This window comes from Marinobacter sp. MMG032, from assembly GCF_040112695.1.
GTDB lineage: Bacteria > Pseudomonadota > Gammaproteobacteria > Pseudomonadales > Oleiphilaceae > Marinobacter > Marinobacter salsuginis.
This window is the reverse complement of sequence record NZ_CP157802.1, coordinates 2403996-2461666: the sequence shown is the minus strand read 5'-3', so window position 1 is coordinate 2461666 and position 57671 is coordinate 2403996. Positions and strand designations below refer to the sequence as shown.

General features: G+C 58.5%; 50 protein-coding genes and 1 pseudogene (2 of these 51 cut by a window edge). 20 read left to right on the top strand and 31 right to left on the bottom strand.

Features of this window, described 5'->3' with window-relative positions; genetic code table 11:
- Positions 1-182 carry the 5' portion of a MarC family protein gene (locus ABNF92_RS11300; RefSeq protein WP_349342180.1) on the bottom strand. It extends 442 nt beyond the left edge of the window, so 182 of the gene's 624 nt are visible here — the first part of the coding sequence; it begins with the start codon at positions 180-182; the stop codon falls past the left edge of the window.
- Between the two features lie 93 nt (positions 183-275).
- Positions 276-1280 (bottom strand): helix-turn-helix domain-containing protein, encoded by a 1005-nt coding sequence (locus ABNF92_RS11295; RefSeq protein ID WP_349342179.1) that lies wholly within the window; start codon positions 1278-1280, stop codon positions 276-278.
- Positions 1281-1391: 111 nt separating this feature from the next.
- Here ABNF92_RS11295 and ABNF92_RS11290 point away from each other — a divergent pair, with 111 nt between their 5' ends.
- On the top strand, positions 1392-2288 hold the full coding sequence (locus ABNF92_RS11290; protein WP_349342178.1) for an alpha/beta hydrolase: 897 nt from the start codon (positions 1392-1394) through the stop codon (positions 2286-2288).
- Positions 2289-2309: 21 nt separating this feature from the next.
- Here the strand turns inward: ABNF92_RS11290 and ABNF92_RS11285 are convergent, their stop codons facing one another.
- The 7 genes from ABNF92_RS11285 to ABNF92_RS11255 form a co-directional block, all read right to left on the bottom strand.
- Positions 2310-3266, bottom strand: a complete 957-nt coding sequence (locus tag ABNF92_RS11285; RefSeq protein WP_349342177.1) for a transglutaminase family protein — start codon at positions 3264-3266, stop codon at positions 2310-2312.
- A gap of 10 nt (positions 3267-3276) precedes the next feature.
- The gene (locus tag ABNF92_RS11280) at positions 3277-5781 is read right to left on the bottom strand and encodes a circularly permuted type 2 ATP-grasp protein (protein ID WP_069182330.1); all 2505 of its coding nucleotides are present in this window, start codon (positions 5779-5781) and stop codon (positions 3277-3279) included.
- 89 nt (positions 5782-5870) lie between these two features.
- Positions 5871-9173 (bottom strand): transglutaminase family protein, encoded by a 3303-nt coding sequence (locus ABNF92_RS11275; RefSeq protein WP_349342176.1) that lies wholly within the window; start codon positions 9171-9173, stop codon positions 5871-5873.
- Between the two features lie 35 nt (positions 9174-9208).
- On the bottom strand, positions 9209-10147 hold the full coding sequence (locus ABNF92_RS11270; protein ID WP_209399446.1) for an alpha-E domain-containing protein: 939 nt from the start codon (positions 10145-10147) through the stop codon (positions 9209-9211).
- 1 nt (position 10148) lies between these two features.
- The gene (locus ABNF92_RS11265; RefSeq protein WP_349342175.1) at positions 10149-11609 is read right to left on the bottom strand and encodes a circularly permuted type 2 ATP-grasp protein; all 1461 of its coding nucleotides are present in this window, start codon (positions 11607-11609) and stop codon (positions 10149-10151) included.
- 14 nt (positions 11610-11623) lie between these two features.
- Positions 11624-12682: a putative zinc-binding peptidase gene (locus ABNF92_RS11260; RefSeq protein ID WP_349342174.1), complete on the bottom strand. Its 1059-nt coding sequence runs from the start codon at positions 12680-12682 to the stop codon at positions 11624-11626.
- A 115-nt stretch (positions 12683-12797) separates the two neighbouring features.
- Positions 12798-14381 (bottom strand): NAD(P)/FAD-dependent oxidoreductase, encoded by a 1584-nt coding sequence (locus tag ABNF92_RS11255; protein WP_349342173.1) that lies wholly within the window; start codon positions 14379-14381, stop codon positions 12798-12800.
- A gap of 489 nt (positions 14382-14870) precedes the next feature.
- Here ABNF92_RS11255 and ABNF92_RS11250 point away from each other — a divergent pair, with 489 nt between their 5' ends.
- The 3 genes from ABNF92_RS11250 to pntB all read left to right on the top strand — a co-directional run bounded on the left by ABNF92_RS11250 (position 14871) and on the right by pntB (position 18589).
- Positions 14871-15503, top strand: coding sequence for a TetR family transcriptional regulator (locus tag ABNF92_RS11250; protein ID WP_349342172.1), 633 nt, complete (start codon positions 14871-14873; stop codon positions 15501-15503).
- A gap of 104 nt (positions 15504-15607) precedes the next feature.
- The gene (locus ABNF92_RS11245; RefSeq protein WP_349342171.1) at positions 15608-17185 is read left to right on the top strand and encodes a Re/Si-specific NAD(P)(+) transhydrogenase subunit alpha; all 1578 of its coding nucleotides are present in this window, start codon (positions 15608-15610) and stop codon (positions 17183-17185) included.
- A gap of 12 nt (positions 17186-17197) precedes the next feature.
- Complete coding sequence (pntB, locus tag ABNF92_RS11240; RefSeq protein ID WP_153634122.1) at positions 17198-18589, top strand: Re/Si-specific NAD(P)(+) transhydrogenase subunit beta; 1392 nt, start codon at positions 17198-17200, stop codon at positions 18587-18589.
- 29 nt (positions 18590-18618) lie between these two features.
- Here pntB and bamE read toward each other — a convergent pair whose 3' ends face one another.
- Both bamE and ABNF92_RS11230 read right to left on the bottom strand, forming a co-directional pair.
- Positions 18619-18924 carry an outer membrane protein assembly factor BamE gene (gene bamE / locus ABNF92_RS11235; protein ID WP_349342170.1) on the bottom strand — a complete coding sequence of 102 codons (306 nt, stop codon included), beginning with the start codon at positions 18922-18924 and terminating at the stop codon, positions 18619-18621.
- 154 nt (positions 18925-19078) lie between these two features.
- A complete protein-coding gene (locus tag ABNF92_RS11230; protein ID WP_136629928.1) occupies positions 19079-20191 on the bottom strand; it encodes an NADH:flavin oxidoreductase in 1113 nt (370 codons plus the stop codon).
- Positions 20192-20280: 89 nt separating this feature from the next.
- Between ABNF92_RS11230 and ABNF92_RS11225 the strand changes: the two genes are divergently transcribed.
- A complete protein-coding gene (locus ABNF92_RS11225) occupies positions 20281-20751 on the top strand; it encodes a helix-turn-helix domain-containing protein (RefSeq protein ID WP_153634124.1) in 471 nt (156 codons plus the stop codon).
- A 167-nt stretch (positions 20752-20918) separates the two neighbouring features.
- Positions 20919-21641: an OmpW family outer membrane protein gene (locus ABNF92_RS11220; RefSeq protein WP_209399439.1), complete on the top strand. Its 723-nt coding sequence runs from the start codon at positions 20919-20921 to the stop codon at positions 21639-21641.
- Between the two features lie 149 nt (positions 21642-21790).
- Here ABNF92_RS11220 and ABNF92_RS11215 read toward each other — a convergent pair whose 3' ends face one another.
- On the bottom strand, positions 21791-23113 hold the full coding sequence (locus ABNF92_RS11215; RefSeq protein WP_291904771.1) for a DEAD/DEAH box helicase: 1323 nt from the start codon (positions 23111-23113) through the stop codon (positions 21791-21793).
- A gap of 332 nt (positions 23114-23445) precedes the next feature.
- Between ABNF92_RS11215 and ABNF92_RS11210 the strand changes: the two genes are divergently transcribed.
- Positions 23446-24261 carry a TlpA disulfide reductase family protein gene (locus tag ABNF92_RS11210; protein WP_291904772.1) on the top strand — a complete coding sequence of 272 codons (816 nt, stop codon included), beginning with the start codon at positions 23446-23448 and terminating at the stop codon, positions 24259-24261.
- 37 nt (positions 24262-24298) lie between these two features.
- Here ABNF92_RS11210 and ABNF92_RS11205 read toward each other — a convergent pair whose 3' ends face one another.
- A complete protein-coding gene (locus ABNF92_RS11205) occupies positions 24299-24754 on the bottom strand; it encodes a DUF302 domain-containing protein (protein ID WP_291904773.1) in 456 nt (151 codons plus the stop codon).
- A 185-nt stretch (positions 24755-24939) separates the two neighbouring features.
- Between ABNF92_RS11205 and mltF the strand changes: the two genes are divergently transcribed.
- Together mltF and ABNF92_RS11195 are read left to right on the top strand one after the other, a co-directional pair.
- Positions 24940-26316, top strand: a complete 1377-nt coding sequence (gene mltF, locus ABNF92_RS11200) for a membrane-bound lytic murein transglycosylase MltF (protein ID WP_349342169.1) — start codon at positions 24940-24942, stop codon at positions 26314-26316.
- A gap of 51 nt (positions 26317-26367) precedes the next feature.
- The gene (locus tag ABNF92_RS11195; RefSeq protein WP_291904776.1) at positions 26368-27435 is read left to right on the top strand and encodes a transporter substrate-binding domain-containing protein; all 1068 of its coding nucleotides are present in this window, start codon (positions 26368-26370) and stop codon (positions 27433-27435) included.
- Between the two features lie 26 nt (positions 27436-27461).
- On the opposite strand, the gene ABNF92_RS11190 is transcribed toward ABNF92_RS11195, so the two are convergent.
- Positions 27462-28988, bottom strand: coding sequence for an NAD(P)/FAD-dependent oxidoreductase (locus tag ABNF92_RS11190; RefSeq protein WP_349342168.1), 1527 nt, complete (start codon positions 28986-28988; stop codon positions 27462-27464).
- Positions 28989-29200: 212 nt separating this feature from the next.
- On the opposite strand from ABNF92_RS11190, the gene ABNF92_RS11185 reads away from it, so the two are divergent.
- A complete protein-coding gene (locus ABNF92_RS11185; protein ID WP_349342167.1) occupies positions 29201-30070 on the top strand; it encodes a PfkB family carbohydrate kinase in 870 nt (289 codons plus the stop codon).
- 9 nt (positions 30071-30079) lie between these two features.
- Here ABNF92_RS11185 and ABNF92_RS11180 read toward each other — a convergent pair whose 3' ends face one another.
- Positions 30080-30628, bottom strand: coding sequence for a YgjV family protein (locus tag ABNF92_RS11180; protein WP_349342166.1), 549 nt, complete (start codon positions 30626-30628; stop codon positions 30080-30082).
- A gap of 144 nt (positions 30629-30772) precedes the next feature.
- Here ABNF92_RS11180 and ABNF92_RS11175 point away from each other — a divergent pair, with 144 nt between their 5' ends.
- Positions 30773-31807 carry a histone deacetylase family protein gene (locus ABNF92_RS11175; protein WP_349342165.1) on the top strand — a complete coding sequence of 345 codons (1035 nt, stop codon included), beginning with the start codon at positions 30773-30775 and terminating at the stop codon, positions 31805-31807.
- 1 nt (position 31808) lies between these two features.
- Here the strand turns inward: ABNF92_RS11175 and rlmE are convergent, their stop codons facing one another.
- Positions 31809-32429 (bottom strand): 23S rRNA (uridine(2552)-2'-O)-methyltransferase RlmE, encoded by a 621-nt coding sequence (gene rlmE / locus ABNF92_RS11170; protein ID WP_069182353.1) that lies wholly within the window; start codon positions 32427-32429, stop codon positions 31809-31811.
- Between the two features lie 156 nt (positions 32430-32585).
- Here rlmE and ABNF92_RS11165 point away from each other — a divergent pair.
- Together ABNF92_RS11165 and ABNF92_RS11160 are read left to right on the top strand one after the other, a co-directional pair.
- Positions 32586-33313, top strand: a pseudogene (locus ABNF92_RS11165) (RNA methyltransferase).
- Between the two features lie 116 nt (positions 33314-33429).
- Positions 33430-34098, top strand: a complete 669-nt coding sequence (locus tag ABNF92_RS11160) for a transglutaminase-like domain-containing protein (protein WP_349342164.1) — start codon at positions 33430-33432, stop codon at positions 34096-34098.
- Between the two features lie 24 nt (positions 34099-34122).
- Here ABNF92_RS11160 and ABNF92_RS11155 read toward each other — a convergent pair whose 3' ends face one another.
- The 3 genes from ABNF92_RS11155 to ahpF all read right to left on the bottom strand — a co-directional run bounded on the left by ABNF92_RS11155 (position 34123) and on the right by ahpF (position 37911).
- Positions 34123-35277 carry an ABC transporter substrate-binding protein gene (locus tag ABNF92_RS11155; RefSeq protein WP_349342163.1) on the bottom strand — a complete coding sequence of 385 codons (1155 nt, stop codon included), beginning with the start codon at positions 35275-35277 and terminating at the stop codon, positions 34123-34125.
- A gap of 102 nt (positions 35278-35379) precedes the next feature.
- Positions 35380-36150, bottom strand: coding sequence for a hypothetical protein (locus ABNF92_RS11150; protein ID WP_291904789.1), 771 nt, complete (start codon positions 36148-36150; stop codon positions 35380-35382).
- Between the two features lie 174 nt (positions 36151-36324).
- Entirely contained in the window at positions 36325-37911 is a 1587-nt protein-coding gene (ahpF, locus tag ABNF92_RS11145; RefSeq protein ID WP_069182358.1) for an alkyl hydroperoxide reductase subunit F, read from the bottom strand.
- Between the two features lie 258 nt (positions 37912-38169).
- Between ahpF and ABNF92_RS11140 the strand changes: the two genes are divergently transcribed.
- Positions 38170-38925: a DUF3581 domain-containing protein gene (locus ABNF92_RS11140; RefSeq protein ID WP_136630132.1), complete on the top strand. Its 756-nt coding sequence runs from the start codon at positions 38170-38172 to the stop codon at positions 38923-38925.
- Positions 38906-39382, top strand: a complete 477-nt coding sequence (locus tag ABNF92_RS11135) for a peroxiredoxin (protein ID WP_222465692.1) — start codon at positions 38906-38908, stop codon at positions 39380-39382. Before ABNF92_RS11140 ends, ABNF92_RS11135 begins: the two co-directional genes overlap by 20 nt.
- 77 nt (positions 39383-39459) lie before the next feature.
- Here ABNF92_RS11135 and ahpC read toward each other — a convergent pair whose 3' ends face one another.
- The 6 genes from ahpC to ABNF92_RS11105 form a co-directional block, all read right to left on the bottom strand.
- On the bottom strand, positions 39460-40023 hold the full coding sequence (gene ahpC / locus ABNF92_RS11130; RefSeq protein WP_069182361.1) for an alkyl hydroperoxide reductase subunit C: 564 nt from the start codon (positions 40021-40023) through the stop codon (positions 39460-39462).
- A 129-nt stretch (positions 40024-40152) separates the two neighbouring features.
- Positions 40153-41370, bottom strand: a complete 1218-nt coding sequence (locus tag ABNF92_RS11125) for a choline transporter (RefSeq protein ID WP_069182362.1) — start codon at positions 41368-41370, stop codon at positions 40153-40155.
- A gap of 196 nt (positions 41371-41566) precedes the next feature.
- Positions 41567-43261: a choline dehydrogenase gene (gene betA, locus ABNF92_RS11120; protein WP_349342162.1), complete on the bottom strand. Its 1695-nt coding sequence runs from the start codon at positions 43259-43261 to the stop codon at positions 41567-41569.
- Positions 43262-43288: 27 nt separating this feature from the next.
- The gene (betB, locus tag ABNF92_RS11115; protein WP_291904798.1) at positions 43289-44758 is read right to left on the bottom strand and encodes a betaine-aldehyde dehydrogenase; all 1470 of its coding nucleotides are present in this window, start codon (positions 44756-44758) and stop codon (positions 43289-43291) included.
- Positions 44759-44820: 62 nt separating this feature from the next.
- Entirely contained in the window at positions 44821-45414 is a 594-nt protein-coding gene (gene betI / locus ABNF92_RS11110; RefSeq protein WP_069182365.1) for a transcriptional regulator BetI, read from the bottom strand.
- A 195-nt stretch (positions 45415-45609) separates the two neighbouring features.
- The gene (locus tag ABNF92_RS11105; RefSeq protein WP_153634140.1) at positions 45610-45822 is read right to left on the bottom strand and encodes an acetyltransferase; all 213 of its coding nucleotides are present in this window, start codon (positions 45820-45822) and stop codon (positions 45610-45612) included.
- Positions 45823-46061: 239 nt separating this feature from the next.
- Between ABNF92_RS11105 and ABNF92_RS11100 the strand changes: the two genes are divergently transcribed.
- Complete coding sequence (locus tag ABNF92_RS11100) at positions 46062-48656, top strand: EAL domain-containing protein (protein WP_349342161.1); 2595 nt, start codon at positions 46062-46064, stop codon at positions 48654-48656.
- A 33-nt stretch (positions 48657-48689) separates the two neighbouring features.
- Entirely contained in the window at positions 48690-49373 is a 684-nt protein-coding gene (locus tag ABNF92_RS11095) for a DUF4396 domain-containing protein (protein WP_305965333.1), read from the top strand.
- 43 nt (positions 49374-49416) lie between these two features.
- Here ABNF92_RS11095 and ABNF92_RS11090 read toward each other — a convergent pair whose 3' ends face one another.
- Entirely contained in the window at positions 49417-50190 is a 774-nt protein-coding gene (locus ABNF92_RS11090; protein ID WP_349342160.1) for a CLCA_X family protein, read from the bottom strand.
- A gap of 164 nt (positions 50191-50354) precedes the next feature.
- On the opposite strand from ABNF92_RS11090, the gene ABNF92_RS11085 reads away from it, so the two are divergent.
- Entirely contained in the window at positions 50355-52457 is a 2103-nt protein-coding gene (locus tag ABNF92_RS11085) for a molybdopterin-dependent oxidoreductase (RefSeq protein WP_349342159.1), read from the top strand.
- 57 nt (positions 52458-52514) lie between these two features.
- Here ABNF92_RS11085 and ABNF92_RS11080 read toward each other — a convergent pair whose 3' ends face one another.
- The 3 genes from ABNF92_RS11080 to ABNF92_RS11070 form a co-directional block, all read right to left on the bottom strand.
- On the bottom strand, positions 52515-52847 hold the full coding sequence (locus ABNF92_RS11080; RefSeq protein ID WP_349342158.1) for an antibiotic biosynthesis monooxygenase: 333 nt from the start codon (positions 52845-52847) through the stop codon (positions 52515-52517).
- Between the two features lie 88 nt (positions 52848-52935).
- Positions 52936-53250: a HigA family addiction module antitoxin gene (locus ABNF92_RS11075; RefSeq protein WP_136630123.1), complete on the bottom strand. Its 315-nt coding sequence runs from the start codon at positions 53248-53250 to the stop codon at positions 52936-52938.
- A 10-nt stretch (positions 53251-53260) separates the two neighbouring features.
- Positions 53261-53539, bottom strand: coding sequence for a type II toxin-antitoxin system RelE/ParE family toxin (locus tag ABNF92_RS11070; protein ID WP_136630122.1), 279 nt, complete (start codon positions 53537-53539; stop codon positions 53261-53263).
- Positions 53540-53702: 163 nt separating this feature from the next.
- Between ABNF92_RS11070 and ABNF92_RS11065 the strand changes: the two genes are divergently transcribed.
- A complete protein-coding gene (locus ABNF92_RS11065; RefSeq protein WP_136630121.1) occupies positions 53703-53942 on the top strand; it encodes a type II toxin-antitoxin system ParD family antitoxin in 240 nt (79 codons plus the stop codon).
- Entirely contained in the window at positions 53942-54238 is a 297-nt protein-coding gene (locus ABNF92_RS11060; RefSeq protein ID WP_349342157.1) for a type II toxin-antitoxin system RelE/ParE family toxin, read from the top strand. Before ABNF92_RS11065 ends, ABNF92_RS11060 begins: the two co-directional genes overlap by 1 nt.
- Before the next feature lie 177 nt (positions 54239-54415).
- Here the strand turns inward: ABNF92_RS11060 and ABNF92_RS11055 are convergent, their stop codons facing one another.
- Together ABNF92_RS11055 and ABNF92_RS11050 are read right to left on the bottom strand one after the other, a co-directional pair.
- A complete protein-coding gene (locus ABNF92_RS11055) occupies positions 54416-55474 on the bottom strand; it encodes a ribonucleotide-diphosphate reductase subunit beta (protein WP_349342156.1) in 1059 nt (352 codons plus the stop codon).
- Between the two features lie 30 nt (positions 55475-55504).
- A protein-coding gene (locus ABNF92_RS11050) for a ribonucleoside-diphosphate reductase subunit alpha (RefSeq protein ID WP_349342155.1) crosses the window boundary here: on the bottom strand, positions 55505-57671 show its 3' portion. 599 nt of this gene lie beyond the right edge of the window; the window shows 2167 of its 2766 coding nt (coding positions 600-2766); its start codon lies off the right edge, out of view — the gene reads right to left on this strand; the stop codon is at positions 55505-55507.

Sequence of the window (57671 nt, the reverse complement as noted above, 5' to 3'; positions counted from 1 at the left end):
AAGAACAAAATCACGCCCATCATAAAGGCCGAAACACAGGCACGACGGATGATCGATGTCTTCTCGGTTGCCGGCAGGCCCCTGGTCAGCGCCAGGAACATGGTCACCACGAAAAAAGGCGCCAGCAGGAACAGAAAGCGAATGGTGCTGCTGATGTAGGTGGAGAAAAAGGTTTCAAGCATTCCGGGTATTCCAGCGGTCAATGAAAGCCGGTAAGCATAGCTTGCTACCACCTTTCCTGCCGTAAGGAAGTGGACGTATGACGCCCCTTCAAATCACACGGCCAACGGTGTCACATAACTGAAGCGCTTACGATACTGTTCCATTGTGCAGCCCACCGTGCGCTTGAATAAACGCCTGAAAGAGCTGGCATCCTCGTAGCCCACGCTCCAGATAATGCGGGCCGTTTGCTCACGGCTGGATTCCAGTTTGTGTTTGGCGGCTTCAATGCGAAGGTGCTGGAGATAGCCAATGGGTGTTTCCCCGGTAGCCTCCTTGAACCGGCGCTTGAAGGTGCGAGTACCCAGTCCGGCAACATCAGCCACATCATCAATGCTGATCGGGTCTGAGTAATGATGTTCCAGCCAGGTTTGAGCCTTGCGGATGGGATCATCCTGGTGAGCTTTCCGGCTGTAGAAGGCCATGTAGGGTGTCTGTTCCACTCGGCGCCCGTCCAGAACCAGCATCTTGCTGCAAGCCAGGGCGACCGAGGGAGAGGCAAAACGTTCCACCAGGTAAAGGCACAAATCCACAAACGCCGTCGCACCACCGGCACAGATAATCTGGCCGTTATCCACCAGCAGTTGATCTTCATCCAGTCGAATGTCCGGGTATCGGTCCCGAAACAATGATGCTGCCCGCCAGTGTGTTGTGGCCACCTGATCGCAGAGCAAACCAGCCTCGGCAAGCACAAAACTGCCAGTGCACACACTCGCCACGACAACACCCTGCTCAAAGGCTTCCCTCAGCCAACCAAAAAGTGGGGTGGCGGGTGCCAGGGTTCGTTCCAGAAGCTCTGCATTGACCGCTGCTTCAACGGAGGAGCCAACCACAATCAAATCTGGCCGGAAACTTTCACGACACACCGTTGGTGTTACCAGAGCACCGCTGTAACCACGTACCGGCTGATTATCCACGGTCACCACCTGGCAGTTAAACAGGGGATCACTGTGAACGCCTGGCACGCGGGCGCAATAGTTCGCCACAGTGAAGAAATCCATCACACCGTGTACGCCCGAAGCATGGCAGTTAGGCAAGGCAACGATTGCAACATTCATCATGGGGAATGGCTCTTTCCGCACTTTATATGTCAAATATGACACTCCTGCTGACAGCCGGCAAGCCCTAACCTGAAACTGTCATCCACCAGAGCACGAAGAAGGACTTTCTCCATGACCTCACAACTGAATACACAGACAGCGATCTCACGCCAATCAAGCCAACTCAGGAAACCCGGCAATCCGGGGCTTTCCGCGACCCGCCTGGCACTGCAACTCTATGCACGGGTATCGCCGCAAAAAGCCGGAAAATTGGTAAACCGTATGGCCTTCAGGCCCTCCCGTCTGTCTCTGCCAGTTCGCTACGAGCATTGGCTGGACAACACAGACAGCTATACCCAGCTTCAACACGGCGCGCGAACCATTCCGGTTTATTCCTGGGGTGAAGGCCCGGTGATTCTCGGAGTCCATGGCTGGGGAGGCGCGGGCGTTCAGTTCGGCGCCTGGATTGAACCGCTGGTTGAAGCCGGCTACAGGGTGGTTGTCTTCGATGCCCCGGCCCATGGCCGCGCGCAGGGGGAGAGCACAGATCTGCTTGAGATGGCCGACGTGGCTGCTCATGTGGCTGCCAGCGTAGGCGGTGTTAGAGGTGTGCTGGCGCATTCCCTCGGATGTATCGCAGTAGCGCGAGCCATCACCAACGGGCTTGATACCGACTACGTGGCAATGCTGGCACCGCCGGTCAGCCTGAAAGCCGTTATGGTGAACCTTGGCAGACAGTTGGCACTCAGTCCCGAAGTACTGACCGTTCACCTCGAACTCATGGAAGACCGGTTCGGCCCATCCATTTGGGAGAAGCTGAATCTTGAGACGCTTTGCCGCCGGCTGAACCAGCGTGGTCTGATTGTCATTGATGACGCCGACACGTCCATTTCACCGGAAGAGAGCCAACGCGTGGCCGAAACCTGGGATAAGGCAGATCTTCTGCGCACCAGTGGCCTTGGCCATCATCGGATTCTTTCAAGTCCCATGGTCATGGAAACGGTGTTGAAAAGTCTGGGCCGGGAGTGAAGCCGTGTCAGAAAGCCGCGGTTATCCCGAGGACAGTTCTTCGAGGTAGGTTTCGCCGTCGCCATACAGCGAGGCGAATTCCTCCTCGGGAACCACGGTCACGGCAATCTCCGGTTCATGTTCACCGCCGCCCAGCAGCACGCCCCGCATCGGTGTGATATCGGAAAAGTCACGGCCCCAGCCGAGGGTGATGTGTTCCAGATCCGGCCTCAGGGCATTGGTGGGATCCAGCTCCAGCCAGCCAAAATCCGGTACGAACACAGCCACCCAGGCATGGGTGGCATCGGCGCCAACCAATCGCTCCTTGCCCTCGGGCGGATGGGTGAGGATATAACCACTCATGTAGCGGGCAGCCAGGCCTACCGATCGCAGGCAGGCAATCATGATGTGGGAGAAATCCTGGCAAACGCCTCGACGGGCCTTGAAGGCCTGTTCCATCGGGGTAAAGGTTTCCGTTGCCGAGGCATCGAACTTGAAGTCCCGATGGATCATCCGCATCAGGGCATCTGCCGCCTCCACCAGGGGCCGGCCCGGAAGAAAGGCCTCTCGTGCGTAGGCGGCATACTGGGAATCAATGGGCACGTTGGTGGAGACAAATCGGAACGCCGTGGCCTGAAGATGGTCCGGCGGGAACTTCCTGTCTGCACGGTACCGCAGGCTATCGCGCACGGCCTCCCAGGGCACCTTGGCAGCCGCAGCCGAGGGCTTCGGCCGGTCGCGCAATTCCACCCAGAACTCGCTGACGATCTCCAGGTACTCGTGGTCACCGGTGAAATGAATCTTGGTGATCCGGTTGCCGAAGCAGTCGAGAAACGAGCGCCGTGCCGACGGCTCCGGCGAGATCGCCAAGTGGTGCTCAAGGTTTCTCTGCCACGGAAGCGCCCGTGGCGTCAGCCTCAGCAAATGATGGGACTCCCCCACCACCTGGTCGTACTGGTACAGGGTCTCATGACGCACATGGTAACGGACAAATGTCATGACAGCCCCCTCAATCCGGTTTCACAGGCCGGTCCGAATACCGGGTGTGAATGAAACACTGCCGCTGGATTTCATCCGATACACGATAGGCCTCCGACCGGATGTCGTACAACAACTCCGCCAGAACCTCGCAGGCTTTGTCCGGTCGTTTGCGCTCAAATGGGTGCAGATCAAGTGCCTGGAGACGCTGAAGTGATTCGTTCAGGTCCGGGGGGAAGAGTTGGCCGGTTTTCCGGCTCATCTCCGGCAGATCCTTCTGTAGCTGCCGCAGCTGGAACATCACCGAATGGGGGTTGCTCGCGTCGATCACCAGGGTATGAATGACGCCCAGCAACTCCGGTGTCCTACGGTATCGGGTCCGATAGGTCACTTCCGAGTTGGCCACTTCCAGCAGCCACTCCAGCATCGCCTGACGGCTGAATCTGTCGCTCAACAACGGCACGCAGATCAGGGTACAGAGATTGGCAAGGCGCTCCAGGCGCCGACCGATCACCAGGAAAACCCAGCTGGCATCCCGTGTGATGTCATCCATGGCGAAGCCGGCCAGGGAGATACAGTCCAGCAACACCAGATTCAACGCCCGGATGGACTGGTCCGGGGTGGTTGGCGCCGGTCTCAGGGGCTTACCCACCCGATTAAGCGTGTGCCAGTTGTCGGAGGACAGCCGATCCCGAACCTGGCTAGCATTGAACAGCAGCGCCTGGAGAATGGCCGCGATCGAACCAGGAGATGTCACGTCACTCACCGCCCTGAGCAGTACGTCTGGAAGCGGCTCGGGTACCGCGTCTTCTTCAGGTTCCGGTAGAGTACCGAACTGCTCGGCCGCCTGCTGGAGCCCGAGCAGGGCTTCCTCGCTGGCCTGGTCGTGCCCCGACAGGCGGTTGAAAGCCGCCCGCAACAACCGGGCGGTACCTTCCGCCCGCTCCGAGTGCCGGCCCATCCAGAACAGGTTTTCGCCCACCCGCGAGGGCGTGTCCCGCTCTCCGTCCAGCAGGTCGGAAACCTGCAGACGTTTCTTGATCAGCGATTTGGAGGGTGCCGTATAGCGAGCCTGCACCCAGGTATCCTTTGAAAGTCCACCCCGCTGCATGGAGATGACTTCCACACCCTCATCCATGGCCACCCGGGTCAGCCCACCGGGCATGACCCGCCAGCCCGAAGGCGTGGCTGCCGCGAACAACCGCAAGCCGATAGACCGGGTTTCCAGTGGCTGGTTCGGGTCTCCCTTCCAGACCGGTGCCTGCGACAGGTGCACCAGTTCCTGCCCGACAAACGCATGGGGATGGGCGTGCATCTTCTTGATCAGCGCCTCCCGCTCGGCACCTTTCACCTGATAGCCGAATACCGGTTCCATGCGCATGCTCGCGAACGCTGGCTTGATCACCAGTTCGTCCAGGTGCTCGATCACATAGTCCAGGGCCGGTTTCTCACCACACCACCAGGACGCCACCGATGGCATGACAAGAGACGAGCCCAGCAATTTCTTCGAGATCTCGGGCAGGAAGCCGAACAACGCGGCACTCTCGAGAACGCCTGATCCCAGGGCATTTGCCATCAGCACCTTGCCTGCCCGCACCGCACCCAGCAGCCCGGGAATACCCAGCACCGAATCGGCGCGAAGCTCCAGCGGATCACAGAAACCGTCGTCCAGCCGGCGATAGATGGCATGCACCCGGCGCAGGCCCTGGAGGGTTTTCAGGTAGACGGTGTCATCACGCACGGTCAGATCCTGGCCTTCAACCAGGGGGAACCCCAGATAACGGGCCAGGAACACGTGTTCGAAATAGGTTTCGTTGAACCGCCCGGGGGTCAGAAGCACGCAAAGCGGCGATTCGGTTCCGGCTGGCGACATACCCGCCAGGCTGTTCTGAAAGCCCTGGAAAAACTCAGAAAGGTTGGTCACCGGCAAGTTGTGGAACGGCGCCGGGAACGCCCGGGAAATCACCAGCCGGTTCTGAAGCGCGTAACCAGCCCCGGAAGGCGCCTGGGTTCTGTCCGCCATCACCCACCAGCCGCCGTCCGGCGCGCGCGCCAGATCCACGGCGTACAGGTGCAGGAAACGGCCACCCGCAGGCTGGATGCCCTGGCAAGGCCACTGGAAGCCCGCCTGTCCATAGACCAGGGCCGGTGGCATAAGCCCTTCTTTTAAAAGCGACTGTTCGCCATAAAGATCGGCCAGAACGCTGTCCAGCAGCTCCGCCCGCTGGGCGACGGCTTTCGAAAGCCACTGCCACTCATGAGAACCCAGCACCAGCGGAAGCAGGTCCACTTCCCACGGGCGGGTATCACCACGAGGGTCTTCGTAGACGTTGTAAGTTACGCCGTCCTCGGCGATGGCGTTGGATACCGCCTGGGCCCTGAGGTTGAGACCGGCCACTGACTCCAGGTTCAGCTGCTGCAATAACGGCCGCCAATGGGATGGCGGCACGGAGCCCATGGAGCCAAGCTCATCGAACCGATGCGGCACCGGGTGGTACTGGCGGAGGATGTCAGTTACTGCGCGCTGCTTCGCCACCGTGAATTCGGGCTCCGTTGGTCAGTGAGCTGGAAGCATAGCCGCTTTACAGTCCCCTGAGCCAGTATCAAACGGTAAGTTCCCACATGTTATTTGTGATACCGCAAATCCAGGGTGAACGGGAACTCTCGGTGCTCCGGCACCGGCCGCAGGGGTTGCTGGCCTGAGCTGTGGCCCATCCGGAAGAAACGGGCCATACGGCGGCCTTCAGCTTCGAACGAATTCACCGGCAGCGTCTCGAAATTCCGGCCACCGGGATGGGTCACGTGATACTCACACCCGCCCAGGCTGCGTTCATTCCAGGTATCCACGATATCAAACACCAGCGGCCCATCCACCCCGATGGTAGGGTGCATGCACTGCGACGGCTGCCACGCCCGGTAACGGACACCAGCAACCGATTCACCCACCATGCCAGTAGGCTGAAGTGGCAGCGGCACCTGATTGCAGGTGATCTGGTAGCGATCCGGCGCGGCGCCGCGCACCTTCACCTGCAAACGCTCGAGGGAAGAATCCACGTATCGGGCGGTGCCGCCAATCGCGCCGTGCTCGCCCGTCACGTGCCAGGGCTCCAGGGCCGAGCGCAGCTCAAGGGTGATGCCCTTGACCTTGTAATCGCCGATCCGGGGGAACCGGAACTCGAAATGGGGCGCGAACCACTCGCTCTCGAGCGGGTAACCGCGCGCCTTCATATCGTCGATCACATCTTCGAAGTCCTGCCAGACATAGTGGGGCAGCAGGAAACGGTCGTGCAGTTCCGTACCCCAGCGCACCAGCCCTGGCGGCTTGTAGGGTTGCTCCCAGAAGCGTGCCACCAGCGCGCGCAACAGCAGCTGCTGGGTCAGGCTCATGCGGGCATGGGGCGGCATCTCGAAGGCACGCAGCTCCAGCAAACCGTGACGCCCGCCCGGACCGTCCGGGGAATAGAGCTTGTCGATACAGAACTCGGCTCGATGGGTGTTGCCCGTGACATCCGTGAGCAGATCCCGGAGCAAGCGGTCCACCACCCAGGGCGCGACTTTCTTGCCCACCGGGCAGAGCCGCTCCATCTCCTTGAAGGCCAGCTCCATTTCGAACACATGGTCGTTACGGGCCTCGTCAATCCTGGGGGCCTGGGAGCTGGGGCCGATGAACAGGCCGGAGAACAGGTAGGACAGACTGGGATGGTTATGCCAGTAGCTGATCAGGCTGCGCAACAGATCCGGGCGCCTCAGGAACGGAGAATCCTCGGCCTTTTGCGAGCCCAGCACGAAATGGTTACCGCCACCGGTACCGGTATGACGGCCGTCCATCATGAACTTCTCGGACGTGAGCCGGCATTCGTAGGCGTCTGCATAGAGCGTCTCGGTCTGTTCAACCAGCTCATCCCAGGTCTTGACCGGCTGTACATTCACTTCGATCACCCCCGGGTCCGGCGTAATCCGGAAATGACTCAACCGTGGGTCGGAGGGTGGCTCATAGCCTTCCAGCAAGACCGGTTGCTTGAGCTCTGCGGCGGTTTTCTCGATGGCCGCGACCAGCGCAAGATAGGGTTCCAGCTCCGCCAGCGGCGGCATGAAAACGCGAAGGATGCCATCCCGGGGCTCCACACAAAGGGCCGTTCGGACAATCTCGGGTGCTGACTTGCCTTTGGCAGGTGGCTCCAGCTCCGAAGACGGCTGGCCAGCCTGGCTGTGGCTGTTCCACTGACGGATCTGTTCGCTGACAGGCAAGGGCCCGCGAGGGGCAAACGGGTCCTGTTCGTGGATCCAGGGGTAATCCGCTTCTTCCACCCAGGGCTGACTGTCCAGGGGCAGCCGGTGGCCCATGGGGGAGCCGCCCGGAATCAGGTAGCAACGCTCACTGCGCAGGAACCAGGGTCCGGTCTCCCAGGCCTTCTCCTTTTCGGAAACACGCAGTGGCAGCACGTAGCCGACGGGCTCATCCAGACCCCGGCTGAATATCTGCTGAAGCTGCTTCCGCTCAAGGGCATTCTCAAGCTTGGCATCAAAGGGATCGACGTTGACCGGCAGCCGTCGTTCCCGCCAAAGGTAATAAAAGGCATCCTCGAACCCCGGGAACAGGTGCTTTTCATCGACACCCAGTTCCGTCGCCAGGGCCGACAAAAACCGGTGAGCATCTTCCGGGCCTGCCTTGCCTTCCGTGCGTTCGTCCGCCAGCCAACGCTCGTCATGCCAGATCGTCTCGCCATCCTTGCGCCAGAAACAGTTCAGTGACCACCGGGGCAGCGGCTCTCCCGGGTACCATTTGCCCTGGCCGAAATGCACCAGCCCACCGGCACCATAGCGGTCCCGCATCCGGTGATAGAGCTCAATGGCCTTCTTGCGCTTTGTGGGGCCCATAGCCTCGGTGTTCCACTCGGGCTCATCACGGTCGTGATTGGCCACGAAAGTGGGTTCACCGCCCTGAGTCAGACGCACATCGAGCTCGGTCAGGCGCTGGTCCACCTCATGCCCCAGATCCACGACGCGTTGCCACTGCTCCTCAGTGTAGGGTTTGGTCACCCGCGGCGCTTCCCAGATGCGCTGGACGCCCATCTGATGCTCGAATTCGACCTCGCAGTCTTCCACCATGCCGGATATGGGCGCGGCCGAAGACGGATCCGGGCTGCAGGCCAGCGGAATGTGACCTTCCCCGGCAAACAGGCCAGACGTGGGATCCAGTCCCACCCAACCGGCGCCGGGCAGGAAGACCTCGCACCAGGCGTGCAGGTCAGTGAAGTCCTCCTCCGCGCCCGAGGGGCCGTCCAGTGCTTTCAGGTCCGCCTTGAGCTGAATCAGGTAACCGGAGACGAACCGCGCCGCCAGCCCAAGGTGCCGAAGCGTCTGGACCAGCAGCCAGGTGGAATCCCGACAGGATCCGGAGCCTTTTTTCAGGGTCTCTTCCGGCGTCTGCACGCCCGGTTCCATCCGGATCAGATAATCAATCCGGTTGGCTAGCCGCTGGTTTACGCCCACCAAGAAATCGACGCTGGGCGTTTCCTTGCGGTCTATGGTGGCCATCCATTTCCGGAATTCCGGTGTTTCCGGCAATTTCTGCAAGTAAGGCGCCAGCTCCGCCGTCTGCCATTCCTCATACTCGAAGGGAATGGTCTCCGCCCGGGGTTCCAGGAAGAAATCGAACGGGTTGATCACCGCCATCTCGGCAACCAGGTCCACCGTGATCTTCAGCTCGTCCGTCTTTTCCGGAAATACCAGCCGGGCCAGATAATTGGCCTGCGGATCCTGTTGCCAGTTCAGAAAGTAACCTTCCGGCTCAACCTTCAGTGAGTAACTGAGAATTCGGGTTCGCGCATGTGGACAGGGGCGCAAACGAACGATCTGCGGCCCCAGGGTGATGGGCCGCTCGTAGCGATAGTGAGTGGTGTGGCTCAGGGCAACGTGAATCGACATGGAACCTATCTCGCAGGCGAATAGTGTTGGGAGTTTCAGGCTGTCTCGTAGACAGGAAACCAGGTCTCTGCAATGTCGTCGTGAAGCTCACCGATCTCCAACTGCAGGTTCTCCAGGAACAGGATCACGTCCTCCTTTCGGATCAACGCATCCACGTCGCCTTCACGGGTGTGACGGACCGCCTGCAGCGCCGTGCGCAGCGGAATCTCGTTCCTCGGCAGGCGGTCCAGGGCACCGGCGACCTCACTGAGACTATGCAGCACAGACCTCGGGAACGGTTCATTCTGCAGCAGGAAGCGAATAACCAGGGGCCCGCTGACCTTGCGCCGCACGTTATGGCGGTACATCTGGAAGGCACTCTGGTAGCGCAGAACGCTGGTCCACAGCAGCCCGCCATAGGTTTCCGTGCCGTCCCAGCCATCGAGGAACTGCAGGGCGCCCACTTCAATCTGACGGGTGGCCATGTCTGCCCGCTCAAGGTTGCGACCCACCCGGATGAAGTCGTAGCCCTCGTCATGACTCATACAACCGGCCAGCAAACCGTTGAGCATCTGGCAGCGACCGACGATCTCGTTGAGAAATTCGTACCTCGCCCGTTTCCCCACCCCCTGGTCGATGTGCTCCTGGATGTAACGGTAAAGTTCATTGATGACTTCCCAGGCGTCAGTCGGCACCTGGTCCCGGGTGGTACGCACATTCTCCCGCGCAGCCTTGATGCAGGAGGCGATGGAGCTCGGGTTGTAGCTGTCGGCCATCAAAAACTTCACACAGTTGCGCTCATCGGCCTTCTGGTGGTGCTGGTCAAACAACGCGCCCATGCCCGTCACCGCCACCAGCCCCTTCCAGGACAGCTGGGTCTCCCGGGGCATATCCAGCGCCAGGGAATTGAAAGCCATGATCATCCGGGCGTTGTTCTCAGCCCGTTCAAGGTATCTGGCCATCCAGTACAGTCGTTCCGCTACACGTGACAGCACATCAATTCTCCTCGTCCACGATCCAGGTATCCTTGCTTCCACCGCCCTGCGACGAATTCACCACCAGGGAGCCTTTTCGCATCGCCACCCGCGTGAGCCCGCCAGCCGTAACGTAGGTTCTGACGCCTTGCAGCACGAAGGGCCGAAGATCCAGGTGCCGGGGCGCCAGGCCCTCGTCGCACAAGGTGGGCGCCACCGACAGGTTCAGCGTAGGCTGCGCGATGTAATTGCGCGGGTTCTTCTTGATCAACCGCGCGAACTCGGTGCGCTGCTTCTTGGTGGAATGCGGCCCCACCAGCATGCCATAGCCCCCGGACTCGTTCGCCGGCTTCACCACCAGCTCGTCAAGATGCTCAAGAACATACTCCTGGTCCTGTTTGTTCACACACATATAGGTGGGCACGTTCGGGATGATCGGTTCCTCATCCAGGTAGTAACGGATCATGTCCGGCACGAAGGCATAGATCACCTTGTCGTCGGCCACGCCGGCACCCGGTGCATTGGCGAGGCCAACCTTGCCATTGCGCCAGGCCCGCATAAGCCCAGGTACACCCAGGGTGGAATCGGAACGGAACACCTCGGGGTCGAGGAAGTCGTCATCAATTCGGCGATAGATAACATCGACACGCTCCAGTCCCTCGACCGTGCGCATGTAGACACAATCGTCCTCACCCACCACCAGGTCGGCTCCCTCCACCAGTTCGGCGCCCATACGCTGGGCCAGGAAGGAATGCTCGAAATAGGCGGAGTTGAAAATACCCGGCGTGAGTACCGCAATCTTCGGGTGATCCTGGGGCCGGGGCGAGATTGAGGCCAGCATGTCGAACAGCTGATTGGTGTAGTCATCCACCGGCAGGATGCTGGTGTTGTCGAACAGCTCCGGGAACACCCGCTTGGTGAGCTGACGGTTCTCCAGCATGTAGGACACACCTGAGGGCACCCGCAGGTTGTCCTCCAGAACATACACCTTGCCGTCCTTGTCACGCACCAGATCCGATCCGCAGATGTGCGCCCATACTCCCAGGGGCGGCGTAAACCCGCGACACTGCTCGCGGAAATTCTTGGAGTTGGCGAACACGTACTTGGGGATGACCTTGTCCTTGACGATGTTCTGGTCGTTGTAGATGTCGTTGATGAACATGTTGAGGGCTGTCAGGCGCTGAGCCAGGCCCTGCTCGATGGTTTCCCACTCACGGAGGGAGATTACCCGGGGAATGATGTCGAACGGCCAGGCCCGGTCGATATTCTCGCCCTCACTGTAGATGGTGAAGCTGATGCCCATCTCCAGTATCGCCAGCTCGGCCGCTTGCTGGCGTGCCTGGATTTCCTCTGAACCGAGATTGCCCAGGTAGTCGGTAATCGCCGTGGCCGCCGGCCGTGGCTTGCCCTTGGCGGCAATCAGCTCATCGAAGAAGTCGTTGGGATCGTAGTTTTTCCAGTCTATCGATTTGTTCTTTTTCATTTGGGGTCCTTTCATTAACCACCGTGAGCTATTCCGTGTACCAGACGGAGCTTCTCCACCACCGGAGCCGCAAGCACGAAGGGGTAGGCGTCCTCGTGTCCCATGCTTCGGTTCAGGCTGTTGAGCGCGAGAGTCAGGGGTAACCAGTGTTTGATCAGCGCATCGAAGTCGTCTGCCTGATAAGGATCAAAAGCAGGATCAAGTTCACTGCGCGTCGGGCTCTGTTCGGCATGCAGTCGCAGGCCGAACTGCCAGGCCGTTTCCAATGTGTCCACCATATGCAGGTAGTGTGCCCAGGTCTCGGCCCAGTCTTCCCAGGCATGGCTGCTGGCGTAGGCGCTGATGTACCAGCTCTGCCAGTCACCCGGCGGGCCGTACTGGTAATGCTGGTCCATCGCCTGTTTATAGTCTCTGGTGTCATCGCCAAACATCTCCCGGACCGGTCCGAGCCATGGCCCGGACCGGACCAGAAGATCCCAGTAGTAATGGCCGGATTCGTGGCGGAAATGCCCCAAAACGGTGCGATAGGGTTCAGCCATCTGGCTGCGCATCCGTTCCCGTTCCACCGGGTCCGCCTCGGCAATGTTCACAGTGATCACGCCATTGGCATGGCCGGTTTTTACCTTCGACCGCTCGTCAAACATCGCCGGCTGGTCGGCCAGAAAATCGAATGCCATGCCGTACTGATCTTCGTTCCTGGGTTCGCAGGGCAGCTTGAGACGCAACACGGAATACACCAGGCGCCGTTTTTCCTTCTCAAGACGGCGCCAGAGATCCTGATTTTTGGGGACACTGAGATCGGGAATAGTGCGATTGAGGCGACAGGCAACGCAGAAAGCGTGAGGGTCGGTTTGAGGGATCAGCCAGTTGCAGGTGCCCTGGCTCTGGTAGTTGCCACAGAGCCGGTAAAGATCGCCCCGGGCGACTGCCGCCCAGGTGCCATCATCTTTTGGCTCGATAGCCAGCAAGTCCATGACATCGGGTGCAAAGCCGAGGCCAGACCCGCAACTGGTACAACGACAGTTTTCGAAATACAGCAGGTTGGCGCATCGGCCGCAGTGAAACAGCTTCATCGGGGGACATCCTTGGCCGATACCGGCAAGACCATTGCTTCAAGTATTGGCCATTCGGGCCAAAACGCAACTTAACTACCACGAAACCCGACCGGATGCCCCCGAAAATCCGACGCTAGACAGCCATGGCAGTCTCAGTTCCGGAAACGCTGTCACTCGCGCCTTTACACAGGTATTGCTCTGAGTCGAAGCGCCGCGTCTGGTTCCGGAACTGCCACGTAAAGCCCGGCCACAGTGTGGTGTTCTTACCGTTTTCATTCACGTACCAGCTCTTGCAACCGGTTTGCCACACGGAGTCGCCCAGCCTGGCATGAACAGAGGCGTTGTAACGGCTCTGGGCATCCGGTTTCACGTCGATGCTGGTCCACTGCTGCCGGCGCATCTGTTGGAGGGCATCCAGCACGTACTGGATCTGACTCTCGATCATATACACCATGGAGCTGTGGCCCAGACCGGTGTTCGGTCCCATCAGCATGAAGAAATTCGGGAAGCCACTGACGGTGGTGCCTTTGTAAGCCTCGGCGCCGTCTTTCCAGGCATCCAGCAGGTCCTGGCCATTGCGGCCAAAGATCATGCCCGCAGGGATCGGATCCTGGGCCCGGAAACCGGTTCCGTAGATGATGCAATCCACCTGCCGCTCATTGCCCTGACCGTCGATCACGGTGTTGCCCTGCACCTCACGGATACCCTCGGTCACCACATCCACATGGTCCTGTGCCAGCGCCGGATAGTAGTTGTTGGAAATCAGCACCCGCTTGCAGCCGAAATGGAAATCCGGGGTGACCTTCCTGCGCAGTGCCTTGTCCGGAATCTGGCTACGGATATGCCGGCGGGCCTGCAGCTCACCCAGCTTTAGAATCCGCGGATTGCCCACAAAGCCCAGCACCCGCGCCTCAAGCGACCAGTAGATACTCTGGCGGAAGGCATTGAGTGTTTGCGGGAACGCCCGGAACAGTCGTTTCTCCAGCGGCCGGATGGCCCGATCGGGTTTGGGCATGATCCAGGGCGGCGTGCGCTGGTACAGGTCCACCCGTGCCGCCTGCTTCGCCACTTCCGGCACAAACTGAATGGCAGAAGCCCCGGTGCCGATCACCGCCACCCGCTTGCCGCGCAGATCGTAGTCGTGGTCCCAGTCCTGGGAATGAAAGCGCTTGCCGGTGAAGGACTCGATTCCCTTGATCTCCGGATAAGCTGGTGTACTCAATCCCCCCATCCCGGAAACAAGGATATCCGCCTTCAACGTGCTGAATTCGGGCAGGCTTTTATCGGTGCGATCCAACCGGTCTCCAGGCTTCATACCCTTGTCCTGCATATTCGACCACAGCGCAGGCGCATCACTAGTCTCAAGGGTCCATCGCTGCCGGTTTTCGTCAAATCGCGCCCCGGCCACATGGGTGTTCAGGCGGATGTGCTTCATCAGGCCATATTTTTCGGCACAGTGCTTCAGATAGGCCTTGATCTCGTGCTGCTGGGCATACATCCGGCTCCAGTTGGGGTTCTGTTCGAAGGAAAAGGAGTAGAGTGCAGACTGCACGTCACAGGCACACCCCGGATAGTGGTTCTGGTGCCAGGTGCCGCCAATGTCGTCACTCTGTTCCAGGATCACGAAGTCGTTGTAGCCGGCTTCCTTGAGTTTGATTGCCATGCCCAGGCCGGAGAAGCCGGTGCCGATGATGGCGATCTGTGTGTTCTGTGTCATTGCTGCACTCCTGCGTTGGCCTGCCTGGCCTTGTCTGTTGTTGTCCGGCGGTTCATCATGGCCGGTAGACACATGTATACACAGGTGGGTAGACAGCCGTATACCGGCTAAACAAGGAATGGCCTACGTTGACTGATGCTTGGCCTGTTCGGCGGGCTCTGGTTTTGGGGGCTGGCCGTTTGTGGGAAGGGCTTCCAAAACACGCTCCTGGCGGCACATCCCTGTGACGCTTGGCTCTCGCCATCCTTGGCGAGAGACAGTTTTGGAAGCCCTTCCCACAAACGACCGTCATACTCATGCGAGCCCGCCCTTAGACATTGGTTTGGCATCTGGCAGACCTATTCCAATGTTCGGGAGCGGGTGTCGGGGCCACCTTCACAGACTGTTGGAGGCCATGGATGGCCGGAAACAAGCGTACAGGGACGTACTTGCAGCGTGTCTGTGAAGGTGGCCCCGACAGCCGCTCTTGCACCCCACCAAGAGGGAAAGATGAACGGATTAACCGGCGGAAAACTCAAACTCATTCAGGCTGCACTGAGACTGATTACCGAAACCCGGAGCCTGACGTCGCTGGGACTGCGGGAACTTGCCCGGGAGGCGGGGCTGAATCCGAATACCTTTTACCGGCACTTCAAGAGCCTGGACGAGTTTGGGCTACAGGTGCTTGGGTATATCGCCGAGGAGATGAAAGCCGGGGTCCGGGATTTGCGGCAGATGGCGGATTCTTCCGAACAGGCATCGCGGGATACCGTGGCGTTCGTTTACCACTACTTTCTCGCCAATCCGGCGGCAACTACGGTGGCTGTCCGGGAACTCCACGGCCCTTCCCCGATACTTCGCCGTGCCCTGGAATCACAGCTCGAAGCCAGCGCCCGGGAAATGGCCGAGGATATTATCGAGCGGCAACTGGTGAGCGCCGTGCCACCCGAGACCATTCATGAGATCTCCCGCATGACGATCCGCTACATCCTTTTCCGGGCCATGGATTACATCGAGAAACCCGCCCAGCGGGAAGCCATCCAGACCGAAACCGAGCGCTTCATCAACCGGCAGTTCCGCGGGGCGATGCTTGATCACCTGTCGCAGACAGAAGTCGAAAGCCTCGCCCTGAAACAAAGCTGAAAAACCTCCGATAACTCCGCTTTCCGGGCAGATCTGGCAACCTGCACTAGTATGTAGATAACCAGAACAAGTGATTGATCGGGAAATCCGGAGGCACACCAATAATGAAAATCGGTATCCCCAAGGAAATCTTTGAGGACGAGCGGCGAGTAGCCGCGACGCCACCTTCTGTTCACAAGTTAATCGGGCTCGGCTACGAGGTGATCGTTGAAACCGGCGCCGGCGAAGCCGCGAACTACTCCGATGCTGCCTATGAGAAAGTCGACGCAGCCATCGCAACGGATACCAGCTCTCTCTGGAAAGAGGCAGACTTTATCCTGAAGGTTCGCGCGCCCATGGAGAATCCGGCACTGGGCAAGCACGAAGCGGATCTGATGAAAGAAGGGGCGTTTCTGGTTAGCTACATCTGGCCGGCGCAAAACCCGGAACTGCTGGAACAGCTCGCCGCGAGAAAGATCACTTCTTTCGCCATCGACAGCCTGCCCCGGATCAGCCGCGCCCAGAAAATGGACGCTCTCAGTGCCATGGCCAACATTGCGGGCTATCGGGCGGTGATTGAGGCGGCCAACCACTTCGGGCGATTCTTTACCGGCCAGGTCACCGCCGCAGGAAAAGTACCTCCGGCGAAAATCATGGTGATCGGTGCCGGGGTTGCAGGCCTCGCAGCGATCGGCGCCGCCAACAGCATGGGCGCCATTGTCCGGGCTTTCGACACGCGCCTGGAGGTCAAGGAACAGGTCGAGAGCATGGGGGCGGAATTCCTGGTTCTGGACTTTGAGGACGAGGACGGCAGCGGCAGTGGCGGCTACGCCAAGCAGATGAGCGACGAGTTCATCAAGGCGGAGATGGCGCTGTTCGCCGAGCAGGCGAAAGAAGTGGACATCATCATCACCACCGCCCTGATTCCCGGTAAGCCGGCGCCAAAGCTGATCACCGCCGAGATGGTGAAATCCATGAAGCCTGGCAGTGTCATCGTGGACCTGGCGTCCGAGCGCGGCGGCAACTGCGAGCTCACCGAGCCCGGCAAAGTGGCCCACCACCATGGCGTCACCCTGATCGGTTACACCGACCTGCCCAGCCGCATGGCCAAGGTGGCCAGTGAACTCTACGCCACCAACCTGGTGCACCTGCTTACCGAGCTGACCCCCGAGAAAGACGGCAAACCCGTGGTGAACATGGATGACGAAGTTATCCGCGGCCTGACGGTGGTGCACGAGAAGGACATCACCTGGCCGCCACCAAAACCGGAATCACCGGTCAGCCCCAAGCCCGCACCTGGCACCGAGGAACCCTCGGCCGCTGACAAGGCAGCGGCCAAGAAACACGCCGATCGCAAGAGCCTGATTGGCAAAACCGTTCTTCTGGCTGTAACGGCCCTCGCCCTCTACGGCGTTGGCGCTCACGCACCGGAGAGCTTCCTCCAACACTTTACGGTGTTTGTTCTTTCCTGCTTCATCGGTTGGCAGGTGATCTGGAACGTTACGCCTTCCCTGCATACGCCGCTTATGAGCGTCACCAATGCGATCAGTGGCATCATCGTTATCGGCGCCATTCTGCACCTGGCCCAGGCGGAGAACATTGCCGTCGGCATCATGGCGTTTGTCGCGGTGCTGATCGCCAGCATCAACGTGGGGGGCGGCTTCCGGGTCACCCATCGCATGCTCAAAATGTTCCGCAAGTAGGAGGCGCCCGATATGAGCACAGGACTGGTGAGCGTGGCCTACGTGGTCGCAAGCATTTGTTTCATTCTCAGCCTGGGTGGTCTCAGCCACCAGGAATCCGCGCGGCGCGGCAATCTTTACGGGGTCGCCGGCATTATCATCGCCGTGGGCGCAACCCTGGCCAGTGTTGACGGCGGTATCGTTTCGATCGTGATTGCCGTGTTGCTGGGTGCGGGCATTGGCATTGCCATCGCCAACAAGGTGGAAATGACCCAGATGCCACAACTGGTGGCCCTGCTGCACAGCTTCGTGGGCGCGGCTGCCGTGTTTGTCGGCTTTTCCGGCTACATCGAGCCGTTGATTGCCACCTCCGGTGCCGAGCACACCATCAAACTGGTGGAAGTCTACGTTGGCATCTTCATTGGCGCGGTGACTTTCACCGGCTCCCTGGTTGCCTGTGGCAAGCTCGATGGTCGCATCGACAGCAAGGCCCTGACCCTACCCGGCCGGCATATGATGAACCTGGTGGCCGTTATTGTCTGCGTGTTTCTGGGCGCCTGGTTCCTCGGTACCGACAGCATGGCCCTGGGCATCGTGGCGCTCGTTCTGATGACAGCCATTGCGTCCGTCCTCGGTATTCATCTGATCATGGCGATCGGCGGTGCCGATATGCCGGTAGTGGTCTCCATGCTCAACAGCTATTCCGGTTGGGCCGCGGCCTCCATCGGCTTCATGCTGGGTAATGATCTGCTGATTGTTACCGGCGCCCTGGTGGGCAGCAGTGGTGCCATTCTCAGCTACATCATGTGCAAGGCCATGAACCGCTCGTTCATCAGCGTGATTCTTGGTGGCTTCGGCCAGACCAGCAGCAGTTCGGCGGCCGCCGATGCCGACCAGACGGTGCACGAATCCAGTGTCGACGACGTCTGTGAAGAGCTGCGCAACGCCCAGTCGGTGATCATCGTGCCCGGTTACGGCATGGCGGTGGCCCAGGCCCAAAACGGCGTCAGCGAAATGACCAAGATCCTGCGGGACAAGGGTGTGAACGTGCGTTTCGGCATCCACCCGGTCGCCGGTCGCCTGCCCGGGCACATGAACGTTCTCCTGGCAGAAGCCCATGTGCCCTATGACATCGTGCTGGAGATGGACGAGATCAACGAGGATTTCCCGGATACCGACGTAGTACTGGTGATTGGTGCCAACGACACGGTGAACCCGGCCGCCGCCGAGGATCCGGGCAGCCCGATTGCCGGCATGCCGGTGCTGGAGGTCTGGAAGGCTCATCAGGTGGTTATTCTCAAGCGAGGCATGGCCACCGGTTATTCCGGGGTGGAGAACCCGCTCTTCTTCAAGGATAACGCCCGCATGCTCTTCGGCGATGCCAAGGAAAGTATCGACAAGCTGGTGTCAGGTCTGCGGGGCTGAACCAGCCCCGCGCCTGTTTACCTCGGTGATTACTCAGTCGTGTTGTAAACGTAAGACGAGACAGTGCCGTCCTGGTTGAACCGAACGACCAGGTCGGTGGTTTCGGCATCACCGAAGGCAGACCACTTGTACTTGCCATAGGTCCAGGTGCGTTTGCCATCTTCGATACCGGTACGCCACGGCTCGCCAAACATCTCCTGGATATCGGATCGCGTGGTTTCACCAATCTGGATCTGGTCGACATTGTGGGTGGCAAAGTCTTTGCCAACGGTCGCACAGCCCACCATGGCAGCCATCACAAGTGCCACAGACAGCGCTCTAATCGAACTAATCATCGACATACTGATCCCTCATATTCGGGTGAATTTCATCCATCATAACGTGTCTCTGAGCAGACGCGATTACGAAGACGACAGGTTCATCGGATAAAAAAAGCCGCAGCCCCGAAGGCACTGCGGCAAGTGTCGATCGTCCGATCGAAGGGGATAATCAATACAGCTTGGCGAGAGACTTCTTGGCGAAGGATTCCACTTCGTTCAGGCGGCCTTCTTTAACCTTGATCAACCATTCAGGGTCTTGCAGAAGTGCCCGACCAACGGCGATCAGCTCAAACTCGTGGTTGTTCATCCGCTCCACCAGTTCATCGATACCGGCCTTCTCAACCGCTTCCTGCTTGCTGGCAAAAGTGCCGCTGATGAAATCCTCAGTCAGCCCGACACTGCCTACCGACATGGTGGGCTTGCCCGAAAGCTTCTGGGTCCAACCAGCGAGGTTCAGATCCGAGCCCTCGAATTCCGGCTCCCAGAAACGGCGGGTGGATGCGTGGAAAATGTCCACACCGGCTTCCACCAGAGGCTTCAGGAACCGCTCGAGTTCCTCGGGGCTATGAACCAGTTTGGCTTCGTAATCTTGCTGCTTCCACTGGGAGAAGCGCAGCATGATCGGGAAGTCGGGGCCTACCCGGTGACGCACTGCTTCCACAATCTCGACCACAAAGCGCAGGCGATTTTCCAGGCTGCCGCCGTACTCGTCATCGCGCTGGTTGGTGCCCTCCCACAGGAACTGGTCCAGCAGGTAACCATGGGCGCCATGTATCTCCACGCCGTCAAAACCGAGGGCTTTGGCATCCTGGGCTGCGTCGGCAAACGCGGTGATCACGTCTTCAATGTCTTCTTTGGTCATGGCCTTGCCGTTGGGCTTGCCCGGGGCAAACAGACCGGAGGGGCTGTAGCCCGGAACCGACGGATCCGGTGGTGTTCCTTCCTTTCTGACCGCGCCCACGTGCCACAGCTGCGGGAAAATCGCACCACCCGCCTCGTGTACCGCGTCTACCACGTTCTTCCAGCCTTCGAGGGCCTCAGATCCATGGAACGCCGGTACGTTCGGATAGCCATTGGCAGCCGGGTGATTCACGGTTGTGCCTTCTGTGATGATCAGGCCAACACCCGCCTCGGCCCGACGACGGTAATAGGCCACCACGTTTTCCCCCGGAACACCATCCGGCGAGAAGTTGCGGGTCATGGGCGCCATGGCCACACGATTGCGCAGTTTGAGGTTGTGGAGTTCAAACGGTTCGAATAGCGGTCCAAGATTCATGCTCATGGTAATGTGCAACCTCACTAATTTGGTTTCGTAAAGCAACCCTATTGAATCTGGTTTTAAAATGCAACCCTATTCGGTACACTCCGGACATGGCCAGAAAACGTTTTGATGATTCCAGCTGTTCCGTCGCCCGCGCCCTCAATGAAGTGGGTGACTGGTGGTCCCTCCTCATTGTGCTGCACGCGATGTATGGCACCCGGCGCTTCGTCGATTTTCAGCAGGAGCTGGGCATTGCCAAGAATATCCTGTGCGATCGTCTGGCACGGCTGGTGGACAATGACGTGTTGCGCAAAGTTGACGTGGGCGAGCATGGATCACGTTTCGAATACCGCCTGACCGAAAAGGGCCGGGACCTCTTTCCGGTGGTTATTGCCCTTCGTCAGTGGGGGGATAAATGGAATCCGGCTCCAGACGAGCCCCCCCTCGACCTGCGCGACCGCGCCACCGGTCGACCGATTCACACAGTGGAAGTTCAGGACGCCGACGGCCAGGCCCTTTCCATTCGGGATGTGTTTGTCCCGGAAGAGAGCTTGCCAGCAGGGAAAAAGCACTCGGCCTGACCATCCGCAATATCCGCAGTCAAAGCACCACCGTCTGTTTTTTTGAGTTGAATCAATCCGCCGATCAACCCCGTGCAACTGCCCGGGCATTCTTGCGCTAAATCAAGTTTCCATTTCCCGATGTCATTAATCTGCAGTCATCAACGATTCAGGTTAAGGAGATGGATATGTCCCGTACATTCAAACTTGGTGTTCTGGCTGCAGCAGTGATGGCGGCAGCTCCGGCTGTTCAGGCGTACGAAGCCGGTGATTTTATTGGTCGCGTTGGTGTGGCAACGGTTGATCCGGATTCCTCCAGCAGCAACTTGAACTCCAACGCTCTCGGCGAAATTGATGGCGCCAAAGTGAGCGTCGATTCCAACAGCCAGTTGGGCCTGACTGCAACCTACATGCTGACTGACCAGATCGGTGTTGGCGTGCTGGCGGCGACTCCGTTCAAGCACGACATCAAGGGTGACGGCGCAGCTCTGGGTGGCACTGGCAAGCTGGCAGAAACCAAGCACCTGCCGCCCACCATCACGCTGCAGTACTTCCCGATGCCCAGTGGTAGCAAATTCCAGCCCTACGTTGGTGCCGGCGTAAACTACACCAACTTCTTTGAAGAGAAGACCACCCAGACGCTGACCACCACCTATGATGCGGTGGCAGGAAACCCGGGTATCAATGGCACCGACATCGAACTGGATGACAGCTTTGGTCTGGCCGCCGAGATTGGTCTTGATTACATGATCACCGAAAACGTGGGTATCAACGCAGCGGTCTGGTGGATCGACATCGACACCGAAGCCACCATCAACGCTTATGCAGGCAATGCCGTTGCTGATACCAGCACCATTGATGTGGATATCGACCCCTGGGTTTACATGGTAGGCGTTTCCTACAAGTTCTGATCCCCGTGCCTCCGCCAGTCGCCACGGTCTGTTGGCTGGCGGAGGTGCGTTTTCCTATGCGGGGCTTCTCCGGCCCCGCCTTTTTTTGCCCGTCTGAAAACAGAAAAACGGAGCCGAAGCTCCGTCTTTAGTCACTGCTTATCAGCCCGTCAGGCACTCTGGCGCTGGGCAGGACGACTTCGCTGACCACCGCCATTCTGGCTACGGCCACCGCTACGACCACCTGGTTTGGCGCCGAAGCTCTTCGGCTTTCCGCCGGGCCGAGCATTGCCACCGCCGTTACCATTCCGGTTACGGGCGCGGCTGGGATCGGCCTTTGCCTTGGGCTTGAGCGGCAGGTTGTTTTTCGGCTCAAAGCCTTCGACTTCCTTACGCGGCAGTTGCTTCTTGATCAGCTTCTCGATACCCGCCAACAATTTGCCTTCGTCGGCGCTGACCAGGGACAGGGCGTGACCGCTCTCGCCGGCACGACCGGTTCGGCCGATACGGTGCACATAGTCTTCCGGCACGTTCGGCAGCTCAAAGTTCACCACCTGGGGCAGCTGTTTAATGTCCAGGCCGCGGGCGGCGATGTCCGTGGCCACCAGCACACGCACTTCACCGGCCTTGAAGTCCGCCAGCGCGCGAGTACGGGCACCCTGTGACTTGTTGCCGTGAATGGCGGCAGCGGTGATGCCGTCCTTTTCCAGTTTCTGGGTCAGGCGGTTGGCGCCATGCTTGGTGCGGGTAAACACCAGCACCTGATCCCAGCTGTTGTCCCGCACCAGTTTGCTCAGCAGCGCGGTTTTCTGGCTCTGGTCTACCGGGTAGACAGACTGCTTCACTTTTTCGGCCGTGGTATTGCGAGCGGCAACCTCTACCTGCACCGGGTTATCCAGCAAGCCTTCGGCAAGCTTGCGAATGTCGTTGGAGAAGGTGGCAGAGAACAACAGGTTCTGGCGCTTGGCCGGCAGCAGCGCAAGAATTTTGCGAATGTCGCGGATAAAGCCCATGTCCAGCATGCGGTCGGCTTCGTCCAGCACCAGGATTTCCACTTCGTTGAAGCGCACCGCGTTCTGCTGATACAGGTCCATCAGACGGCCAGGTGTTGCCACCAGCACGTCCAGGCCCTTGCGCAGCTTCATCATCTGCGGATTAATTTTCACACCCCCGAAGACCACGGCAGCCTTGGTGGGAATGTATTTGCTGTAAAGATTCACGCTGTCATGAACCTGCGCCGCCAGTTCACGGGTGGGCGTCAGGATCAGGGCGCGGGGACCTTTGCCGGTGCGCGGATTTTCACCCAGACGCTGCAGCAGGGGCAAGGTAAAGCCGGCGGTTTTGCCGGTGCCGGTCTGGGCAGCAGCCATCACGTCCCGGCCAGAAAGTACGGCGGGAATGGCCTGGGCCTGGATAGGAGACGGGGTGTCATAACCCTGGTCAGACGTGGCACGAACCAGCTGCTCGGACAAACCGAGTGAAGAAAAACTCATATAAGATCAACTCTTGATTATTCTGCCTCCACGACCACCGTTCTCGGCGAATGCGGGCAGATGCCATGAATATTCATGGAATGAAAGACGACTACGGTCACGCGCCGTTATCGGGGTGACGTCCTCTGACAGGTCGTATGGAAAGGTCGCACGGGCTTAAAGCCTTAAACTGCGGAATCCCTAGAGGCAGGACGCAGGCACAGTAACAGAGGCCCGGCCAATTAGCCATAGGTGATTATAATAAGCATCCGAAGGAACCTGGCGCACTTCCCAAAGTCAGAGTGTTCTGATCACCATAACCCGATACGAATCTCTATAAGGTAGTAACAGGAATGAGCGTCAGCATCGGTCCCTTGAGCCTGTCCATCGGCCACCTGCTCCTGGTTATCGCCTTCGGCCTGGCTCTGCTGGTTGGAGGGGTACTCGGCCGCAAGTACCGGGTACCGGTGGCCGGATCGGTGGCCGATATCTTTGTGGTAGCGATGCTCAGCGCCCGGATCGGTTTCGTGATCAGCTACTTCGAGCATTACCAGAACGACCTGCTGGGCATCATTGATATCCGGGACGGCGGTTTTGATGTGCTCTGGGGTGTCATCGGCGCCCTCGTCTTCACCGGTTTTTTGATGTGGCGCAGGAAAGAACAACGCAGGCCACTGGCCACGGCTGCATTAACTGGCTTCCTGTTCTGGGCCGGCACAGCAGGAACGATCACGCTGATCGAACAACAGGCCCGAGGCATGCCGGACGTTACCCTACGATCGCTCAATGGCGAAGCGATCAACATGTCCCAGTTGGCTCCGGGCCAACCCCTGGTAGTGAACCTCTGGGCCACCTGGTGCCCACCCTGCATCCGGGAAATGCCGGTGCTGGAGGAGGCCCAGCAGATCTATCCGGATATCGCATTTGTGTTTGCCAACCAGCGGGAACAGCCGGAAACCATCCGTTCGTTTCTGGAAGAAAACCGCCTGAACCTGAACAACCTCTATCGGGACGACCAGGCCCAACTGGCCCGGGCCGTGGGGAGCAGTGGCTTACCAACCACGCTTTTCTACAATGCCGAGGGCCAATTAATCGATTCCCACATGGGCGAACTGTCACGGGCGACTCTGGCCCGGGGCCTGGAGAAGATCCGCAAACCGGAAGAATGATCCTGACTCGATTTCCCGATGGCAGCCTGAGGTTTATCTACTGGGTGGCCGCTTTGGCAAAATTCCCCAGTGCAACGCTCACTTTGTCGAGCACCTCATCGCACCCTTCAATGCTATGACGGTTTTTCAAGTACTCGGGATTGTTGTACCCCAGCCAAACCTCGCCATTGGCATCCGCCCAGATCAGCGCTTTCTGGGGCAGGTCAATGGCGACACTCTGGGCGCACTGCATCAGCGGAGTGCCGACTTTGGGGTTGCCGAAAATAACCACTTCGGTCGGACGAAGTTCCAACCCGGCTTTTTCAGCGCCCTGCTGATGGTTAACCCGGGCCATGACCGTCATGCCTTTTTCCTTCAGCACCGACTCGAGCTTGTCCGCCGTGGCTTTGACGTCGTGGCTGCTTTTGACCGCGACTAACCCGTCTGCCGCCTGTGCGTGCATTGCGAACAGCAGAGTTGAAGTCATCAGGGCAAGTCTGAACATACAGCGCATGGTGTCCTCCGGAGATTTTGCAGAGGATTTCAGCATAGAACACAAGTCAGCAATGCGCTTTCAGGAGGGTTAGAAGACGAGCAGATCTGAATTGAGGAATCCGAAAGCGCAGATTGCGAGTACTATGATAGGGAGATACGTGTTGATACGCAGACATTATCCCAAAATACCAAAAAAGGTTTGCTATGTCCCGACGGAAGTTCGCACCCGGTATTCTGATTTTGCCGCTGCTGTTCGCCGGCTGCAGTGAAAACAATAGCCAACAGACGACAACTCAGCCGACAGCAGAGCTCAAACCGCCATCGGAAACCGGCATTCTCAAAGTCGCCACCCGCAACGGCTCCACGACTTATTACCTGGATCGGCATGAAAACCCCGTCGGCCCCGAGCACGCGCTGATCAGCGCCTATGCCGAGCAACGTGGATGGGAGGTGGAATGGACCATGCTGGAGTCCACCAGCCAGGTTCTCGATGCGCTTGAGTCCGGCAGCACCCATCTGGCGGCAGCGGGCCTGACTCACCTGGCCTCACGGGATGAACGCTTTGCCCGTGGACCGGCCCACACCGAGATTACCGAACAACTGGTCTGCCATCGCGATTCGCGACCCATGCCCCGCAAACCCGAGGACATCCCCGGCACCGATATCGTCGTGACTGCCGGTTCCAGCTATGTCGAAACCCTGAACACGCTCAACGAGCAACACCCCGGCATCGAATTCGAAGAGGATGCAGACCGCACCACAGAGGTGATTCTCTCGGACGTTGCCGAGCAGGAGGTGGGCTGCACCGTGGCCGATTCCAACATCGTTCAGGTGATGCGCCGGCATTTCCCGCACCTGGAAGTCGCCATGACGCTGACGGACGGTCGGAACCTGGGCTGGTACCTGCCCAGGAACCAGCAGGCGCTGGGAGACGATGCCCATGAATGGATGAACAGCGTCGATGGCGATGAAGCCATCGGACTGATGGAGAACCGATACTATTCCTACATTGGTGATTTCGATTTTGTCGATCTGCGCGCGCTGAACCGGCGAATTGAGGATCGGCTGCCGGAGTTCATTGATCAATTCCGGGAAGCGGAAGCCAAAACCGGCATGCCAGCCGACCTGCTTGCCGCTTTGGCTTACCAGGAATCTCACTGGGATCCCGCCGCGAAATCGCCTACTGGCGTCCGGGGTATCATGATGCTGACCCAGCGCACTGCCGAATCACTGGGCGTGACCAACCGGCTGGACCCTGAGGCGGCCATTGATGGCGGTGCACGCTATCTGGCTGACAGACACCGCCGCCTGCCGGAAACCATTCCGGAGCCGGACCGCACGTTCCTGGCCCTGGCCAGCTACAATATCGGACGTGGACATCTGCTGGATGCCCGCGCGCTCGCCAGGACCCTGAACAAGAATCCGGACTCCTGGCAGGACATGACCGAGGTGTTACCCCTCAAGGCGGACAAACGATACTACCCAAGCACCCGCTACGGATACGCCCGGGGCTACGAGCCAGTGCATTATGTGCAGCGAATCCGTAACTACCGGGACGTGATTCGTTCCGCCTTCGAATAACCTGTTGATAATTAAAAGGGAGCGCGGCCCCGAAACGGGCCGCAACAAGCTATGGTAAACAGGATTTTCACTTGTTTTTTTTTGCTCACACTGGCGATCTCAGTCCAGGTCCATGCCCAGACCTCCCCTCTGAGGGTCGGAATTACCGAGGTGCCGCCCTTTGCAATGAAGAACGGTGACGGACGCTGGGAAGGCATCAGCGTTGACCTCTGGCAGGAAGTGGCAGCCGGGATTGACCGGGAGTTCAAATGGGTACCGATGAGCTTCAACGAACTGTTGAACGCCACCGAAAACGGCGAGATTGATGTGGCCGTCGGCGCCCTTACCATGACCGCAGACCGCGAAGGCCGGTTTGATTTCAGCCACCCTTTCTATCAGACCGGTCTATCCATAGCAGTTCCGCCGGTGCCGGAGCAGAGCCTCCTCGGTAGCCTGCGAGCCATGGTCAGTTGGCAGTTCGTAAGCGTGGTACTGGCTCTCGGCGCTCTGCTCCTGGCCGTCGGCTTCCTGCTCTGGCTGGTTGAGCGACGTCGAAATCCGGAACAGTTCGGGGGCTCTGCGGCCGAAGGGATCGGTTCAAGCTTCTGGTGGGCGGCTGTCACCATGACCACCGTCGGTTACGGAGACAAGGCTCCAGTTACTTTCCCGGGCCGGTTGATTGCCCTGGTGTGGATGTTTGCCGGTTTGATCATGGTCGCCAGCTTCACGGCGGCCATCACCTCCTCTCTGACCGTCAGCAACCTGCGCACCGGTATCGAGGGCGTTGGGGACCTGCCAGGAAAAATTGTCGCCACCATTGGCCAGACTGCCAGCCAGCGCTATCTGGAAGAAGAGCGCATTCGCTATCAAACCTACCCCAACCTCACTGCTGCCATGACCTCGGTTGCCGACGGCGAGAGCGATGCCATCGTTTACGACCGGCCGCTGATGCAGTACCGCAACCAGCAACTGGGCGAGAAGCGGCTGACTATCCTGCCGGGGGTATTTGCAGAGCAGCTTTATGCATTGGCCTTGCCCGAGGGCAGTCCAATTCGGGCACCGGTTTCCCAGGAGATACTGCGAGTGACCGAATCCGAGGAATGGGTTGCCATTCAAGCCGCGTACCTTGGCAGGGAATGACTTAAGAGCCTGAACGGCTTCCGTGCTCAGGCCCCGAACAGGGCCGAGCGCAGAGGCCGAAGGAAACCACCGGATTCCTTGTGACTCGCATGGGTCCGCTTGCCATCGAATTCCAGATAGCCATCTTCGATCGGCTCGAATCTCAAGATTTTCACATCCTCCAGGTAATTCTGGGACGATTTCCAGGGCCCATGGGTACCCTGTCGGGGCAGGCGATCCGCAGCGCGATGGATGTAGCCGGAATTGAGAGAGCCCAGGACGGTATCCTCGCCCCGGCTGTTCTCGGTATCACGGGCCACCACGGTGCGATACCCTCGCTTGTCCATGAGGTTCATCAACCGGCACAGGTACTCTGCGGCAATATCCACTTTCAGTGTCCAGGAGATGTTGGTATAGCCGAAGATCATGCCGGCATTGGGCACGCCCTCTACCATCACGTTCTTGTAGATGATCTTGTCTTTCATCACCACTTCCCGGCCATCCACGGTCGGTCGGATTCCGCCCAGCATCTGGATATCCAGGCCGGTGGCCGGAATGATGATATCCGCCGCCAGTTCCTCGCCGGACTTCAGGCGTATGCCGGTTTCCGTAAAGCGATCAATATGATCAGTGGCGATGGAGGCCTTGCCGGTTTTCATGGCCTGGAAAAGGTCCCCGTCTTTCACCACACACAGGCGTTGGTCCCAGGGATTGTAATCCGGCGTGAAGTGCCGCATGTCGGCGGTGTCGCCAACCTTGCGTTTGATGATGCCCAGGAACAGCCGTCGCATGAACTGCGGGCTCTTTCTGGAACGCTGGTAGAGAAAACGCGAAATAGAAATATTCCTGGCCCGGGTCAGCCGGTAGGCGGTCTTCTCGGGCAGGACCTTTTGCAAGGCCAGAGTGACCTTGTCGGTCGACGGCAGAGGCATCAGATAAGTGGGTGAACGCTGGAGCATGGTCACGTGGGCGGCCCTCTCCGCCATGGTCGGCACCAGGGTAATCGCGGTTGCGCCGCTGCCGATAACCACCACCTTCTTGCCCGTGTAGTCGAGATCTTCGGGCCAGTGCTGGGGATGCACGATCTGGCCGCGGAAATCACCTTCGCCCGGAAAGTCCGGTTTGTAGCCCTGATCATAATTGTAGTAACCGGTGCACCCGACCATGAAGTTGGCAGTGTAGTGCTCGGTTTCACCGGTTGTTTCGTTCAGGGCCGTGAGCTTCCAGCATTTGTCCACGCCCGACCAGTCTGCCGTCTTGACCGCCAGCCCGAAACGAATGTGGCGCTCCACGTCGTGTTCCCTGGCGGTCTCCGACACATAATTCTTGATCGACGCACCATCCGCCAGCACCTTGCCGCCGGTCCAGGGACGGAAGTTGTAGCCGAAGGTGAACATGTCGGAATCCGACCGGATACCCGGATAGCGGAAAAGGTCCCAGGTGCCCCCCAGGGCTTGCCGGCGCTCGAGGATGGCAAATGATTTCCCTGGGCACTCGCGCTTCAGGTGACACGCCATGCCAATGCCGGAAACACCGGCGCCGATGATCAGTACATCGAAATGCTGGTTGCTCATTGCCTGCCCTCTCGGATTCCAGTCCGCTTTTTATAATCAATGGTCTGTCATCAAGATAGCGCAGGCCTGGCGGCCCGGGAATTGGCCAAAGCGGTCCCCGCCCCTGGTTGTTTCAGCCAGTCGTCCGCCGGGGGCGTAGTCGGAGGGAGGATCTGCAGAATTGAAACCCCGCCTACAATGGCAATTCCTACCGGATTGCGGACAAGACCACCATGACAAAACCGATCCTTATTCTCGGCGGCGCATCGCTGGATACCATCATTCACCTCCCGGCACTGCCAACGCCGGAGCCACAGACCATCTGGCCCAGGGAAAGCTACCGGGCCCTGGGCAGCACCGGTGCCGGCAAAAGCCTGAACCTGGCTGCTCTTGGGCAAACCGTCGTCTTTCATACATTGCTGGGCGGAGATCCGGAAGGCCAGCAGATTCAGGTCGCACTCGGCCACCCCGGGATCCGGCTTCTGACGGAACAGACCGACGCCCCGACCGAACAGCATGTGAACCTGATGTCCGCGGACGGCAAACGTATTTCCCTGTTCATCCAGCCGCCCCCGGAGCCGGAACAGGTGGACTGGAACCAGGCGCAACAGGCACTGGCAGAGTGCGCCGTGGCGGTGGTAAACATCCTCGGTTACACCCGCTCTGCCCTGCCGTGGCTGAAGGCTTCAGGCACGCCCATCTGGACCGACCTGCACGACTACGACGGCCACAATTCCTACCACGAACCCTTTATCGACGCCGCGCGGGCCATCTTCCTGTCCAGCGACAATCTTCAGGACTACCGCACCACCATGGAAGGGTTGATAGCTCGGGGTAAGGAGTTCGTGGTGTGCACCCACGGATCGGAGGGGGCGACGCTGCTGACCGGCGAGGGCCAATGGCTGGAGCAGCCGGTGGTGTCAGTCTCCGGGTTGGTCGATACCAACGGGGCCGGCGATGCCTTTTTCAGCGGCTTCCTCCACCGCTACCTGCAGGGTGCAGACCTGACCGACTGCCTGAGAGCCGGGGCCATTGCCGGGGCGCTGTGTGTCACCTCGCGGGAACTGGCCTCTCCGGACCTGAACCCGCAGCGGCTGGCCTGAAACCCGGGATCAGCTGCCCGGGGTGAAATCGGGGTATTTCTTCTGCAACCGATAGAGGCGAATGATGGTGATGATGTTGGTGACCAGCACCATGCCCTCGGCCAGGGTACCGCCCACCGAGCCGATCACGATGTTGTTGAGCATCCACGCCAGGGCAGCCAGCCCGAGAACGATACGCAAGGGAATACCCCGGAGCATGAACATGCCCACAGTGCCGAAAACCGCGGCGGCCAGGGGGAAAACGTCGGTGATCGATTTCCAGGTCGCCCAGGCGACAAGCAGGTTCACCACCAGCATGCCCAGCATAATGGCCCAGTTGCCTTGGTACCTGCGGGCCAAGGCGATCCTTAAAATCACCAGAACCGTCAGTGCCGACGCTGTCCAGCTCTGGAAAAACGCGAACATCAGGGCAAAGGCCACATTGGCGGAAATCAGCAGCACCATCAGCCGGTCGTCGTTCTTGTTGGCGAAACCGGCTATGCAGAAACCCAAGGCTACCAGACCGCACACCTGGCCCAGCACCTCGGCGAGGGTCATGTCCGCGATCAGCTCAATCATCCTTTACCGGCCTGTCGCTCGTCGCCATATCGGTAATCACCTCTGTCTGCAAAAAGTTTCAGCCTGCCACAATCAGTGCCTTTGAGCCATCAAGCTCCCTGTGCCAAAGTGCACACGTCATTCAGCAAGGACCCACCCAGGACCATGAAAACCGTATTCTCTCCACTGCACAGCCGCCGACACGTCAAAACCGAACTGGACGGTGGGCTGCTGATCGAACCCCACGAGAAGCCTTCCCGTGCCGAAACCATCCTGGCAAGGGTGAAGGATCAGGCGCTGGGGGAGATTCTGGAACCGGAGGAATTTGGCCTGGAGCCCGTGAAACGGGTGCACACGGCCGATTATGTGGCCTTCCTGGAAACCTGCTGGCAGGACTGGCTGGCGGCCGGCAAACCGGGCGAGGCGATTCCGGCGGTCTGGGCCGGGCGCGGCATGCGCCACCGGCTACCGAGAGACATCGACGGCCGGCTAGGATACTACAGCTTTGCGGCGGAGACCTCGATTTCGGACGGCACCTGGGAAGCGGCCCGGGCCTCCGCCAACGTGGCCTTGACCGCCCAGAAACTGGTGGCCGAAGGCGAACGCGCCGCCTTTGCCCTGTGCCGCCCGCCCGGCCACCACGCCCACGCCGACCTTTTTGGTGGCTACTGTTTCTTCAACAATGCCGCCATCGTGGCCCAGGCCTTCCGCGACCAGGGTTATGGCAAGGTCGCGGTCCTGGATGTGGACTTTCACCACGGTAACGGCACCCAGGCGATTTTCTATGATCGCAACGACGTGCTGACCATCAGCCTGCATGGCGATCCAGACCTGGTGTTTCCCCATTTTCTGGGCTTCGAAGACGAGATTGGCGAGGGCTCAGGCGAAGGCTACAACCTGAACATTGTCTACCCGCCCAACACGCCATACAGTGTCTGGAGTCAGGGGCTGGAGAAAGCCTGCGAGCGGATCCAGTCATTCCAGCCAGACGCCCTGGTAGTTGCCCTGGGCGTCGATACCTTCGAAGAAGACCCGATCTCGTTCTTCAAACTGAGCTCCGGCGATTATCTGACCCTGGGCCAGCGCCTCGCACAGCTTGGACTACCAACGGTATTTACCATGGAAGGCGGTTACGACGTCGACGCCATCGGCGTCAATGCGGTGAACGTGATGCAGGGATTCGACCGGGCTGCAGGCTGAATCAGCCCTTGAAGCCCTTGCCGAGGACGTAGACTTCCCGGGAGCGGGAGCGGGAGGAATCCGGCTTTCGCACCACCACCTTGTCGAAGACGGCGCGTACGGATTTCAGGTACTCGTCGTACCCTTCGCCCTGAAACACCTTGGCCAGGAAACTGCCCTTGGGCTTGAGCACCTGACTTGCCATGTCCAGCGCCAGTTCCACCAGGTACATGGACGAGGCCTGGTCGGCAACGGTCACGCCGCTGATGTTCGGCGCCATGTCGGAAATCACCACGTCGACCGGGTCATCGCCCAGGGTGGCCATGATCGATTCAAACACGTCGTTCTCGGTGAAATCACCCTGGATAAAATCGACGCCGGCAATGGCATCCATGGGCAGGATATCGGAGGCGATGACACGGCCCTTGTGGCCCACCAGTTTGGCCGCCACCTGGGACCAGCCACCGGGGGCGGAGCCCAGATCCACAACCACCATGTTGGGGTGGATCAGCCGATCCTTCTTGTTGATCTCAAGTAGCTTGTAACTGGCACGCGAGCGGTAGCCATCCACCTGCGCCTGCTTCACGAAGGGGTCGTTGACGTGCTCTTCGAGCCAGCGGTTACTGCTTTTGGATCGGGCCATGGGGTCTCTTCAGAACGGGAAAGCCAAGCGCTCATTGTACGTGCCGCGCCGGGCCGCGGCAAAACCCTGACAACCGGGCTGGCCACACGTACAATCCGGCCAGCATTCTGTGATTTTTCAGAACCGACCAAGCCCACCTCACCGGAGACTCCCCTCGTGAATCTGGCCGACATCAAAAAGCTGCACCAGAAAAAATACCGGCAGTCGTTTGGCCACTACCTCGTTGAGGGTGAACACCTGATTCTCAGCTGCAGAAAGCCGCTACCCGCCAACCCGCCCTTGAGGCCTCGGAGCTTTACGTCAGCGGATCCTATGAGCACTGGCAGAGCCCGTTCAAAACCCATGTCATTAGCGATCGCCAGATGGCCCAACTTGCCGACACCCGAACACCCCAGGGGATTCTGGCGGTTGTGCCCATCCCGGAGTGCCCAGCGGAACCGGTACCCGGGGAAAAAGCGATTTATCTGCACGAGGTTCAGGACCCCGGCAACCTGGGTACCATACTGCGCACTCTGGCCTGGTTCGGCGGTTTCCGGTGCCTGCTAAGCCCTGGCAGTGTCGACCCCTTCAACCCGAAGGTGGTGCGTGCCAGCATGGGCGCGATCTTTCACGTGCCTCTTGAGACCGACGTTAATCTGGCCAGCCTTGCCGACCGATACCAGAGCCTTGCCTGCCTGGACCTCAATGGCAGTTCGATGACATCGCAGGCTTTCCGCCAGCACGACTGTTATCTGTTTGGTAACGAAGCCCGGGGTGTGCCGCGCGAAGCTCTCGACCATCTGAAGGCGGCGCCCTACAGCATTCAAGGCCAGGGCCAGATCGAATCCCTGAACCTGGCATCGGCGGTCAATATGTGCACCTACGAATTAATGCGAGAGCTTTAGGCTGCAAACCGAATTCTGTGAGCATTTTCGGCAATGGTTCTGGCGGATACCGCCATTGCCTGACGATTGCCAATTGAGCAGGATCAGAAGTTGATCCCGAAACCGGACCGATGACTATGGAACGCTATCTCCAGCCCACCGCCTTTTTCGACTATGACCACCCCCGGCTGGCCGCCTGGATTGAGTCACAGCTGGAGGGTGTTCCTGATGAGCCGGTGGAGCAGATCAAGACGCTCTATCTCGCCGTTCGCGACAGTATTAGCTATAACCCTTACGTGTTCCGGACTGATGCCAACACGTTCAGTGCCAGTTATGCCCTGGAAAGCGGCGAAACCTACTGCATCCCCAAGGCCGTTCTTCTGGGGGCAGCAGCTCGCTCAATTGGCATTCCCAGCCGGCTTGGGCTGGCCGATGTGCGCAATCATCTCTCAAGTCCGAAACTGATCGAATGGCTGCAGTCGGACATCTTCCGAATGCACGGTTACATCGAGCTGTTCCTGAACGGCCAATGGGTCAAGGCGACCCCTGCGTTCAACCGGCAACTGTGCGAGCTGATGAAGGTGGAACCGCTGGAATTCGACGGGGTGCACGATTCCATGTTTCAGGAGTATACCGAGGACGGTCATGCGCACATGGAGTATGTGAACGACCACGGCCTGTTCGACGACGTGCCCCACGATTTCATCGTCTCGGGTGTGCGGGCGGCCTACGGCCATCTCTTTGAGGACGAGGAAGAACCTGATATGCCCAAGGGGAGCCTCGAGCAGGATATATCGAGGCCCTAAAGTCTGCTCGAATCTGCGAAGGCCTTACTCTCTGCTCGCTACCGAGCCCGCTTCCTGCCTTGCCAGCGCTCCAGTGATCGCATCCAGCACGGCATCAGGATCAGGCACGGCCTTCGCAGTCTCAGTCTCGCCAACACGGCTGAACTGTCGGAAATCCACGGTGCTCCAATTCTCCGGATCCGCGATGCGCTGCACCAGATCAATATTGTCACGGGTTGCCGGTTCCAGCTTGTAGCGGAACACATAGTCCGGTGACATATCATCGAAGTCCCGGCCATTGTGGTAGTCATGCAGGAGGAGCAAGGCAAGCCCACCACCCATGAAATGCCGCCCCAGGCTGACCAGTAACTCCCCGGACCGAATTTTATCCAGGGCTTCGGGTTGCCAGTCGACACTGCCCACCAGCAGATCCTGACCCGGGACCCGGCCGGCATTCCGGGCAGCTTCAATGGCCCCCAGTGCCATGCCATCGCTCGCGCTCCAGACAGCGGCAGTGTTCGGATAGCGCTCCAGCAGGACTTCTGTTTTTTCCCTGGCCAGCTCACGACTCCAGTTGGCGTATACCAGCTGCAGGAGCTCACTGCGCTGCTGGACGGCAGCCGCCAGTAACCCCCGATCCCTATCCTTGGCAGCAGAGGAATCCAGCGTTCCCGAGAGGGCCACCATGGGGATGCTGGTTCGGGGGGCGAGCGCCAGTTGTTCGGCCTGTTTGCCCAGCAGCGTTACCAGTGTGCGGCCGGCAGCAATATTGTCCGGAGAGAGATGGCCCAGCCAGCCTGGCAAGACGGTTCGCGGCATAGCGATGCTGGCTCGGGCAGCGTCAGGCACATCGGTATTGAAAGTGAACGCCTTTACCCCCGCCCCATCCGCGAGCCTGAGCATGGGTTCGGTGACATTCTCCTTGCACATGAACAGCAGGTAGTCCGGCTTTTCGTCACGGCCCAGCACGTCCTTCGCCATGCGAAGATAGCTGAATCGATGACTCTCCCGGTCGTACTGAACCTCCAGGTCTACCTCGAGATCCTCCGCCACCGCCTCCATGAAACCGGCCACCAGTTGCCAGAAACGGGAGTCGTCCGGAGACAGAAAAACAACACTGGGTCTGAGACTGGCGTTTGCAAGAGGAGCTGCAAGCAGGAGCAGGAAACTGATCAACAAGCGGGCTGGATAAGACCTCATGAAACAAATCACCCTCTGGAGGATCTGCCTGGGTTGGCTTTCGTGGAGCCTAAGCTACCGACCTGCCGTGTAACAGACAAGCGGAGATGCGTAACCGAAGTCTCAGTTCAGGGAAGAAGGTTCAGCCGCAGCGGCCGGCTCTTCAAATTCGACATAGAGCTTTCCGGCCAGTTGTTCATAGACGCCGGCGTTTTTCAGGCGCTTCATCTCGGCCGACAGGCTTCTGAGGAATTGCCGGTTGGCTTGTGTGTTGTGACAGGTTAGCCGGTCATAACTTTCAAGCAGCGGACTTGCAGGATCGTAGCTGAGCTTGTCCAGGAACGGACGCACATCGGGAACGGCAGCGATCATAGCGCCAAATCGCTGATGCTCAAGCATGGCCAGATTCTGGGCATCACTCTTGGACCAGACCACATCGACATTGTGAGCCTCCAGAACCCCATCCAGATAGGTCTCATGGCCAATGACCGCCCCTACGGTTTTGCCCTCCAGTTTGGACAAAGCACTGACGGGCTCGTCACCCGGCGGGGTAAACAGATAGTAAGTGAACTTGCCGAGGGGAAAACTCGCGACAACGGCGTCTTCCCCCAGCCGCCGCTCGAGAACTTCGGTAAAAGAATAGATGCAGTCGGCGCCCCGCTGCTCGAACACCAGCATCGCCCGTTTGTAGGGATAGAACTCTTCACTCACTGTGACGTCCAGACCATCCAGGGCCCGATAGAGGATTTTCTGGTAAACACCGTCGCCGTTTTCGGTCAGCAGACTGGTGATGTCCGGAACCGCAATCCGAACGGCCGGATCGGCCACTGCAGGGGCGCTCAGGACGCTTGCGTCAAACAGTAACGCAAGGATAGACAGGAGGAAGCGTTTCATACCACGCGCATCGGTCCATGACGGTAAAAGTGACTATTTTTCATACAGGACTGGAAGTATGACAACGACGTTTCACTTGTGCCAGAAAAACCTTGTTAAACCTGTGGGTTTAGCCATAAAAAAAGCACCGGATCGCTCCGGTGCTTCTCTCTCATCAGGCGGCTGTTTTCTGGTTTACGCCGCTTCGCCCTCGCTTTCATCCACGGAGTTGCGGATCAGGAAGTCAAAGGCGCTCAAGGCGGCCTTCGAACCCTCACCCATGGAGATGACGATCTGCTTGTAGGGCACAGTGGTCGCGTCGCCCGCCGCAAAGACACCCGGAATAGAGGTTTCATTGCGATCGTTGACGATGATCTCACCGTGCTGGCTCAGTTCGATGTCACCCTTGAGCCATTCGGTGTTGGGCACCAGGCCAATCTGCACGAACACACCTTCCAGGGAGATGTGGTGCTGCTCACCGGACTTACGGTCGGTATAGTTCAGGCCATTTACCTTGCCGTTTTCACCGGTGATCTCCGTGGTCTGTCCGGAGGTGATGATTTCCACGTTCTTCAGGCTGCGCAGTTTCTTCTGCAGGACCTCATCAGCGCGCATTTCGGCACCGAACTCGATCAGGGTCACGTGGCCCACGATGCCGGCCAGGTCGATGGCGGCTTCCACACCGGAGTTACCACCGCCGATTACGGCAACACGCTTGCCCTTGAACAGGGGACCGTCACAGTGCGGGCAGTAGGCCACGCCCTTGTTGCGGTACTCTTCCTCTCCCGGTACGCCCATCTGGCGCCAGCGAGCACCGGTGGACAGAACCAGACTGCGTGCCTTGAGGGTGGCACCGTTTTCCAGACGCACTTCGTGGGGCATGCCCGGGCGCGAGGCTGGAATCAGCTTCTCGGCGCGCTGCATGTTCATGATATCCACGTCGTACTCTTTGACGTGCTGCTCCATGGCCGAGACCAGTTTCGGGCCTTCGGTATAAGGTACGGAGATCAGGTTTTCGATGCCCATGGTGTCAGCCACCTGGCCACCGAAACGCTCGGCTGCGATGCCGGTAGAGATTCCCTTACGGGCTGCGTAGATGGCGGCAGAGGCGCCGGCCGGCCCGCCACCAATCACCAGAACCTCGAAGGTATCCTTCTGGTTGATCTTCTCGGCGTCTTTCTCGCTGGAGCTGGTGTCCAGTTTGGCGACAATCTCTTCCAGGGTCATACGGCCCTGGCCCCAGGGCTCACCGTTCATGTAAACGCTGGGCACCGCCATGACTTCGCGCTGCTCCACTTCATCCTGGAACAAGGCTCCGTCGATGGAGGTGTTCTTGATGTTCGGGTTCAGCACGCTCATGAGATTCAGTGCCTGAACCACATCCGGGCAGTTCTGGCAGGACAGGGAGAAGTAGGTCTCGAACTCGAACCGACCTTCCAGCGACTGAATCTGCTCAATCACATCCTGGGAAGCCTTGGAGGGGTGGCCGCCCACCTGAAGCAAGGCCAGTACCAGCGAGGTAAATTCGTGGCCCATGGGAATGCCGGCAAAGCGAACGCCAATATCGGTGCCTACACGGTTAATGGCGAAGGAAGGACGACGCACATCATTGGATTCTTCGGTGCGCAGGCTGATCTTGGAAGACATGGGTTCCAGTTCTTCCAGCAGTTCCCGGAGTTCCTGGGACTTCTTGCTGTCGTCATAGGCCGCAACCAGCTCAATCGGCTGCTGCAGCTTGTCCATGTAGGCCTTGAGCTGTTCCTTGATATTGGCATCCAACATATTCCGACTTCTCCTTTAAATTTCGAAACTAAGTATTTGAAAAAATACGGTGGTCAATTGAAGTTGGTGCAAAGATACGGTCCGGCTACCCGATGCTCAAATTAATTGACCCAAACTGTTTGATAGAACTTTGCTATACCTTGAGACTTGCCTCTGCCCGGGACTTGACCAATAGCGCATATCCACCGAAAGCCTGCCGCAGTATGATGTTGTCATAATGTCGCAACATCATTCTCCGGTACCCAGAATAGGCAACGCATGTTTCTAGACCGTTTCCACTCCGTCCAGGACGGACACGTCGTAATTTCCGCTCTGCAAGCCAGCCAGTTCGCCAAGGAAATCGCCGGGGATTTCAATCCCATCCATGATCCGGATGCCCGCCGTTTCTGTGTTCCAGGCGACCTGCTGTTTGCTATCGTGCTGGCCCGCTTCGGACTGTCGGAAAACATGACCTTCCGGTTCCGCAGCCTGCTCGGAGAGAATGTACCTCTCAAATTCGTCGAAACCGAGGATACGATTGAGGTCTGCGACGATGCCGGCAAGGTCTATATTGAAGTGGACCGCAGTGGCGCCACAACAAACGACCAACAGCTGATCGAGGCCATTACCCGCGCCTATGTGGCGGCCTCGGGGAAGAATTTCCCCCACACCCTAAAACCATTGATGGAGTCGAACGGGGTGATGTTCAATCCCGATCGCCCCATGGTGATGTACGAGAGCATGAGCCTGGCTCTGGACAACCTCGATCTTCCGTCCCCTGAGCTCGAATTGCACAATGCGACACTGGAAGAGGCCGGCAAGCGCGGCAATGTCTTCCTGGAATACCGCCTTACCGCTAACGGCAAACCGGTGGGCGAAGTGACCAAACGGCTCGTATTAAGTGGTCTGCGACCGTATTCCGAAGAGGCGATGGCCGGCGTAATTGAAGAGTTCTATCGCCTCAAGGCCCGCGGCGCCGACTACTTCAACAAGAACAACCGTGGAGACCAGAGCAATGCCAATTCAGCCGGGTGATACCCTGCCAGACATCGAACTTCAGGTAATGGGCGAAAAGGGTCCGGAGAAAATCCGTACCAGCGAGCTCTTTGCCGGTAAGAAAGCGGTACTTTTCGCCGTACCGGGTGCGTTCACACCGACCTGTTCAGCCGCTCATTTGCCTGGCTTTGTGGTGAACGCCGACAAGCTGCGCGCGAAGGGCGTGGATACCATCGTGTGCACCTCGGTCAACGACGCCTTCGTGATGGACGCCTGGGGCAAGGCCCACAATGCCGACGAGATCGTCATGCTGGCCGATGGCCTGGCAGAATTCGCCAAGGCTCTGGACCTGACCCAGGACCGCACCGCCAACGGCATGGGCATTCGCAGCCAGCGTTATGCCATGATCGTCAACGATGGCAAGGTGGAGCTGCTACACGTAGACCCGCAGGGGCTGGACCTCACCAAGGCCGAGACCATTCTCGAGTCGCTCTGAGCGATACCTTACATCCAGACACAAAAAACCCCGGAAAATCCGGGGTTTTTCGTTCATAAGCTATCCGGAAGGAGAGCTTATATCTTGCCAACCAAGTCCAGAGACGGAGCCAGAGTTTCTTCGCCTTCTTTCCACTTGGCCGGGCATACTTCGCCAGGATGCTTGCGAACGTACTGGGCCGCTTTGACCTTGCGCATCAGGTCGTCTGCATCACGGCCAATACCTTCGGCAGTGATTTCCATAGCCTGGATAACGCCGTCCGGATCGATCAGGAAGGTGGCGCGGTCTGCCAGGCCCTGGCCTTCACGCATTACACCGAAGTTGTTGGTGATGGTGCCGGTCTGGTCGCCTACCATGTAGTACTGGATCTTGCCGATGGTCTCGGAAGCATCGTGCCATGCCTTGTGGGTGAAGTGAGTGTCGGTGGACACAGAGAACACTTCAACGCCCAGCTTCTGCAGCTCTTCGTACTTGTCTGCAACGTCGCCCAGCTCAGTCGGGCAAACGAAAGTGAAGTCGGCCGGGTAGAAGAAAAATACCGCCCACTTGCCTTTTACATCGGCTTCGCTGATCTCAACGAACTCGCCGTTTTTGAAGGCGGTAGCGTTGAACGGCTTGATCTCGCTGTTAATGATGCCCATTAAAGATAACTCCTTGTTGATGGATTCAATAAGTGGATGAATTTACGGCGCTAAAGGTACTGACATGCAGCGCCGCGATAAAATTGATAATTTCCAAGCCAAGGATAGGCTCTGCCTATTTATGGGGTCTTAACCGGCAAGTTCAATCTTGCCAAAGTCCAGAATATTCTCTTTCGGTGACGCTTTAATGGCAGCCACTTCGGCCCGCTTCTTCGCCAGGATGTAGACGAAACAGCCGAAATACAGTGCGATCACCAGGGCGCCTACCCACTGAATCCGGAGAAAATCCAGCTGGAACAGCATGGTCAGACCCACCATCGCGAGGAAATTGAACACCACGTAATTCGCCCGTCCCAGGCGCTGGGCGGTGAGATTCAGGTTGTCTGTGTACAGACGGATCAGCGAATCCAGTGAGTTCACCACCATCAACACGCCCACCGAGATCATGGCAAGGTTGGTAAACGCCGCAATCTGCAAGCCTTCCGCATGATAGTGGTAAAGCACGGTAAACCACACACCAATGGCGATGGACGGCACCACCAGCATGGCAATCAGCAACTGCCAGGTACGAATACCGCTAACGAAGCGGGCCGTAAACTGACCGATCATGATGCTCCAGGCAAACCACCAGAACAGGTAGAACTCGTGGTAGTCATTGATGGGCAGGACAAACTGATGAATGTTGGCAAAGTATTCGCCGATCAATCCGGCGGTGCCGAGGAAATCTGCCGGCGAGCCGGCCCCCATGACAAACGCCCGGAACCACATGCCCGCAATCAGAGCAATGAACAGCAGGCTCGAGCCCAGACTCAGGATACGCACATACTTGATCTTGGAGCTGGAGTAGACCGCCAGCCCAATCGCAGCAAACACGATAAAGTAGAACGCCGGTACCACGGACTCGCCGTCACCCAGCATGGGCAGATACCAGGGCAGGTTCACCAGCAACAGATAGGCGGTGAAAGCGCAGGTACCGATGATCACAACGTTGTTAACGATCTTCACCAGCGGAATTTCAAAGAACTTCACCCGCGGCTCGATGATCGCGAAGTAAAAACAGGTCAGGAAATAGAAGCCCCAGATCAGAAATGCCCAGAACCCGAACTCAATGGCCAGCGGGTTGGCAAAACCATACTCCGGGCTGGCAGACAGATCGCCATAACCACCAAACTCGGTGAGCGGGAACATGATCAGGCCCACATCAAGACCGGACGTGAACAGTATGGCGATAAAGGTGAAGGTGCGAACCGGCGTGACGCCAATACACTGGATGTCCCACCATTTGTACAGAATCAGGGCAATGGCGGCGAAGGTAAATATCAGACCAGCGGATAACCAGAGTGTCATAACGTCCTCCGGTTACTTTCTTTCTTTTTGATAAACAGCATGGGTGTTCCTCCTCTACTTGGTTCGAATCGGACACAAACCCAGGACTTGCCTATCCGGCGCCCGAAAACGGCAGAACACCGTCGCGCTGATAGGGAAATCCTGAGGGCTTGCAAAACCCCGGGCGCGTTGCACGCCCGGGCGGGATGACGACGCGCTACGCGAGCGCGCGCTTTGCCTGTCCCGGGCGCTGACGCACCTGCCACTGGTCGTCCATAACCACAGGGGCATCAGAAGGTTGCAGGGGCTCCCTGCCCCGAATCAGGTCGGCTGCCCGCTCGGCCACCATGATGGTGGGCGAATTCAGGTTGCCGTTCGGTATGGTCGGAAAGATGGACGAATCCACCACCCTGAGATTTCGGATACCGTGTACCCGCGTCTCCGGGTCCACCACCGCCAGCTCGTCGGTGCCCATCTTGCAGGAGCAGGACGGGTGATAGGCGCTCTCCACCGCCTGGCGGACGAAAGCATCGATTTCCTCGTCGGTCTGCACGTCGGCGCCCGGCTGGATCTCCGCTCCCCGATACTCGTCCATGGCCGGCTGGCTGATGATTTCCCGGGTCAGGCGCACGCAGTCCCGGAAGCCCTCCCGATCTGCCTCGTGCTGCAGATAGTTGAAGCGGATGGTCGGTGCCTGTTTCGGATCGGCCGATTGCACATGCACAAAACCCCGACTTTTCGGCTTGTTGTGACCAATGTGCAGCTGGAATCCGTCTCCGTTGAAGGCTTCTTTACCGTCGTAGCGCATGGCCGCCGGCAAAAAGTGATATTGCAGGTCGGGCCACTCGACGCCGGCCTTGGACCGGATAAAGCCACAGGACTCAAAGTGGTTGGTGGCGCCCAGGCCGTCCTTGCGGAGAATCCAGCGAATACCGATCTTCAGCTTGTTCCACCAGTCCAGCTTGCGGTTGAGTGAAACCGGCTGTTGGCAGCGATACTGAAAGTAAAACTCCAGGTGGTCCTGCAGGTTCTCACCAACGCCGGGTAGCTCGTGCTTTACCTCGATACCAGCCTTTTCCAGTACCTCACGCTTGCCAATTCCGGACAGCTGAAGCAGGTGGGGTGAACCGATAGAGCCCGCTGACAGGATGACTTCCTCGGCGGCTTTTGCCTCGTGCACCTTGCCGCCCTGCTCGTAACGGACACCGGTGGCGGTTTTGCCATCCTGTCCATCCAAAAGCACCTTGTGCACCAGGGCATGGGTGACCACAGTCAGGTTCGGGCGCTCCATGGCCGGGCGAAGATAGGCGTTGGCAGTGGACCAGCGACGACCGTTCTTCACGGTCATATGCATGGCGCCGAAGCCTTCCTGCTGGGTTCCGTTGTAATCGCCGGTTTCGAAATATCCAGCATCGGAACCCGCCTGGATAAACGCCTTGTAGAGCGGGTTCTGCATGTTGTTGCCGTTGTTCACACCGAGCGGGCCTTTATCACCCCGGTAATCATCGCCGCCAAACGCCCAGGTTTCGGCTTTTTTGAAATACGGCAGGACATTCCGGTAATGCCAACCGGTGGCGCCTTCAGAATCCCATTCGTCAAAATCCCGGGCGTGACCACGGACATACACCATGCCGTTGATGGAGGAAGAACCGCCCAGAACCTTGCCCCGGGGGCAATGCATGCGGCGGTTATCCAGGAACGGCTCCGGCTCGGTCTCGAACTGCCAGGCGTATTTCTTGGTGTTCATGGGAATGGACAGGGCGGTGGGCATCTGGATGAAGATGCTCTTGTCGCTGCCGCCGGTTTCCAGCAGCAGCACCCGGTGGCGTGCGTCCTCGGTCAGGCGGTTGGCCAATACACAACCGGCGGAACCCGCACCCACGATGATGTAGTCGTATCGGTTTTCTGTCATACGCGTTCTCCTCTGTGGCTTGCGGGCTTAAAACGGGGCATCCAGATCCTGCATGCCGATGTAGACGGACTTGATCTGGGTGTAATGCGCTATGGTCTCGCGCCCGTTTTCCCGGCCGATGCCGGAGAGTTTGTAGCCGCCCACCGGCATTTCCGCCGGGGAGGCACCGTAGCTGTTGATCCAGCAGATACCGGCCTGGATCTGGTGAATCACCCGGTGCGCCCGGCGGATGTCGTTGGTGAACACGCCCGCGGCCAGACCGGTGTCGGTGTTGTTGGCCCGGGCAATCACCTCGTCCTCGTCGCGGAAGGTGAGCACCGACATCACCGGCCCGAAGATCTCTTCCTTCACGATGGTCATGTCATCGGTGCAGTCGGTGAAGATGGTGGGCTCCACGAAATAGCCGCCTTTGGAATCCTCCGGCTCAAAGGCCCGCCCGCCGTGGCTCAGGGTGGCCCCTTCAGAGAGGCCTTTGGCGATGTAATCGAGCACCAGATCCCGGTGTTTTGCCGAGATGAGGGCGCCAAAGTTGGTATCCGGATTCATCGGATCACCCGGCTTGATGTTCTTGCGGGTGCGCTCCAGCAGACGCTCCATGAAACGCGGGTACAGATCTTCATGGACAAACACCCGGGTACCGTTGGTGCAGATCTCGCCCTGGGTGTAGAAGTTGCCCACCATGGCGGCAGAGATGGCGTTTTCCAGATCCGCATCGTCAAAGATGATCAGCGGGGATTTACCGCCGAGTTCCATGGTGACGTCTTTCAGGGTGGAAGATGCCGCTGCCATCACCTTCTTGCCGGTGGCCACTTCGCCGGTGAAGGAGACCTTGGCAATCTCCGGATGATGGGTCAGCCACTGACCGACTTCGGCGGCGCCCTGCACCACGTTGAACACGCCAGCCGGTACACCGGCTTCGGTAAAGATCTCCGCCAGCTTCACCGCACCCATGGGGGTTTCCTCGGATGGCTTGAAGATCATGGCATTACCGCAGGCCAGGGCCGGCGCGGATTTCCAGCAGGCAATCTGGATCGGGTAATTCCAGGCCCCAATGCCGGCGCAGATGCCCAGGGGCTCCCGGCGGGTGTAGTAAAAATCACCGCCCAGGTCCTGTTGGTTACCTTCGATGGAGGGTGCCAGGCCGGCAAAGAACTCAACCGCATCGGCACCGGTGACCACATCCACGGCTTCTGCTTCCTGCCAGGGCTTCCCGGTATCGCACACCTCTGCGGCAGCCAATTCGTCATTACGCTCTCTCAGAAGCGCAACCGCCCGAAGCAAAATCCGGCTGCGCTCAATGGCAGTCATGGCAGACCATTCGGCAAAACCGGCGCGGGCACTTTCAATGGCAGCCTGCTGCACGGATTCATCCGCCACTTCCACTTCGTAGATAACCTGGCCTGTGGCCGGGTTTACCACGGGGAAGGTTTCGCCGGTGCTGTTGGCCAGGAAACGGCCATGGACGAAATTCTGAACAACAGGAAGTGATGCAGACATAGTAATCAGATACCTCGGTTCGGTGTCTTCAGGCCTTGTGGGCCATTTGAATCTATCGCGGCTCAGGCGGTGGCCTGGGCCAGTGTCTCGTGGACAAATTTCTTGCAGAGCCGCTCGCCGGCTTCAAAGCTTTCTGCCGGGTCCAGGCTCAGGGCACTGCGCAGCCAGAAACCGTCAATCATTGCTGCGGTTTGCCGGGCCGCCTCTGTCGCCGCAGCCGGTTCGAGCACCTGCGCAAACGAGTACCGCAGGTTGCTGTACAGCCGGGCATTGTTGATCTGCTGCAGCCGCTTCAGGCCAGGCTCATGCATCGACCGGGCCCAGAAGCTCAGCCAGGTCTTGGCGGCCAACGCCGAGCGCTGGAACTCAGAAAAGTTCGACTCGATGATGCAGTTCAGCCGCTGCTCGGGGGAGCGGTCGGTCCTGGCCATGCGCTCCCGCAGTTCCTTGCCCAATTGATCCAGCAGATAACGCAGAGCCGCCTCAATCAGACCCTGCTTGCCACCGAAGTAGTGGCTGATAATCCCTGAGGACATACCCGCCCGCTTGCTGATGCTGACAATGGTGGTGTTCTGCATACCCAGCTCAGCAATCGAATCCATGGTGGCTTCAATCAGCTGCTGCTTGCGTGTGTCTTTAACCCCAACTTTTGGCATGGCGGCTTCGGTTTCTCGTCTTGATTCCGGTGTTGAAAAGCAGCGCGACTTGGCCCTGCTTTTTATTAATTGAACGTTCAATTAACAAAAAGCTTACAGAAGCAGGATGTGAAATTCAAACCTGTGTGAAAAATAGCCACTCTCAGGGCGACGCTAGCGCGACCCTGTGGTGGCTACAGGAGGGGTAAGCAAGTGTCAGCTTTGTCGGCGGTAGTCGGGATTGGTCCAGCACACAGGAAGCGCTTCACCGGAGGGAAAGGCCAGGTCCGATTTTGCAAAGGATTCCGGGTCCTGCGCCTCTTCCCCGTAATGGAGGCTGCCGCGAACCTGTTGGACATGGGGATCAAACAGTGCCTGGGTATCCAGTACTTCAATCAGGTGCCCGGTTGCTTTTTCAGCGACAAACATGGAGGCCTCCTCGGGATAGGTTTTACCCCTTAAACGTAGCAGATGCGCCGCCATCCAGACAGGCAAGCCTGGTCACCGGGAGCCCAGGGCGCGCGCAGGAAACGCTGGAAAACTCGAAATATGAGACATTTCGCTACATTAAATATCGGTTGGCGGCTTTTCTGGCGCAGAAAGATTGATAAGCTGAACTTTGAGACAAAAATAAAAGCCTGCTGGCTAAATAACGGGGTCTACTGTTCGTGATCCTCAGCAATGCTCTGCGTATCCTTGTTCTGATGCTGGCCTTGAGCGTGTTCCAGTCTGTCCACGCGGATGCCGGCCCGGTTTCGGTGGTCTCTGGCACACCGATTGAGAGCCACTTCCAGTACTGGGAAGACACCGGTGCCAACGCCACACTGGCCGAGGTTCGCGCTCTTCCAGAATCCGCCTGGCAACACAGGCCCACTGGCAAAGCCACCTTTGGCATCACCGATTCCGCCTATTGGCTGCGGGTTGAGCTGCATAACCAGACCGATCGTGACCAATTGCTGATCGCCGAGCTGGCCTACTCGCAGCTCGATGACGTGGTGTTCCACGAGCTCTCCGGGGGCACACTGCTTCGCGAATTCCGCACCGGCGATACCCGCCCCTTCTATCCGAGGGATGTTGACCATCCCAGCATGCTGTTCAGATTCCAGGTGGCACCCGACAAGCTGAAAACGCTCTACATACGGGTGGCGACGCAAGGCACGATGGTGATGCCGCTGCAGATATGGCATCAGAGTGATTTTTACGAGGCCGCCGCCAACGAGCAAAAACTGCACTTTTTCTACTACGGCAGCCTGGCGGTCATCATTCTGATCAACCTGGCCGTGTTTCTGACCCTGAGGGAACGACTGTACCTGTACTACGCGCTGGCCATATCCGGGTATTTCCTGTTTTTTGCCGCGGTTCGCGGTTACACCCTCCAGCATATCTATCCGGAATCACCGTTTCTGCATGCCCATGTGTTGATGCTCTCCATTCCTTTCCTAGCGATGTTTTCACTGCTGTTCTGCATGGAGTTTCTGAAAGTCCGCTCACATAGCCCGCGGCTTTACCGCGCTCTGCAAGCTATGTTGGCGTTCGAGATCCTGTATTTCCTGAGCGCTCCACTCTTGAGCTACGACACCGGCATCCGGGTTGCGGCGATCTCCGCATTCGGATTCTTTTCGCTGCTGCTGGTGGCAGGTCCTGTCACCTGGGCCGCCGGTGTTCGGGCCGGCATTTTCTTCACCATTGCCTGGACACCACTCACGGTAGGAGTATCGGCAACGGCCGGTCGCGCTCTTGGCCTGTTGCCGGAGAACTTCTTTACCGAATACGCCATGCAGATAGGATCCGGGCTCGAAGCTTTCATTCTCACGCTCGCCCTTGCCGACCGCCTTTATCGGGAACGGGAGCAGAAAATCCAGGCCCAGGCCGACATCCTGCAACAGCAGAAAGCCCGCAGCGATGCCCAGACCCGGTTGAATGAAGCGCTCACCCATGACCCGGTTACCGGTCTTCCAAACCGCAACCGCTTCGAGTGGATGGTGGATGAGCAATTCCGGCAACACCCCAATGGCCGCTTCATGGTTGGGGTTACCCGCATAACCCAGCTTGAGGAAATCAACCGCACCCTGGGCCTCGACCGCAGTGAGCGCCTGCTCAAAGCAATGGCAGAACAGATGATCAAGCTGGCAGCCGAACTACCGATGGTTCACTCCACCGTCAATTCCGAAGGTCGTGAGGAGCTCGTCTACCAGCTTTCCGGAGACAGCTTTGGCCTGCTGGTGGATATCGGCAAAACGGAGGACGATTTCAAGTCATTGGATAATGCCCTGAAGCAACTGGCCGAACCGGTGTTACTGGACAACATAGCCATAGAACCCAACCCCCGGTTCGGTGCCGCCAGCTTTCCGGAACATGGAAAAAAAGCGGCTCTCCTGATCCGCAACGCCCACGTTGGCATGGAAATGGCCCCTCACGGTCCCCATCAGACCGGTCTGTATTCCCGGAAAAACGATATCTACGACGAGAGCCGGCTGACATTGATGTCTGACCTTCGGGAGGCTCTGCACAACAATCAGACCCAACTCTACTACCAACCCAAAACCAGTCTGGCCACGGGCAAGGTGGTGGGTGTGGAAGCCCTGATTCGCTGGCACCATCCGGAAAGAGGCTGGGTGCCACCGATCGACTTCGTTCCCATGGCGGAGAAAACCGGTGTGATCAAACACCTGACACGCTGGGTGGTGGATCAGGCGATGAACGATCTCAAGGCACTCCACGAGATTGATCCGGAGCTGACCATCTCAGTGAATATCTCCGCTCGCGACCTCAGTTCTCCAGAACTGATTGGCCTGTTTGAAACCCGCATAAAGCGATATCAGCTAAAGGCGGAACAGGTCATCATCGAACTCACCGAAACCGCGGCCATGGACGATCCACACCGAGGCCTGAAAGCCCTGAATGAATTGACGGCGATCGGGCTCAAGCTCTCGATTGACGACTTCGGCGCCGGTTACTCCTCACTCTCCTACCTGAAGAAGCTGCCAGCCAGCGAAATAAAGCTGGACCGCACCCTGCTCCAGGACATCGAGTCCAGCGACAGCGCCCGGATGATTGTGGAAACCGCCATCAGTATGGGCCAGGGCCTCGGTTATCGGGTGGTTGCCGAAGGCATTGAGACCGAAAAATCGGCACGCCTCCTTGAATCGCTCGGAGCGGAAATGCTCCAGGGGTACTGGATCTGCCCACCGAAGTCTCTGGACGATCTCAAGGCATGGCTGGAGGTTGAAAGAAAGACGACGGGCCTCCAAGGACTACGCTAAGAGTAAATTTCTTGGGAAAGGATTGTTCTTTCTATGAGCCTTGATCAGATTCAGGCCCTTATCGACACCTGGACGGGCTTGGGCATCTGGCTGGCACTCGTTGGCGCCAGTGTTGCCTGGGTGATCTACGACCTGAAAACCAGCAACAGCCATATCGCCTCCATGATGCAGTGGGTTTGGGGGCTGACCGTGCTTTACTCGGGACCGATAGGCCTTGCCATCTACCGATATTCCGGGCGCAAACAGATCCCCACGGACAGTCTTGCCCGCAAGGGTTTTCGTTCGGTGGCCCATTGCTATTCGGGCTGCGGCATAGGCGAGATTCTCGGGGTGATCATCTCGGTTGGACTGTTTGCCATGGGCAACTTCTGGGCAGCCATCGTCACCTTTACCCTCGCGTATATATTCGGCTTTGCCCTGAACATTGGCCCGATGATGCAGAACGGAATGCCCTTCAAGGAAGCCTTCAAGGGCGCCTTCGTCGCGGAAACCATCAGTATTGTGGTCATGGAGTCCGTGGCAATCACCACCGACCTGTATCTGGGCGGAGAAGCAACCATGGGTGATGCCCTGTTCTGGTCATCACTTTACGTATCGCTCTCACTTGGGTTGTTTGCCGCCTGGCCGGCCAATCTGCTGTTGATCAAATACGGCCTCAAAGGCGGCATGGGCGACCCACGGGATGAGGACGCTGCTTCCCACGCGCACTGCCACTGACGGCTCCATGGCTTGGGCCTGCGTGAACCTGCCCGGGAAGCGATCAGCTTTCGGCCGCGCGCAGGGCCTGCCCCAGGGCTGAATAATAACCCTGGAATGCACGATTAACCCGTTCCCGTTGCGCGCCAACCGGATAGAGCCCCAGTTTTGCCTCTTCGGATTCGCGGGTTCCGCTTACCAGAAAGGCATTCTTTACGTCGGCATCCTGCACAAAGGCTTCGAACGCCCGGGCGCAGAGCTCTTCGGGCAGGCTGAAGTACTGAATCCCGGCCGCTTTGTCGGCCTTTATCGAGCAACGGAAGAGTTCGCTGGGCTCTGCGCCTTCCTCGTCCAGCAAAACCGCTTTAAAGCAGGCCTGCAGATGGTCATTCAAAGGGTGACGAATCGCATCGTCGCGGCCTAGCCAGAGTTTCGACGCAAACTGGCCTCTCTGGGCCTCACCGAAAAGCTTCTCGCCGATGTAGTGATCGAAGGCGTGAAACCACTCGTGGGCAATGCTGCCGGGGCCTGCGTTCTTGGCCAGTGAAAAACTTCGGGTAGCCGGCGTGTAATGGGCCGACACGCCGGGCCGGCCGCCAATGCCATATTGAAGAGCCAGGGTGCCACGCAGGGAAACCAGAGACTCGGTGCCGCCAAGAATGGTCATCAGGTCGCACAGGGCATCGTAGAACAGCGACGCACTGCGCTGTTTTTCCGGCTCGGTGACCCAGCGGCCAATCTCGATGGTACGGAACTGGAAACGACGGCGGACGTCGAGAAAGGTAACCGGCGCTCCGGCTCGATGGTCCGGGCCCCGACGGTAAAAGGTTTTAGCCATGGGGCTATTGTACGATGAAATTCCGGCCTGTCTTTCGGGCACCGAGAGAAACATTATTTGGCGGGATTGACCGGTTTTATGTGAATTATGACCGTCTGATTTTCCGCCGGCTTGTGCCACACTGCCAGAACCAATAACGACAATATCCGGACCGAGTGTTTGCCATGACCGACACCCAGACCCATTACCGCACCTGTAACATTTGTGAAGCCATGTGTGGCCTCGAAATCCAGCATCGGGGTAGCGAGATCCTGTCCATCAAGGGTGACAGCAACGACCCGTTCAGCCGCGGCCATATCTGCCCGAAAGCCGTCGCACTGCAGGATTTCTACAACGATAAGGACCGCCTGAAAACTCCCATACGTCGCACCGCCGACGGCTGGCAGGAAATCAGCTGGGAAGCTGCCTTCGGGGAAATCGCCTCGCGGTTTGGGGGCATCCAGCAGGAACACGGCCAGGATGCCGTTGGGGTTTATCTGGGTAATCCAAACGCCCATAACTTCGGCAACGCCATCATGCTGCCGCGGTTCTTCAAGGCGCTGGGTACCAACAACCGCTACAGTTCCGCCTCCGCCGACCAGTTGCCACACCACGTGGCTTCCAACTACATGCTCGGCGCCGGCATGCTGATTCCGGTGCCAGACATCGACCACACGGATTTCATGCTGATCATCGGCGCCAACCCGATTGTCTCCAACGGCAGCCTGATGACCGCTCCCGGCGTGGGCAAACGCCTGAAAGCCATCCAGCAACGGGGCGGCAAGGTGGTGGTGGTTGATCCACGGCGCACCGAGACCGCGAAAAAGGCCAACCAGCACCTGTTTATCCGCCCGGAAACCGATGCCCTGTTCATGCTGGCCATGGTCCACACCCTGTTTGAGGAACAGCTGGTTACCCTTGGCCACCTGGAAGACCGGATCGACGGGCTTGAGCGACTGGCCGAGGCCGTCAGACCCTATGCTCCAGAATCCGTGGCGGACGCCTGCGGTATGAGCGCTAGCGCCATCCGCGAGCTGGCACGGGAGATGGCCGCCGCCAAAAGTGCGGTTAGTTACAGCCGCATGGGGGCTTCCACTCAATCCTTCGGTGGCCTCTGCCAGTGGCTGAACAACGTGCTGAACATTCTCACCGGCAACTTCGATAGCCGCGGCGGCGCCATGTTCCCCCAACCGGCCTTTGATCTGGTTCGGGACAAGAAGGGCAAGCCCAGTTCCTACGGCCGTTACGAGTCCCGTGTGCGAAAACTGCCCTACTTCAACAACGAATTCCCCGTGGCCACCCTGGCCGATGAGATCCTGACCCCGGGAGAGGGCCAGATCCGCGCGATGATCACCATCGCCGGTAATCCGGTGCTTTCGGCGCCTGGCGGAGCCCGGCTGGAAGAGGCCTTCGATGCCCTGGATTTCATGGTGTCGGTCGATATCTACCTGAACGAAACCACCCGTCACGCCGACATCATCCTGCCAGCCACGACCGGGCTGGAAGTGCCGCACTTCGATGTGTTCTTCAACTCTTTCGCCGTTCGCAATACCGCGAAATTCTCGGAACCGATGTTCGAAAAGGCGCCAAACCAGAAACACGACTGGGAAATTCTCCGGGATCTGGCACTGCAACTGACCGGCCTGGAAGACGATGGCGTGACCCCGGAGGTAATGCTGGATCTGGGCCTGAAACACGGCGCCTACGGAAAAGAGGGCATGAGCCTGGAGACCCTGAAAGCCAACCCTCATGGCGTGGATCTGGGACCGCTGCAGCCCTGCCTGGCGCAGCGCATCCAGACCGAAGACGGCAAGATCCGGTTAGCTCCGCAGCTGTATCTGGACGATCTCAAACGCCTGGATGCCTCAGGCCTGTTTCAGGCAGATGAGAACAGCGACTATCCGTTCACGCTGATCAGCCGCCGCCTGCCCCGCAGCCACAATACCTGGACCCAGAACTCCCACCGGCTGGTAAAAGGCAAGAACCCGTGCACTTTGCAGATAAACGCGTCAGATGCACTCAAAATCGGGCTTGAAGACGGACAACTGGCCACGGTTACGTCGGCTTCCGGGAGCATCAACCTGCCGGTGGAAATCGACGACGATATGTTCGAGGGTGTGATCAGCATGCCCCAGGGCTGGGGCCACAACCGGCCCGACACCGCCATGTCGATCGCCGAGGGACAACCCGGCGTGAGCATGAACGACGTCACTGATTCCGGGCGCATTGACGCACTGACGGGCAATGCGGCGTTCAATGGAACGAGGGTAGCCGTGCGCGCAGCCTGAAGTGAGATATGGCATGGAGAAGGTTGCGCGTCTTGCTGAATAGGGGAAGGCGGTCAGTCAGTCCTGGTTGGGACTACGGGACTGATCGGCACGCAAGTAATCGTCACTGACTTCCAATTCATAGACAGTTTTCGATTGAACCAGGCAGTCGAGCATTTGTTTGCGTGCCCTGTGATATTTTTCATCGATTACGTTGCGATCTTTCGCCCACGTTTCCCGATCAGGCCACTGAGCATAACCAACCAGGATATCCGGCTTGTCTGAGGTATGGAGTCTTGAACCAAAACTGCCACAGTGCTCATAGATCGCTTTCGTCACGTCAAGCCAGGCTTCACGAAATGAAGTCTCTGTGCCTTCCTTGATTTCAAACTCATAAACGGCAACAAACATTCATTTTCTCTCTGAGTGCTAACGCCCGGCTCACGCGCCGGTCTGTAGCCACGAAGCGGCGGAAAACCGGTCGCTGTGCAGCCGATGATTATGCCCTGCGCCCGATTTCTGATACAGCATTCCACGGGCGAATATTCTTAAGCTGATCCTCCAGAGCATCTTCTGCAATCTCAGTGTCGTAGGCAGCCTGAGCTCGCAACCAGTAGCCATTGGACAAACCGAAGAAACGACAGAGTCGAAGGTCCGTGTCTGCGGTTATCGAACGCTTTCCCGCAATAATCTGGCCGATCCTCTGAGCAGGCACCCCAATCTCCTTAGCCAATCGGTATTGAGAAATACCCATAGGCTCAAGGAACTCCTCCTTGAGTAACTCGCCTGGCGTTACAGCTTCAATGTTGCGCATGAGTTACCTCCTAATGGTAATCAACAATTTCCACATCTTCCGCGCCAGCCTTGGTCCAACGGAAGCAAACCCGGAACTGCTTGTTAATTCGAATGCTGTGCTGACCTTGGCGGTCACCATGCAACGGTTCCAACATATTCCCGGGCGGTACTTTAAGATCATCCAACTGGCTTGCAGCCTGGAGTTGCCGAATTTTCCTCAAAGCAACTCGCTCATAACTGACGAAGCGTCTGACGCGGCGTCCGCTTGCCAGCTTCTCGGTATCCTTACACTTGAACGATATGATCATGAGGAAATAATGACGCAGTGCGTTATTATCGTCAAGCGTTACTATTCAGAATAGTGTGTGGAGAGGGGCATAACGCCCGCAATCACGCGCTTGTCGCGTGGATTGCATTGTTATGGCAGCTGGATCAAAATGTACCAATTATTGGTACTAGCGAGGTGGCACCATGCAAAAGAACACCAGCATCACTCTAGGCCATCATTTTGATGCGTTCATTGCAGAACAGCTCAAAAATGGCCGATACAGCTCAACCAGCGAGGTAGTTCGTGCAGCACTACGCCTGCTTGAGGAGTCCGAAACACGCCTGACCACAATTCGTAAACTGCTCAAGGAAGGCGAGGACAGTGGTTTTGAAGACTACTCCTATGACTCGTTTATTCGCGAACTGGACAACGAAGGGCGCTGATGCCAAAGTTTAAGCTTTCCAGGAAGGCCAAAGCTGACCTCAAATCTATTGCCCTATACACGGAACGTGAATGGGGCCGTGATCAACGAAACCACTATATTCTTCAGTTTGACCAATGCTTCCACCTTCTGGGTGAAAATCCAAATCTGGGGCAAGCATGCGATGAGATAAGTCCAGGCTACCGACATTACCCTCAGGGAAGCCACATCATATTTTATCGGCTAGCCACCGAGGGTTTTGTTGAAATTATCCGCATCCTGCACAAACGCATGTTACCTGAGGGGCATCTGCTTTAGGGCATAACAGCTAATTATAAGAACGCGTTCGTATATCACCTGCTCGTAAAACTCCAATAAAAAATGCTCAAGACAAAACGAATTTGTACGATAAAACAATCGTTTGAGCACCAACTACCACGGCTACCGCCGGAGTAATGCGAACGTGTTCGTATAACTCCGGCTGTTCAGGCGGGTTTACCACTCCAACTGAGCCCCGGTCTGGTATTCAATCACCCGCGTCTCGAAGAAGTTCTTTTCCTTCCGCAAGGTGGCCTGCTCGTCCAGCCAGGGCGACACGTTCTTCGCCCCAGGGAACGGCTCTTCCAGGCCGACGGTGCGGGCACGGCGGTTGGCCACGAAGCGGAATTGTTCGCTGTGATACTCAGCCGAATAACCGAGAATCGGGTCCCGCAGGATGTAATCTGCATAGGCCTTCTCGGCGGCTTCGGATTCGTCCCACATCTCGCGCACGGCCCTGGGGTCGAAGGTGATGTTCTCCTCTTCCACGATCTGGTTGACGACTTTCAGACCGAATGAGAAGTGCATGGCCTCGTCCCGCAGGATGTATTGCAGCTGTTCGCCGGTACCACGCATCAGGCCCCGGCGCTGGAGGGCGAAGATGGGGCTGAAGCCGTTGTAGAACCAGGTGCCTTCGAACACGGCCGCAAAGAACAGGTAGGACATGATGAATTCCTGCAGGTCTTCCTTGTTACGCAGATTCATGTCCGGCCGCATGGCCGCATCCAGCCGGCGGTTGGCAATCTGGATCTTGCCGTTGATAGCGGGTACCACGCGGTAGCGGTTGTAGATCTCGCTCTGGTCCAGGTTGAGGGTTTCGATGCAGTGCTGGTAGGCCCAGGTGTGCATGGCTTCCTCATACACCTGCCGGGCCTGGTATATCTGCAGCTCGGGCGCACTCATCTTCTCCATCACCGCCAGGCCGATGTTGCGCATGGCCAGGATGTCGGAGGTGGTGAGGTAAGCCAACACGTTCTCGTAAACATGTTTTTCCGGCGCAGTCAGCCGGTGATGGTAATCGTGAACGTCCTGGGCCATGTTCACGTCCAGGGGGGTCCAGTGGTTTTTGTTGGCGTTCATGAAGTACTCCCAGGCCCAGGGGTACTTGAACGGTGCCAGCTGGTTAATGTCGGTTTCGCCGTTGATGACGCGTTTGTCGTCCACGTTCACCGGTGCCGGGGCGCCGGGATGCGCCGCTTTGGCTTCGGTTCTCGGTTCGTCGTCCCAATCGAGCATGGTTATGCCTCGCAATCGTTAAGTGAGCAGTTACTGACAGGCTTCGCAGTCCGGATCATCGATGCTGCACACCTGGGGCTGGGGCGCGGCAACCGGGGCGGTTTTCTCAGCGCCAGTAGCGCCCAGTGAGCGCAGGTAATAGGTGGTTTTCAGCCCACGTTCCCAGGCCAGCTGGTAGAGGGCGTCCAGCTTCTTGCCGCTGGGCTCGGCCATGTAGAGGTTCAGGCTCTGGGCCTGGTCTAGCCATTTCTGGCGCCGTGCGGCGGCTTCCACCAGCCATCTTGCGTCGATCTCGAAGGCGGTGGCGTAACGGGCCTTGAGTTCCGCCGGGATGCGGTCGATCTGCTGAACGCTGCCATCGAAGTATTTGAGGTCGTTCACCATCACGTTGTCCCACAGGCCTTCAGCCTTGAGATCCCGCACCAGGGAGGGATTCACCACCGTGAACTCGCCGGAGAGGTTCGATTTCACAAACAGGTTCTGGTACGCCGGTTCGATGGACTGGGACACACCCACGATGTTGGAAATCGTCGCCGTCGGGGCGATGGCCATGACGTTGCTGTTGCGCATGCCGTTTTTCGCGATCAGTTCACGCACCGGCGACCAGTCCAGCCGGGCGTTGGTGTTTATGGCCAAATCCCCTTCCCTGCGGTTTTCCTTCAGCAGGTTGATGGAGTCGATCGGCAGGATGCCCTGCTGCCAGAGTGAACCTTCGTAGCTTTCATAGGCGCCTCGCTCACCCGCCAGCGAAGCCGAGGCGCGGATGGCGAAGTAGCTGAGTTGCTCCATGGCAACGTCGGCAAACTCAACCGCTTCAGGGCTGGAGTACGGCAGGCCAAGCTCATAGAGCGCGTCCTGGAAGCCCATCAGGCCAAGGCCGACCGGGCGATGCCTGAGGTTGGAGTTGCGGGCCTGGGGCACGGCGTAATAGTTGATGTCGATAACGTTATCGAGCATTCGCACGGCGGTGTTCACCGTCTGTTCCAGGCGCTGCACATCCAGCTCGCCGTTGGCGATATGAGCCGCCAGGTTCACGGAACCGAGGTTGCATACGGCGATCTCTTCGGCACTGGTGTTCAGGGTGATTTCGGTGCACAGGTTGGAGCTGTGCACCACGCCCCGGTGCTGCTGGGGAGAACGCAGGTTGCACGGGTCCTTGAAGGTGATCCAGGGGTGGCCGGTTTCGAACAGCACGGTGAGCATCTTGCGCCACAGCTGCTTGGCCGGGATTTTCTTGAACAGCTTGATTTTGCCCTGCTCCGCCAGCGCCTCGTAATGCTCGTAGCGTTCCCGGAAGGCGTTGCCGTACAGGTCGTGCAGATCCGGCGCATCGCTGGGGGAGAACAGGGTCCAGTCACGGTCTTCGCGCATGCGCTCGATCAGCAGATCGGGCACCCAGTTGGCGGTGTTCATGTCGTGGGTGCGGCGGCGTTCGTCGCCGGTGTTCTTGCGCAGTTCCAGGAATTCCTCGATGTCCAGGTGCCAGCTTTCCAGGTAGGCACACACCGCACCTTTACGCTTGCCGCCCTGGTTGACCGCCACGGCGGTGTCGTTGACTACTTTCAGGAAAGGCACCACACCCTGGCTCTGGCCGTTGGTGCCCTTGATGTGAGAGCCCAGCGCCCGAACCGGTGTCCAGTCGTTGCCCAGGCCGCCAGCCCATTTCGACAGCATGGCGTTGTCGCGGATGGCGCCATAGATGTCTTCAAGGTCGTCGCCCACCGTGGTCAGATAACAGGACGACAGCTGGGAATGGCGGGTGCCGCTGTTAAACAGCGTGGGCGTGGACGCCATGTAGTCGAACGACGACAACAGGTTGTAGAACTCGATGGCGCGGGCGTTCGGGTCGTCTTCCCGCAGGGCCAGGCCCATGGCCACGCGCATGAAGAAAACCTGTGGCAATTCGAGGCGGGCCTTGTTCCAGTGCAGGAAGTAGCGGTCGTACAGGGTTTGCAGGCCCAGGAAGCCGAACTGCAGGTCACGCTCCGGTTTCAGGGCGGCTCCCAAGCGCTCCAGGTCGAAAGCGGCCAGGGCTTCGTCCAGCAGTTCATAACGAATACCTGCCTCGATAAAGGCACTCAGGGCCTGCGGATAAATCTCAACCAAGGGCAAACTGATGGGCAGGCCAAGGGCAGCGGCATTCTCCAGACGAAGTTGCTCGAGCAGCAGGCGCGCGGTGACGGCACTGTAGTCCGGC

Excerpts from the sequence above, each read along its gene's own strand:
- ABNF92_RS11135 (WP_222465692.1), top strand. The coding sequence starts at position 38,906 with ATGCCAATTCAGCCGGGTGATACCCTGCCAGACATCGAACTTCAGGTA.
- ABNF92_RS11230 (WP_136629928.1), bottom strand. The coding sequence starts at position 20,191 with ATGAGCATGAATCTTGGACCGCTATTCGAACCGTTTGAACTCCACAAC.
- ABNF92_RS11205 (WP_291904773.1), bottom strand. The coding sequence starts at position 24,754 with ATGCGCTGTATGTTCAGACTTGCCCTGATGACTTCAACTCTGCTGTTC.
- bamE (WP_349342170.1), bottom strand. The coding sequence starts at position 18,924 with ATGATTAGTTCGATTAGAGCGCTGTCTGTGGCACTTGTGATGGCTGCC.
- ABNF92_RS11260 (WP_349342174.1), bottom strand. The coding sequence starts at position 12,682 with ATGAAGCTGTTTCACTGCGGCCGATGCGCCAACCTGCTGTATTTCGAA.
- betB (WP_291904798.1), bottom strand. The coding sequence starts at position 44,758 with ATGTCTGCATCACTTCCTGTTGTTCAGAATTTCGTCCATGGCCGTTTC.
- ABNF92_RS11185 (WP_349342167.1), top strand. The coding sequence starts at position 29,201 with ATGACAAAACCGATCCTTATTCTCGGCGGCGCATCGCTGGATACCATC.
- ABNF92_RS11085 (WP_349342159.1), top strand. The coding sequence starts at position 50,355 with ATGACCGACACCCAGACCCATTACCGCACCTGTAACATTTGTGAAGCC.
- ABNF92_RS11180 (WP_349342166.1), bottom strand. The coding sequence starts at position 30,628 with ATGATTGAGCTGATCGCGGACATGACCCTCGCCGAGGTGCTGGGCCAG.
- ABNF92_RS11055 (WP_349342156.1), bottom strand. The coding sequence starts at position 55,474 with ATGCTCGATTGGGACGACGAACCGAGAACCGAAGCCAAAGCGGCGCAT.
- ABNF92_RS11255 (WP_349342173.1), bottom strand. The coding sequence starts at position 14,381 with ATGACACAGAACACACAGATCGCCATCATCGGCACCGGCTTCTCCGGC.
- ABNF92_RS11065 (WP_136630121.1), top strand. The coding sequence starts at position 53,703 with ATGCAAAAGAACACCAGCATCACTCTAGGCCATCATTTTGATGCGTTC.
- ABNF92_RS11290 (WP_349342178.1), top strand. The coding sequence starts at position 1,392 with ATGACCTCACAACTGAATACACAGACAGCGATCTCACGCCAATCAAGC.
- ABNF92_RS11150 (WP_291904789.1), bottom strand. The coding sequence starts at position 36,150 with ATGAAACGCTTCCTCCTGTCTATCCTTGCGTTACTGTTTGACGCAAGC.
- ABNF92_RS11295 (WP_349342179.1), bottom strand. The coding sequence starts at position 1,280 with ATGATGAATGTTGCAATCGTTGCCTTGCCTAACTGCCATGCTTCGGGC.
- ABNF92_RS11175 (WP_349342165.1), top strand. The coding sequence starts at position 30,773 with ATGAAAACCGTATTCTCTCCACTGCACAGCCGCCGACACGTCAAAACC.
- ABNF92_RS11160 (WP_349342164.1), top strand. The coding sequence starts at position 33,430 with ATGGAACGCTATCTCCAGCCCACCGCCTTTTTCGACTATGACCACCCC.
- ABNF92_RS11285 (WP_349342177.1), bottom strand. The coding sequence starts at position 3,266 with ATGACATTTGTCCGTTACCATGTGCGTCATGAGACCCTGTACCAGTAC.
- betI (WP_069182365.1), bottom strand. The coding sequence starts at position 45,414 with ATGCCAAAAGTTGGGGTTAAAGACACACGCAAGCAGCAGCTGATTGAA.
- mltF (WP_349342169.1), top strand. The coding sequence starts at position 24,940 with ATGTCCCGACGGAAGTTCGCACCCGGTATTCTGATTTTGCCGCTGCTG.
- betA (WP_349342162.1), bottom strand. The coding sequence starts at position 43,261 with ATGACAGAAAACCGATACGACTACATCATCGTGGGTGCGGGTTCCGCC.
- ABNF92_RS11275 (WP_349342176.1), bottom strand. The coding sequence starts at position 9,173 with ATGTCGATTCACGTTGCCCTGAGCCACACCACTCACTATCGCTACGAG.
- ABNF92_RS11220 (WP_209399439.1), top strand. The coding sequence starts at position 20,919 with ATGTCCCGTACATTCAAACTTGGTGTTCTGGCTGCAGCAGTGATGGCG.
- ABNF92_RS11105 (WP_153634140.1), bottom strand. The coding sequence starts at position 45,822 with ATGTTTGTCGCTGAAAAAGCAACCGGGCACCTGATTGAAGTACTGGAT.
- ABNF92_RS11250 (WP_349342172.1), top strand. The coding sequence starts at position 14,871 with ATGAACGGATTAACCGGCGGAAAACTCAAACTCATTCAGGCTGCACTG.
- ABNF92_RS11075 (WP_136630123.1), bottom strand. The coding sequence starts at position 53,250 with ATGCGCAACATTGAAGCTGTAACGCCAGGCGAGTTACTCAAGGAGGAG.
- ahpC (WP_069182361.1), bottom strand. The coding sequence starts at position 40,023 with ATGGGCATCATTAACAGCGAGATCAAGCCGTTCAACGCTACCGCCTTC.
- ABNF92_RS11070 (WP_136630122.1), bottom strand. The coding sequence starts at position 53,539 with ATGATCATATCGTTCAAGTGTAAGGATACCGAGAAGCTGGCAAGCGGA.
- ahpF (WP_069182358.1), bottom strand. The coding sequence starts at position 37,911 with ATGTTGGATGCCAATATCAAGGAACAGCTCAAGGCCTACATGGACAAG.
- ABNF92_RS11140 (WP_136630132.1), top strand. The coding sequence starts at position 38,170 with ATGTTTCTAGACCGTTTCCACTCCGTCCAGGACGGACACGTCGTAATT.
- ABNF92_RS11225 (WP_153634124.1), top strand. The coding sequence starts at position 20,281 with ATGGCCAGAAAACGTTTTGATGATTCCAGCTGTTCCGTCGCCCGCGCC.
- ABNF92_RS11265 (WP_349342175.1), bottom strand. The coding sequence starts at position 11,609 with ATGAAAAAGAACAAATCGATAGACTGGAAAAACTACGATCCCAACGAC.
- ABNF92_RS11195 (WP_291904776.1), top strand. The coding sequence starts at position 26,368 with ATGGTAAACAGGATTTTCACTTGTTTTTTTTTGCTCACACTGGCGATC.
- ABNF92_RS11245 (WP_349342171.1), top strand. The coding sequence starts at position 15,608 with ATGAAAATCGGTATCCCCAAGGAAATCTTTGAGGACGAGCGGCGAGTA.
- ABNF92_RS11090 (WP_349342160.1), bottom strand. The coding sequence starts at position 50,190 with ATGGCTAAAACCTTTTACCGTCGGGGCCCGGACCATCGAGCCGGAGCG.
- ABNF92_RS11155 (WP_349342163.1), bottom strand. The coding sequence starts at position 35,277 with ATGAGGTCTTATCCAGCCCGCTTGTTGATCAGTTTCCTGCTCCTGCTT.
- ABNF92_RS11210 (WP_291904772.1), top strand. The coding sequence starts at position 23,446 with ATGAGCGTCAGCATCGGTCCCTTGAGCCTGTCCATCGGCCACCTGCTC.
- ABNF92_RS11190 (WP_349342168.1), bottom strand. The coding sequence starts at position 28,988 with ATGAGCAACCAGCATTTCGATGTACTGATCATCGGCGCCGGTGTTTCC.
- ABNF92_RS11125 (WP_069182362.1), bottom strand. The coding sequence starts at position 41,370 with ATGACACTCTGGTTATCCGCTGGTCTGATATTTACCTTCGCCGCCATT.
- ABNF92_RS11215 (WP_291904771.1), bottom strand. The coding sequence starts at position 23,113 with ATGAGTTTTTCTTCACTCGGTTTGTCCGAGCAGCTGGTTCGTGCCACG.
- ABNF92_RS11080 (WP_349342158.1), bottom strand. The coding sequence starts at position 52,847 with ATGTTTGTTGCCGTTTATGAGTTTGAAATCAAGGAAGGCACAGAGACT.
- rlmE (WP_069182353.1), bottom strand. The coding sequence starts at position 32,429 with ATGGCCCGATCCAAAAGCAGTAACCGCTGGCTCGAAGAGCACGTCAAC.
- ABNF92_RS11095 (WP_305965333.1), top strand. The coding sequence starts at position 48,690 with ATGAGCCTTGATCAGATTCAGGCCCTTATCGACACCTGGACGGGCTTG.
- pntB (WP_153634122.1), top strand. The coding sequence starts at position 17,198 with ATGAGCACAGGACTGGTGAGCGTGGCCTACGTGGTCGCAAGCATTTGT.
- ABNF92_RS11060 (WP_349342157.1), top strand. The coding sequence starts at position 53,942 with ATGCCAAAGTTTAAGCTTTCCAGGAAGGCCAAAGCTGACCTCAAATCT.